The following is a 57,671-nucleotide window of genomic DNA, read 5'->3' as shown; positions in this document are numbered from 1 at the left end:
CGCCGCTGCCTCGTAATAGACGCCGACGCGCCCCGCGTGCGTGGCAAAACTCGGCGGGAACAGGTCCGGGGCCAAGGTGGCGACGATGCTATAGCCGTACGCCGCCCCCACGCCGGAACCGATCAAGGTCCACATGTTGGGGCTGCGATGCCGTATCGATTGCGCAAAGCGCGCGAAAAACGGCCAGCCGGCCCACAAGACGACGGGCGTACTGAGCCCCAGCTCAAGCCAGTTTTGATGCGGAAGACCGGCTGGAAACAGCATGTGACCAAACATCGCCAGCGCAAAGACGGCCACGGACAGGGGCAAGGTCCACCAGAAACGCTGGCGAAAATCGCGCAACTCCGGGTTTTCCTCTTCGTCGAGCGACGGCATCAACGGTTCCAGTCCCATGCCGCAGATCGGGCAACTGCCGGGCGCCGGCTGGCGGATTTCCGGATGCATCGGGCAGGTAAAGATGGCGCCCGGCGCGACCGGTTCAGCAGTCACGGCGCCCTCGGGATCGAGGTAGGTAGCGGGGTTGACGCGAAACTTGTCGCGGCACCCCGTGCTGCAAAAATAGTAGTCGCGCCCCTGGTGCAGGACGTGCTTGTCCGGATTGACGGAAACCGTCATGCCGCATACCGGGTCACGCAGATTGTGCGTGCTCCCCGCTTGCGGCGCCAGATGGTGATCGTGTTCCCGGCTCGATGTGGGATCCATGCGTTCTCCTGGCGATGTTGCGCGGGAGCCGATTGCTGCCGCGTTGTCGAAACCGCTGGTTTTGTTTCTGGCCAGAAAAAAATGGCAAGCGCGGCACAGGCGGCACGGACTTTGCCAAGGTCATGGCCAAGGCCAAGGCCAAGGCTATCTTAGCTCACCTTGGATTTAGCCGGCGATCCGCAGCGGCACTGGCGTGCGACGGGGCTGGCTTGCTCTGCCCGCCATCCGGGTGCGCGCGACAGCCGCCACCGGCCCGAATTTGAACAGGCTCACGGCGTCCTCCAGTCCCACCGCTTCAAGCGCCAGGCTGGCCGTTGCTGCCGCGCCTTGTTCGACCATTGCCGCGTTCTGCTGGGTCACCTGGTCCATGTGCGCGATAGCGGCATTGACCTGGTCCACGCCGATGCTTTGCTCATGCGAGGCAGTGGCAATGTCCTGCATGATGGCCGTGACCTGCTGGACGGACGCCACCACCTGCTCCATGGTGGTGCCGGCCCGCTTGACTTGCACCATGCCGATGTCCACTTTACCGACCGACACATCGATCAGGTTTTTGATATCCTTGGCAGCGGTGGCGCTGCGCTGGGCCAGGCTGCGTACCTCGGCCGCAACCACGGCAAAGCCGCGCCCCTGCTCGCCGGCGCGGGCCGCTTCCACCGCCGCATTCAAGGCCAAAATGTTGGTCTGGAACGCGATGCTTTCGATCAAGCCGATGATATCGACAATCTTCCTGGACGAGGTATTGATCGCGTCCATGGTGTGAATCACATCGGCGACAATCGCCCCGCCCTGCACCGCCACGCTGGATGCGGCCACGGCGAGCACGTTGGCCTGGGCCGAACTGTCCGCGTTTTGCTTGACGGTGGCGGCGAACTGTTCGACGCTTGACGCAGTCTCCTCCAGGCTGGCCGCCTGCGCTTCGGTGCGTCCGGACAGCTCGACGTTGTCGGCGGCGATGCTGCGCGTGGCCACCCCCATGGTCGCCACGTTGGTGCGCACGTCGCGGATGGTGGCGATCAGATTGCTGTTCATTTGCTGCAAGGCGCGCTGCAGCTGTCCCATTTCATCCGTAGAACGTGTGTCGAATGAACACGACAGGTCGCCCGCCGCGATCGCGCGGGCGCCGGCCAGCGAACGGACCAGGGGCCGCAGTACGTCAAGTCGCAACATATTCCACAAGAGCACGTTGATGATCAAACCGGCAAAGGTGGCGCCAACCACGGCATAGCTCATCAGGTTCAACGGCCCGGTCTGGCCTGCCAGCATGACCACGCACGCGCCGCCTTGCAGCACATTGACGACGCTGGTGGCGAGCCAGATGCGCGTGCGCAGGGAAACATTGCGCAGGCGCGCCCACAGCCCGGCCGCGCCGCTGCGCTCCACCGCGCCATGGTGCACTCTTAAACGCTGCGGATTGCCGTCGGAGATACTGCGGTAAGCCCGCTCGGCCGCCTCGACTTCGGCGCGTTCGGGCCGTACCCGTACCGACAGGTAGCCGGTGGGCCGGCCGCCTTCGCTGACCGGCGTGACGTTCGCCCGCACCCAGTAATGGTCGCCATTCTTGCAGCGGTTCTTCACCAGGCCGGTCCACGGCAAACCCGCCTCGAGCGAGGCCCACAGGTCCGCAAAGGCTGCAGGCGGCATGTCGGGGTGGCGCAAAATATTTTGCGGCGCACCAATCAGTTCCTCCGCGCTATAACCGCTGATGGCAACGAAATAGGGATTGGTGTAAGTGATGATTCCTCGCAGGTCCGTCTTGGAAACGATCGCCTGCTCTGGCGCGACCTCGATCTCCTGACCGGTAACGGGTCCATTGTTGCGCATGGCGATACTCCTTGATGCAATCAGTTCGGTGGGAATTTTTCGGGCCGGACAGGGCCAGGCAGGCCCTGCCCTGTGAGGGACCGTCAACATTGAGGAATAAGCGGTGCGTCGGCCTTTACGGCCTCGACGGTGACGTGCGCGTGCGCGGTCGGTTGCACGTGACCCAGCTGCCGGGGGAAAAGTTTCACCACTTCGTCATTTCAACAATGTGGCTCAAGCTTACTGATCGGTATCAAGATCTGGATTGATGCAGATCAAAAAATGCCGTATTGCAACAAATTACTGTTATTCAGGCAACAGCGATGTCTGGTCTTCGGCGAATTGCCCCATGCAGATAGCGTTCTTGACGATCAGGTTCAAATTTTCCAACGTGTTGCGGGCGTTCCCATCGAGTGCAAGCGAACAATGGCTGATTTCGCCTGACGAGTCCATGAATACTATTTTTATGTGTGGTGTTTGCAGGAGCGAACCCACGACCTCCATCCCAAGCAGATCAGCATGGGCAATCGTGAGGCTGCCGGAATTGGCCAGCGCATCCATGTCCAGACTTTCTGTCGCGTTCGCCGATGCAATGGACGACCTTTGCGCGTTGAGTTCTTTTATCAACGACGAGCCCGATGAAAGAAAATGGAAACCGTCTGATGAAATGGCAATTTTGCCGGCAAGGGAGCCTTTAGGCGTCCATCCGATTGTTTCACGTGGCCAGCAGCGCACGCCGGCGATGGAATAACTGGCAGCCGGTGCCGCAGGCGGATCGCCCGGGCCCCCGTCCGATGACATTATTTCCAGCAAGGCATCAGTTACCCAGTGTTCAATGGTGGCGCTCACGGCCATTTTCTTGCGCAGCAAATGAGTTTTTCCAAGGGAATCTATGTAGACAGCCCGAACATCTTCCACGCACGCCGGCATGCGCGCGCGCATGCCGGCTGGTAAAAAAGGCAGCAGTTTGGCGTAGGCTGCGTCGCGATCATCGCAGCCGCACACTATCAGTGCCGTCCTGGAAAATTGCCTCTGGTCCCTGATGTTTTCAAGCTCCCAGACCAGGCCCGGGGTCATCTCACCCACGCGGACGATGATGAGATGCGCCTTCATAATCAAGGCGCGCACCCTGTCCTGCCAATGCTCGCTGTCCGGCACGTAGTATCTGTAAGCGCCAAGCTGACTTGCCCCATCGCTGCCCGGTCTGCCTACCGCGACAACGGGCGCCAGGACGCTTAATTTCGCCACCAGCGACACTTCCTCCGTTTCGGACGGCATGCTCAACGCGCCGAGAAGGTGGCGATTCAGGGCGCCGTCGCTTGGCCTGACGGCATCGAGGTCAAATGATCTGAGATACAGGGAAAATTTTTCGCCGGTGCGGTGCAGCACGGCCTGCGCCGGCGTTGCGGCCAAGGCAGAAGCGCGATCTGACGCTTGCCGTGCGCGCCGCAGCAACAGCGGCGCCACGCCAAAGGACAATATCAGCGCGCCGATGACGGCGACCGATTCATACGCATGCGGCAACAGGCGCGCGAATTTCGAGGCCAGGTAGACCAGTCCCGCCAACACCGCGTACAGGTACCACTTCATGTCATTTTCCTTGCGGGTTGGCGCTGCCGTCGATGTGGCATGCGGCCAAGTCATCGAAAGGGCATTCTGGACGATGCGTGTACAGCTTGGCCAGCACGGCCCAGAACGCGGGCGATATGGCCGGTCCCTCACCAAATCCATCGAAATGGCGCTCCAGTCCCAGCGCATGGCCAAATTCGTGGATGACTGTTTCTACGTTCACTTTGCAGTTGCATGGACCTGTCTCATGCTCGGCGTGACCGATGTTGATCCATACGGGCGCACTCATCACGCCACTGCTATCGCAGATGATCAATTCCCCTGAACCGGCGCGATCGGACACGTTGGCGGCGTACTCCTGATACGTTTTTCCCTTCGACGGCTCGGAAGCTGTATCAAATGCGACCCGGATATCGCCAGCGCCGCGATCAACCCGGCCAAGCAAACAAAAGCCCAGCGTACGATTGGTGGTGCTGATCGCATCGTCGACCAGCGGACTATATCGCATCCCGGTGGGAGAGCTTGGCGCGAGAATGCGCACCTTGATCATGCCTTCCGGCCATCGGGTCGTGCGCCTTTCCTTGCTAACGTGTTCCATATTGCTGGCTATCAGCAGTCGCACGATCTCGTCGTCGCACAGGGGAGGTTTGCGCATCGCTTATCTATCGGTGGTGGAAACAGCCGATGTTATCCGGACTGCAACCCGCTGTCTATCGACAGCGGGTAAGACACTTGTCCGAGTGCGCCGGCTCAGGCCGGCTCGACCACCGCCGGCGCATAGGCGCGCCAGTTGTTGCGCCCGGCCTGCTTGGCCTGGTACATGGCTTCGTCGGCGCGCTTGAGCAAGGTTTGCGCATCGAGTCCATGCTCCGGATAGATGGCCACGCCGATACTGCCGCTGACGGAAAACGGTTGGCCGCCCAGCTCCAGCGTGGCGCAGATATTGTCCAGGATGCGCTGCAGCACCGTGGCCACCACCTGCGGATCGATGCCTTCGGACAGCACCACGGCAAATTCATCGCCGCCCAGCCGGGCCACGGTATCGGTGTCGCGCACCGAGCCGAGCAGCCGCTGGGCGACGGCGAGCAGCAATTGGTCGCCGGTCGCATGGCCGAAGGTGTCGTTGACGTACTTGAACCGGTCCAGGTCGATATAGCAGACGGCCATCTGGTGCTTGTGGCGCGCCGCATGGTTGACGGCCATGTTGAGCCGGTCGGCCAGCATGGTGCGGTTGGCCAGTCCCGTCAGCGCGTCATGCTGGGCCTGGTAAATGAGCTGCTCTTCGGCCGACTTGCGCCCTGAAATATCCTCGAGCACCCACACCGTCCCCTTTTTGATGTCATGCGGGTCGAGGGCCTTGCCAAAGCACGCGGCCCAGAACAGGCTGCCGTCGTGCCGCGCCAGCTCCAGGTCGACCGTGAACGACTGGCCGGCCGCCAGCGCGATATCGACCGCGGTGCCTACTTCGCGCGCCACCGCTTCGCTCGGGTGGCCCGGCAAGACCGGCCGGCCGACCACCTGCACCATCTGGTAGCCCAAGATCTCGGCGTACTGCTCATTGCAGCGCACGGTGTGCCGGTCCTTGATCAGCGCAATGCCGACGATGACGTTGGCAAACACGACTTCCAGCTCTGAAATGAGGAGCGCGTTTTCCTGCTCGGCCCGGGTGCGTACGCCGATCTCGACGCGCAATTCCTGGGCGCGCTCGTCGGCCACCCGGATCAGCAGCATGATGAGCCCGAGCAGCAAGGCGACCAACAGCCCGGTGCCCAGCACGGTCCACGGCAGCCAGGACGACTGCTCCGCCACGAACGCGGGCGTGGGCCACATGCGCACCTGCCAGCGCACGTCATGAAACGGCAGCACGCCTTCATGCACCAGGCCCGCATCGGGCAGCAACTCGTCGCGCAGGCCAAACAGCTTGCGCTCGCCGTCCGACACCTGGATCGCATACCCGTTGGCGAACTCGCTCTGGCTCACGGCGCGCGCGATCATCGGCTGCACCTGGAATGCGCCGACAATAAACCCATCAAGGCGCGGCCCGTCAAACAAAGGCTGGATCGCCATGAAGCCGTCGCCGCCCTGGGCCAGCGCAATGACGTGGGTCACGCTCAGGGTGCGCTTGACGCGCGCCACTTCCAGCGCGGCCAGGCCATTGAGTTCGGCGCCCAGGTCGATGTCGCGCGCACCCTCATTGCCTTCCAGCGGCACCACCCAGCGCACGATGCGCTCCGGGTCGACCCACTGGACGGCGCGAAAGTAACCCGGCGCCTCCTGCAGCGCGGCCGCATCGGCCTCCCATTCGGCGCGCGGCGTGGCGCCGCGAAACTCCCAGCGGCGCTGCATCTGGCCCAGCGCGGCGATGCGCGAGGCGACCGGCGCGCTCACGCGCGAAATGAATTTCACCATCTCGTCCTTGCCGGTCCGCTGCAACTGCGCGCGTTCCGCGTCGAGCAGACTGAGCCACATACCGCAGGTCATGGCGCTCATGACGCCGGCAACCATCAGCGGGCGCCACAGGCGGCGCAGCATGCGGTGCGCCTGCCAGCGGCTGGCGCTGTGGAGCAGCAAGGCACAGGCCAGGGGACTGAACGCGAGCGCCGTGGGCAAGGCCATCTGCGTGAAACCGAACCACTCGTAAGCCATCGTGACGTTGGCCGCGTAGCCGGCAACGGCCAACACTGCCACGCCGCCGCACAGCAAGCCGGCCAGCCCCGCCACGGTCGCGGCAAGCGCGTTGCGCGCGGCCAGGCAGACCAGCGCGAGCCCGGTCAAGACCAGGCACAATGCCGCGTTGGGCGCCATGCGCCCGGGGGTGGAAGTGTGGCCGGTCAGATACGGGTCGAGAAACAGCGTGTCGACGCCGAGCGAGAGGCCGAAACCGTATTGCGCCAGCGTCAGCGTGCCCAGCAGTATGCCGAGCGCGCCGCACAGCACGGCGCTGCGGCGCGCGCCGGCCGTCAACGCCAGCAAGCCCACGGCGCTGGCGAGCAGGCCAAGGGCGGCGTTGAACTGGATCGGCGCGTACTCGGCGCGCCACTGGATCAGGCGCACCAGGTGCCAGTGCCAGGCCAGCAACATGGTCAGGGCGAAGCCAATGACCAGCACGGCAACGCCGATGGCAGCCAAGTAGGCTGGCCGGCTCAGCTGCGGTGTGCCTTGGGGCGCGCTTACCATGTGCGCTCGGTGTGCATGGCGTTCAGTGTCGCCTCGAGCGCCTTGACGCTGGACGCCGGGTCTTTGCCGTCGGCCAGTACGCCGGACACGGTCTTCCACACTTCGGAACTGACCTGCTCATACTTGCGCCCGGTAACGCTGGAGGGGCGCGGAGTTGCGCTGGCGGCGGCCGCGCGCAAGGTTTCCTGGTAAGGGTTCATGGCGACCAATTGCGCATCCTGGTACAGACTGCCGATCGTCGGACTCACCCCAAGCACGACGGCGCGCCGCTTTTGCTCCTGGCGGCCGGTCAGGAACATCACCAGGTCGATGGCCAGGTCGGGATTGCGCGAAAACTTCGATACGGCCAATTGGTGGCCGCCCAGCGTGGTGCCGGCCGCGCCGTTAGGCCCGCGCGGCAAGACGGCGATGCCGACCTTGTTGTGCACCGGGCTGTCCGGCGCGTTGACCACGGACCAGACGTATGGCCAGTTGCGCAGGAACACCGCGTCGCCGCTCTGGAACATGGCGCGCGACTCTTCCTCGCGCGCGCTCAGCACCGACACCGGAGAAATATCGCCGATCCAGCTTTTTGCCATGCGCAAGGCGGCGATCGATGCCGGGTTGTCGACCGTAACGGCGCCCGACGTTTCAACGATCGAACCGCCGCCAAAACTGACGATCCACTCGAGCGCATCGCAGGTGAGCCCTTCGTACGGCCGGCCTTGCCACACATAACCCCACATCCCCCGCCGGCCGCTGCTGCGCTCGGCTTTCTGAATCGTGCGCGCGGTAGCGGTCAGCTCGGCCCAGGTGGCCGGGACGCTCAGTTTGTATTTATCCAGTAAGTCTTTGCGGTAATAGAGCAGCCCCGCATCGGTGAACCATGGCATGGCGATCAGCCGGCCACCGACGGTATTGCTCTTGACGATGGCGGGAAAGTGTTCCTTGATCGTGGGCGCGGCCGGTTTGCTCAGGTCAACCAGCGAGTCGGCCAGAATGCCGGGCCAGACGATATCGATGGTCAAGACATCGACCAGGGGCGACTTCACGTCCAGCAACTGCCGGTACAAAGTGAGGCGCTCCGAGGATGACGGCGGCAAGAGCAGCATCTTGACCGTATGGCCACTCTTGCGCTCCCACTCCCGCACGCCCTCCTCGCACACCCTGGCCCCGTGGCCGATGGAATCGCACGCCATGGTCAGGGTTGCGGCGCGCACCGGGGCAACAGGGACGCCGGCAAGCAGTGCACTCATCACTATACAAGTGAACTGCAAAATCTTGCTCATGGCAGTTCCTTCACTCGGGGCGCCAGGCCAGCGTGGCACAGAAGGGTCATCAAATTCAAGCTGGTCATCAGACAACGTTACGGATGGAATCAAAATACATACTACCGTAAAACACTGTTGCCCAAAATTAATTTAAATTCGTCCACGAGCGTGTTTGCACTGCAACATGACATTTGCAATGTTGTTAACCTGACAAATTTCATCTGTTTAACAAAATACCAATCATCTAAAATTCACATCGGAAATTACTGTAGCTGCAACAGATTCGGGCCGCAGCAAGACCATGCCGCGAACAATGCTCGCGCGCCTGGCCGCATCAGTGCCGGCTGATCGCACGCGCGGCTGGATACCCCGCAATGGAGCGGGACGCCAAGAAACCGGATGCCTCGTGGCCGCGCGCCTTGGCGGTGTGCAGCGTGGCCAGCAATGTCGCTGGAAAGGTCACGTACAGCGCAGCCCGCTTCAGATTAGCACGTCGTCCCGCAATGTCGCGCACGCGACGTACGGGTGGGGGCGGACGCTGGTCCTGCTGATGCGCAGTTACAGATATTTAAATTGGCGTCATCTCGCTTCCGGGGTGCCGCGCGTTGTTTTTGATCCCCCATGCGATGCATTGGCCGGCCGGTTGTTCCGGCTGTCAGGCAAAAAAATTCTCGAAGCGAGCTAAAAAATGAATGTCACGTCAAGCAAAGTAGCGCTAGCCAACAATGAACCCATCGCCATCGTTGGCATGGGCTGCCGTTTCCCGGGTGGATCTTCCGACCCGGAAAAATTCTGGAACAATCTTCTCGAAGGAAAAGATTGCATCGTCGATGTGCCGGCCGAGCGCTGGGACAGCAAGCGCTTCTACGACACCAACCGCGACATGCCGGGCAAGGTGTATGTCAAGTCGGGCGGCTTCCTGCAGGAACGCATCGATGAATTCGACGCCCTGTTTTTCGGCATTTCCCCGCGCGAAGCGGCCTCGCTCGACCCGCAGCAAAGGATGCTGCTCGAAGTGAGCTGGGAAGCGCTGGAAGACGCCGGCATCGATCCCGATTCCCTGGCCGGCAGCGACACCGGCGTCTACGTCGGCGGCTTCATGCTCGACAACAAACTGACCCAACTGAGCCCGCTCAACCGCCATTCGATCGCCAGCAACACGGCGGTGGGCATGACGCTCACGCTGCTGGCCAACCGCCTGTCCTATGTCTACGACATGAAAGGCCCGAGCATGAGCATCGACACGGCCTGCTCGTCGTCGATGGTGGCCCTGGACCAGGCCTGCCGCGCCATCTGGAGCGGCGACAGCGCGCTGGCCCTGGTCGGCGGCGTGAATATCATGCACCGTCCGGAAATTTTCATCGCCATGTGCAAGGGTGGCTTCCTCTCGCCGGACGGGCGCTCGAAAGCCTTCGACGAGCGCGCCGACGGCTACGGCCGCGGCGAAGGCGCCGGCATCGTGGTGCTCAAGCCGCTCTCGGCTGCCGAGCGCGACAACGACCAGATCTACGCCGTGGTGCGCGCCACCGGCTGCAACCAGGATGGCCGCACCGACGGCATCACCGTGCCCAATCCGGACTCCCAGCAAGCGCTGATCCGCAAGGTCGCCGCGCAAGCGAACGTGGCGCTGCACGAGATTGCCTATTTTGAGGCGCACGGCACCGGCACCTCGATTGGCGACCCGATCGAAATGAGCGCCATCGGCGGCACCATCGGCCAGCAACGCCGGCCCGACGACAAATGCATCGTCGGTTCGGTCAAGGGCAATATCGGCCACCTGGAAGCCGCTTCCGGTATCGCCGCCGTCATCAAGAGCGCGCTGTGCCTCAAATACCGGCAAGTGCCGCCCCAGGCCAACCTGGTCAACCTGAACCCGAAAATCCCGTTCGAGGCGCTCAACATCCATATTCCGCGCCAGGTCGAGCCGCTCGCCCCCGGTTCCCAGCCCATTTATTCGGGCATCAATTCCTTCGGTTACGGCGGCACCAATGCCTGCGCGATCCTGGAAAGCCATGGCGGCGCCGCCCCGCGCGTTCTGCCGGGCGAAGACAAAGAGCTGGTCAGGGCCGCCAAACAGCATGTGGTGGCCCTGTCCGCCAAAAGCCGCCCGGCCCTGCAGGCGCTGGCCGCCAGCTATCTGCCGGTCACAGCAAATCCATCCCTGTCGCTGGCCGACCTGAGCTACTCGTGCGGCGCCCGGCGCGCCCACCTGACGCACCGCCTGGTCATCAATGGCGCCGACCTGGCGCAAGTGCGCACCCGGCTGGCCCATTTTGTCGAGCAACAGCAGGAAGGCAGCGGCGTGCTGTCCTCGCAAGTGAACGATCCGCGCAACAAGCTCGCGTTTGTCTTTACCGGTATGGGTCCGCAATGGTGGGGCATGGGCCGCGAATTGATGCAGACCGAGCCGGTGTTCCTGGCGATGGTCGAGCGTTGCGACGCGCTGTTCCAGACCATCGCGGGCTGGTCCATCATCGACGAACTGCGCAAACCTGAAGCGACCTCGATCATCGGCGAAACCCAGGTCGCGCAGCCGGCCAACTTTGTCTTGCAGGTGGCGCTGGTGGAACTGTGGAAGTCGTGGGGGGTCACCCCGGCCGCCGTAATCGGTCACAGCGTGGGCGAAGTGACCACCTCTTACGTGGCAGGCATTTTGCCGCTCGAACAGGCACTGCTGGTCAGCTATCACCGCAGCCGGATCCAGAAAAAGGCGGCGCACCAGGGCGCCATGCTGGCGGTCAGCCTGACCGAAGCGGATGCCGTCGCCGTTGTCGCCCGTCACGACGGCAAGGTGTCGATTGCGGCGATCAACGCGCCGACCTCGATCACGCTGGCCGGCGACGAGACGGCGCTGGCCAGCATCGCGGCCGACCTGACCGAGCGCGGCGTGTTTAACCGCCTGCTGCAAGTCGAAGTGGCGTATCACAGCCCGACCATGGATCCGCTGCTGGACGAAATTCGCAGCAGCCTGGCGCCGCTCACGCCATTCCTACCGGCCATGACGACTTACTCCACCGCTACCGGCAAGCAAGTGACCGGCGTTGCCTTCGACGCCGAATACTGGTGCAAGAACGTGCGCGATCCGGTGTACTTTTACCGCGCGCTGGAAAACATGATCGATGCCGGCTTTACCGATTTCCTGGAAATCGGCCCCCACCCGGTGCTGTCGGCCTCGATCAAGGAATGCTTCGACAAGAAAAAGGTCGACGGCTTCACGGCAGCGTCGCTCAACCGCAAGGTGGCCGAACAGGACGCCATCAAGCATTGCCTGGCACAATTGTATGCACGCGGCTATGCGCTCGACTGGACCGCCGTGGCGGCCGAGCACTTTGTTCCGGGCGCACAAGCGCCTGTGGACGCCGGGGATTTCGTGCGCCAGGCGCCGCAATTTGTGCGCCTGCCCAACTATCCGTGGCAGCGTGAACGCTATTGGAACGATTCCGAACTGGCTGCTGCCGACCGCGTCGGCCAGCCGATCGCGCTGGCCATGCTGGGCGCGCGCCAGGATGGCCCGGCGCCGGCCTGGATCAGCCAGCTCAACCGCAATTATTTCGACTACCTGCCGGACCACCGCGTGGAAGGCCTGGTCGTGCTGGCCGGCGCTTCCTACGTGGAAGCGGCGCTGGCCGCCAGCAAAACCCTCACCGGTTCCGACGCTTGCCTGATCAGTGGCCTGACGCTGCACAGCGCCCTGGTGCTCGACGCTGACTTTGAAACCGAACTGCAGACCGCCTGCGGCGAAAACGGCCGCTTTGCCATTCACAGTTTCCCGGCCCACGACCGCAAGCAAAGCGTGCTGCACGCCAGCGGCAGCATCGCCCCGCTGACGCTGCGCCACCAGGATACGGTTGACCTGAGCCCGATCAAGCAGCGTTGCCACCGGTTGCTGCCGGCCGCTGAAGTGTATGCCGAACTGACCGCGCGCGGCCTGCAGTACGGCCCCTACTTCCAGGGCATTGAACAACTGTGGCGCCAGGACGGGGAAGTGCTGGCCCGCATCGTGGGGCACGCGGGCTTGGCCGCGCAGGTGGACCAGTTCCAGCTGCACCCGACCTTGCTCGACGCCTGTTTCCAGGCGCTCATTTCGGCCCTGCCGGCCGCCGGCGCGCATGTCAAACAAGTGTATGTGCCAGTTGAAATCGAGCAATTGCGCCAGTACGGGCGCCTCGGCAGCAGCTTCCATTGCCACGGCGTGCTGCACGCCATCGGCGACAAGGAAATCCTGGGCGACCTGACCTTGATGGACGATGACGGCAACGTGATGGTGGAAATTAAGAATTTGCGCTGCCAGTCGCTGCGCGCTGAAGGCAAGAACAAGATCGCCAACCTGGACCATTGGACCTACCAGAGCGTCTGGCGCGAGGCGCCATTGGGCGACACGCCAGCCGCAGCCACGCCAACGCGCACCGTGCTGTTTTTGAACTCGGACCAGGAAAGCGACTGCCTGCTGGCAGCGTTCGTCGAACAACATGGCGACCTGGTCAGTACGGTGTACCAGAACGACAGTTACCAGGAATACGGCGACAACGCCATTGGCATCAACCCGGACCAGCCGCAGCATGTCGAACGCCTGTTCGCCGAACTGGCGGCCGAGCCAGCCCGTGAAAACATGCAACTGGTCTTTGGCTGGGGCATGCAGCAAGCCAGCGTTGATCTGGCCGGCCTGGGCGCCACCAAGGCGCTGCTCACGCTCGTCAAGCACGCCGACGCGCTCAGCGCCAAGCGCGCCACCCGCCTGTTCGTACTGACCCGGCAAGCGGCCAAAGTGCTCGCCGCCGACAAGGTCGATGGCGTCCAGCAAAGTTCGCTGACGGGCCTGGGCCGGGTTGCCGCCGTTGAATTGCCGGCGCTGGCCTGCACCTTGATCGACCTCGATGCCATCTCGTGCCAGCAAGCCGACGCCGTGGTGCGCGAATGCCGCCAGGAGGGCACGGAACAGGAACTGGCCTTGCGCGGCGAACTGCGCTACGTGCAGCGGCTGGTGAATCAGTCACTGGCCGAGACCTATCAGCCGCAGACGCACATTCAGGCCGAAGCGGCGAGCGCTTTCGAGCTGGCCCAGCAAGGCGAGGCCGCCGAGCGCCCTTGCCAGTTCCAGGCAACCGAGCGCAGCGCGCCGGAAGCGAACGAGATTGAATGCGAGATCGACAGTTGCCTGCTGGACGGCGACACGTTGCCGCTGCTCGGCCAGCGCGAAGTGTGCGCCCGCGTCACCGCCATCGGCAAAGAGGTCACCCGCTACCAGGTGGGCGACTCGCTGATGCTGAAATACCACGGCCGCCTGGCGCGCTTTGTGTGCCTCGATACCGACCAGTTCCTGGCGCTGCGTCTGCCCCAGCAGTGGGATGCGCGCACGGCCGCGCCAGCCATAACCGCATTTGCCGCCGCCTACAGCGCATTGATCGAATTCGCCAATATCCAGGTGCAACAGCGCGTGCTGATCCTGGGCGCCGACACGGCTCCCGGACAAGCGGCGCATCGCCTGGCCCGCCAGCGCGGCTGCGCGCTGACCCTGGTGTGTGCCAAGGGACACAGCGAAGACAGCCTGCTGGCGCCAGCCGGGCCGGTATTCAACCTCGATTCGCCCGCTTTGTCAGTACAGCTCAAGGCAGTGTGCATGGGCGCCGGCTTCGACGTCGTCTTCAATGCCGCCGGCAAGGTCGACTGCCTGGTCATCGACCAGCTGCTGGCCGCCGGCGGCAAGTATGTCCACCTGTGCACGGACGCCGCCAGCGTTGCCGCGCCGGTGGGGCCGAACAAGATGGCCATGTCGATTCTGGGCGACACGCTGCTCGACGGCGACCTGGCGCGCGCCCGTGCCCTGCTGGCAAAAGTGGCCCTGCTGCTGGCCGATCCCGGTTTGCGCGCCATCGATGGCAAACCGGTGCCGCTGGCCGCCTTCCCGGCCCGTCAGTTCGAGCGCAGCGCGCGCCCGCTGATGTTGTCGTTCCACGCCGCCGGCGCCCTGCCTCTGGTCAACAAGGAAAGTGCCAGCGTGCGCATCAAGCCTGACGCCAGCTACCTCATTACGGGCGGCTTTGGCGGCTTTGGCTTGAGCATGGCCGTGTGGCTCGCTTCGCAAGGGGCCGAAAACCTGGTGCTGGTGGGACGCAGTGGTGCGGCTAGCGCGCAGGCCAAGCAAGCGCTGACCGAACTGGCCGTGCTTGGCGTGCACGTGAAATCGGTCGCCGCCGATGTTGGCGACGCCGCCCAGCTGGCCGGCATGTTTGCCGACATCGCCGCCACGATGCCGCCGCTCAAGGGCATTTTCCATGCCGCAGGCGTGCTCGACGATCAAAACCTGCTCGATATCGACAACGCCAGCCTGGACAAGGTCATGCGGCCCAAGGCGCTGGGCGCCTGGCACCTGCACCAATTGTCGCTGCCGCTGGCGCTCGATTGCTTCGTGCTGTATTCGTCGATTTCTTCGCTGATCGGCAACCGCAACCAGGGCAATTACGTGGCCGCCAATACCTTCCTCGATGCGCTGGCGCACCATCGTCACGCGCTGGGCATGGCGGCAACGTCAGTCAACTGGGGTGCGCTGGCCGAAGTGGGCATGGCTGCCAGCAATACCAGCGTGCTGCAGCATTTGGCGCACATGGGCATTCATTCCTTTACACCGGAGCAAGCGCTCGAAGCGCTGTCGGCGGTGCTGCGCTCGCCCGTGGCGCAGGTCGGTGTGTTCGATGTCGACTGGCAGCTGTGGCGCCAGTACGAGCCGGCAAGTAGCGCGGCGCGGTATGCCGAATTGCTGGCCGGCGACGGCACCGAGGGCGATGGCGAACAAGCCAGCTGGCCTGAACTGCTGCAAAAACTGGGCGAACAGGGCACCTGCGAAGCGGTGGCCGCCCAGTTCAAGCTGCAGATTGCCGCCACGCTCAAGCTGCCGCTGGAAATGATTGACCAGAGCACCCCGATCAGCAAGTTCGGCCTCGATTCCCTGATGGCAATGGACTTGCAGATGAAGGTGCGCGGCGAATTCAAGGTCGAAATTTCGATCCTGGAGCTGATGAAGGGCAACAGCATCGACAAGATCGCCGCCAGCATCACGCACAAGCTGGCCACCCTGCAGCCGCAGCAAGAAGCGCTGGCGCCGGTGGCAGTGGAAACCTCCGACGTGGGAATGTTAGAGGCGAGCGCGCTGATCGACCAGCTCAACAACCTGGACACGCTCTCGGAAGAAGAGCTCGACAAGCTGCTTAACAGTGCACTGGCCGTGAGCGAATAAGACCGTCACACCGACCGAAAAAAATGGAAGTCTGAGGAAAATACGTGGAACACTTAAGCGAGATCACTTCGGAAGTTGCGAAGGAAAACAAAAAAAAGCTGCTGGCGGAGTTATTGCAGCGCAAGTTGAACGGCCTGAAGAAAAGCGCCCCCATGTCCAAGGGCCAGGAGTCGCTGTGGTTTTTGTACCAGAAGGAACCGCAGTCGGCGGCCTACAACATCGCCAGCGCGGTCCGGATTCACAGCGCCATTCACAGCGACTTCGACAGCGTGGCGTTCAACCGCGCGCTGAACGCCTGCATCACGCGCCACGCCAGTTTGCGCACCACCTATGGCATCGAGGACGGCGTTCCGGTGCAGATAGTGCACGCCATGGGCCAGGTCGCCATCGAGCACATCGATGCCAGCGCCTGGTCCGAAGCCGAACTGGCCGCGGCCATGGCGCGCGACTACCAGCGCCCCTTCCAGCTCGACCAGCTGCCGGTGCTGCGCGCCAGCCTGTACCAGGTGGCGCCGCGCGCATGCGTGTTTTTGTTTACCGTCCACCATATTGCCTTTGACGCCTGGTCGCTGTGGATCCTGATGGAAGAACTGAGTGACATCTACCAGGCCATCGTGGCCGGCCAGCCGATCCCCGCCACCATCCCCAGCGCGCGCTACCAGGACTTCAGCGCGCGCCAGGAACAGTTGCTCGACAGCGCACAGGGCCGGGCGCTGGAACACTACTGGACCGACAAGCTCAAGGGCGAGATCCACCCGATCAACCTGCACACCAGCAAGGCACGCCCGGCAGTCCAGAGCTTCAACGGCGCCAGTCACTATTTCCAGCTGCCGGCCGAGCTGTCGGCCCAGCTGAACGCGCTGGCCAGAACGCGCGGCGTGACGCCCAACACCTTGCTGCTCAGCGCCTATTACGTGCTGCTGAACCGCTATTCGGGCAAGGATGACATTGTCGTCGTCTCGCCCACGTCCGGGCGCAGCCAGGCCGACTTTGCGCGCACGATCGGCTACTTTGTCAATCCGGTCGTGCTGCGCGCCGACCTGGCCGGCAACCCGAGCTTTGCTACGCTGCTCGAGCAGGTCAACAACACGGTGCTCGACGCGCTCGAACACCAGGACTATCCATTTTCGTGCCTGATCGAAAAGCTCAAGCCCAAGCGCGACCCGAGCTACGCGCCGCTGGCGCAGGTGTCGTTCGTGTTTCAAAAGCCGCAGCAAGACCAGGGCTTGAACGCGGCCTGGGTGCCGGGCCAGGCCGGGCCGACCATCCGCTGGGCGGGCCTGGACGTGTCGCAGTATCCGGTCAACCAGCAGGAAGGCCAATTCGAGCTCGAGCTGGAAATTGTCGACACCCACGGCAGCTTTTACGGCATTTTCAAGTACAACACCGACCTGTTTGGCGAGGCCGACATGGTCCAGCTCGAGAGCAGCTTGCGCGTCATGCTCGCTGCCCTGGTCGAGTCGGTCGACTGCCCGGTGCAGCTGCTGCCGATCTTGCCGGTCGAGGAACGCCACCGCCAGCTGTATGCGCTCAACGCAACCGAGGTGCATTACCCGGCCCACAGCACGCTGCACCAGCTCATCGAGCAGCAGGTATTGCTCAGCCCGGAACGCTACGCGCTGGTGTTCGAGCAGGAAACGCTCAGCTATCACGCCTTGAACGAGCGCGCCAACCGGCTTGCGCATTACCTGATCGGGCGCGGCGTCAAGGCCAACAGCATCGTTGGCGTGTGCATGAACCGCTCGGTCGACATGGTGGTGTCGCTGCTGGCCATCATCAAGGCAGGCGGCGCCTACGTGCCGCTGGACCCGGCCTACCCCGTCGCGCGCCTGGCCTTCATGCTGGGCGATATCGACGCCGGCCTGCTGCTCACCGCTGCCGACGTGGCGCACCTGATTCCCCCTGCGCGCACCGACAACATTATTGTTGAAACGCTCGACCTGGACCAGTTCGCCAGCACCAATCCGCAGGCCGCCGTGACGGCGCAAGACGCCGCCTACATGATCTATACGTCCGGCTCGACCGGCAACCCGAAAGGCGTCGTCAATACCCACGCGGGCATTTGCAACCGCCTGCTGTGGATGCAGCAGCACTATGCGCTCGACGAGAGCGACGCCGTGCTGCAAAAGACGCCGTTCAGCTTTGACGTATCGGTCTGGGAATTTTTCTGGCCGCTGCTGTGCGGCGCGCGCCTGGTCGTGGCCCGGCCCGACGGCCACAAGGACAGCAAGTACCTGGTCGACATCATCCGCAGCGCCGCCATCACGACCTTGCACTTCGTGCCGTCCATGCTCAGCATGTTTGTCGCCGACCAGGAAGCGCACTTGTGCACGGGCGTCAAACGCGTGATCTGCAGCGGCGAAGCGCTCAGCTTTGAATTGCAGTCGCGCTTTTTCAAGAAACTCGATGCGCAGCTGCACAATCTGTACGGTCCGACCGAGGCGGCGATCGACGTCACCTACTGGCAGTGCCGCGCCGATTACCAGGTCAACGTGGTGCCGATCGGCAAACCGATCGCCAATATGCGCATCCATGTGCTGGACCATTACATGCAGCCGGTGCCGCAAGGCGTGCCGGGCGAACTGCATATCGGCGGCGTGGGCCTGGCGCGTGGTTACCACAAGCGCGACGAGCTGACGCGCGAAAAATTCGTGCCGGACCCGTTTTCAACGGAGTCTGGCACGCGCCTGTACAAGTCGGGCGACCTGGTGCGCTACCTGCCCGACGGCAATATCGACTACCTGCAACGCATCGACCACCAGGTCAAGCTGCGCGGCTTTCGGATTGAACTGGGCGAAGTGGAAGCGGTGTTGTGCAGCCACCCGGCGGTGCGCGAGGCCGTGGTCATGATGCGCAAGGACAATGCGGGCGATGCTTACCTGGTGGCCTACGTGCGCCTGGAAGACATTAGCCAGGCCGGCGTGCAGCAGGAAAAAGCGATCCTGGACGCGGCGCGCACCAAAATGCCGGAGTACTGCGTGCCTGCCGCCGTGATGTTCCTGGACGAAATTCCGCTCAGCCCGAACGGCAAGGTCGACAGCAAGGCGCTGCCGCAGCACGCGGCGCGGCGCCAGTCGCACGCCGAGATCATCCCGCCGCGCAACGACACCGAACGCAAGCTGCTGGTGCTGTGGCGCGAGCTGATGCTGCTGGACACCATTTCGGTCAAGGATAATTTCTTTGAACTGGGCGGCCACTCGCTGATGGCGGTGCGCCTGATGGCCGCGATCGAGATCACGATGGGGCAGAAAATGCCGCTGTCGAGCCTGATCAAAGGCCCCACCATTGCCCAGCTCGCGCAAGCGATCGACGCCCACGACAATGCGGCCAGCTGGAGTTCGCTGGTCGCAATCCAGGAAAAAGGCGCACTGGCGCCGCTGTTTTGCATCCCTGGGGGCGGGGGCAACGTGCTGTATTACTACCCGCTGGCGCAAGCACTCGGCGAGCAGCAACCGTTTTATGCGATCGAGGCGAAGGGCCTGGACGGCGTGAGCGCGCCGCTCGACTCGGTCGAAGCGATGGCGGAAGCGGCCATCGCGGCCATCAAATCGGTCCGGCCGGAAGGCCCGTACCGGATCGGCGGGCATTGCGTGGGCAGCATGATCGCTTACGTCATCGTGCAAAAACTGCTGGCCCAGGGCGACGCGGTGGACATCTTGCTGGTGCTCGATGCGCCGGCGCCGGATTACTTTGCCAAGGAGCAGGAAATTGCCCTGTCCGACGCGGGATGGATTGGCGTGCTGGTGGGCACCATCGCCCACATGACGGGCAAAGCCATCGCCATTGACGAGGCGGCGCTGGCGCAGGCCGACAACGAGGGCCAGCTGCTGCTGCTCAAGGCGGCGCTGGAACAGGTGGAGATGGTGCCGCCCGAGGCGCCCGTCGGCCAGATTCGCGGCTTGCTGGAAGTGTTCAAGATCAACGCCAAGATCCGCTATCGGGCCAGCGGCACGCCGCTGCCGGTGCGGGTTGCGCTGCTGCGCGCGCGCGCGCCGAATCCCCATTACGACTACAGCGCCTTTGACGATGCGGGCGCCGACCTGGCCAGCTCGTCGCTCGGCTGGCAGCGCTATGCGCTCGGGCCGGTGGCGGTCAGCGTGGTCGAGGGCGACCACATCACCATGCTGTCGAACGAACACGCAATGTCGCTGTCGGGCTTTGTACAAACGGCGCTGGCAGCACTGTGACGCCATCGCAAGCAAAACGCATTTATTGAAGTTTTAACTGGAAAATCACTATGTTAATCAGAGCGTATATCGAATGGATCACCAGGAACCGTTTCCTGGTGATCTTCCTTTCACTGTTGGCGCTGGCCGTCATTTCGTTTGGCATCACCAAACTGTCATTCAAGACGGACTTGCGGATCTATTTCAGCAAAGAAAATCCCCAGGTAACGTCACTGGACAACATTGAAAAGACCTATACCAAGTCGGACAATGTGCTGTTCGTGCTGGCCCCGAAGAACGGCGTGTTCAACAAGGAATTTTTGACCATCGTGTCGAATCTCACCGAACAGTCGTGGAAGCTGCCGTATTCGCGCCGCGTCGATTCGATCACCAACTTCAAGCACAGCCACGCCGATGGCGACGACGTCATGGTCGACGACCTGGTGCTCGACGTCAAACAGCTCGATGCCAAGAAGATCGACTACATCCGCCATATCGCCACCAACGAGCCGTTGCTGGTCAACCGCGCTATTTCGCCGGACGGCAAGGTCACCGGGGTGAACGTCACCTTCAACATTCCCAAGGGTGAGGAGTTGTCGAGCGTGCCGAAAATCGTCGCCAAGGTGCGCGAACTGGCCGCCACCATCACGCGCGAGCATCCCGATGTCGACGTCTACCTGACCGGCGTGGTGATGATGGACAATGCCTTCGGCGAATCGTCGCAAAAGGATTTGTCGACCCTGGTGCCGGCCATGCTGGTGCTGTGCCTGGTGCTGATGGCGCTGATGCTGCGCTCCTACGTGGCCAGCCTGGCCGCCTTCCTGGTACTGACGTTTTCGATTTTGGTCAGCATGGGCATGTCGGGCTGGATGGGCGTGCTGCTCAATCCCGTGAGCATCAACGCACCGAACATCATCCTGGCCATTTCGATCTGCAACTGCCTGCATTTGCTGCTGGCTTACGGCCGCTTCCTGAAAAAAGGCTTGGGCAAGCAAGAAGCCATGGTCGCCGGCATGAGCATGATTTTTTACGCGCTGTTTTTGACCAGCCTGACGACGGTGGTCGGTTTCCTGTCGATGAACTTCAGCGAAGCGCCACCATTCCGCGACCTGGGCAATATGACCAGCCTGGGCGTGATCGGCGCGTTTGTCTTTTCGGTGACGTTCCTGCCCGCTTTCATGATGCTGTTCCCGGTGCCGAAAGCCTACGCTGTCAAGGAAGGCAAGGATAACAAGGGCGTTATGCAAAAGATCGTGGACCGCGTTGCCGAATTCATCATCGCCAAGCCGAAAGTGGTGGTGGCGTACGTGCTGGTGCTGACCGTGATCGCCTCGGCAGGCGTATTCAAGAATGTCTTCAACGATGAATTCGTGAAGTACTTCGACAAAAGCGTGCAGTTCCGCACCGATACCGATTTCACCGCCAGCCACCTGACGGGCATCTACTACATCGACTATTCGCTGGGCGCCAAGACTGACGCCGGTATCAGCGACCCGGCTTACCTGGCAAGCCTGGACAAGTTCACGATCTGGCTGCGCCAACAACCGGAAGTGCTGCATGTCAATACCATCACCGACATCTACAAGCGCTTGAACATGAATATGCACGGCGACGATCCAGCCGCGTTCACGCTGCCGCAAAGCGCCGACCTGGCCGCGCAATACTTGTTGCTGTATGAAATGTCGCTGCCGTACGGTCTGGACTTGCGCGACCGCATCAACCTCGACAAGACCGCCACCCGCGTCACGGCGACCTTGAAGAACCTGTCGAGCAATGAAGTGATCGCTTTCGAGAACCGGGCGCAAGCGTGGCTGCACGCCAACGGCGGCGGCATGAAGACCGCCGACGGCACCGGCTTGACGACCATGTTCGCCAATATCGGCATGCGCAATACCGAAAGCATGGTCAGCGGCACCCTGCTCGCCTTTGTGCTGATCGGCGCGGTGCTGATGGTGGTGTTTCGCTCGGTGAAGTACGGCATCATCAGCCTGCTACCCAATTTGCTGCCGGCTGTCATGGCGTTCGGGCTGTGGGGCTACCTGGTGGGCCAGATCGGCCTGGCGCTGTCGGTGATGACGGCCATGACGTTCGGCATGATCGTCGACGACACCATCCACTTTGTGCTGCGCTACCTGCAGGCGCGCAAGGAGATGGGTTTGAACCCGGACGAGGCAGTGCGCTTTGCCTTTACCAACGTGGGCGTGCCGATCGTGGTGTCGCTGGCAGTGCTGGCGGCCGGTTTTGGCGTGCTGGGCTTTTCGAGCTTCCAGATCAACGCCGGCATGGGCATCCTGACCGCGCTGGTGATCGGTTGCTCGCTGATCCACGATATTTTGCTCACGCCTGCCCTGCTGCTGATTATCGACAACGCCATGCTCAAGCGCGCCGCTGCCAAAAAGGCGCGCGCAGGCGTCGCCTTTGCCGACGCTGTCCCAGGCTGAACCACCCCATTTACCTTACCAAAGAGGCACAATATGCAAAAAAAGAGTTTGTTTTCCGCGCTGCTGCTCAGTTTGAGCATTGGACACGCGTATGCGTCGGTCGCCGAGATCGACGCCATTGCCGACCCGGTCAAGAAGGGCCACGCGATCGCCATCGAGACCAAGCGCCTCGACAGCGGCTACCGCGATTTCGTCGCCAGCGCCGAGATGATCCTGAAATCGGCCGATGCTCAATCGTCCACGCGCAAGTTCCACACCAAGGCGCTTGAAATCCCTGACGACGGCGACCATTCGATCAATGTCTTCGACACGCCCGGCGACGTGGCCGGCACCGCCATTTTGATCCATTCGCATGGCTTGACGCCGGACGACCAGTGGCTGTACATGCCTGCGATCAAGCGCGTCAAGCGCATTTCCACGCGCAGCAAGTCGGGCCCGTTCGTGGGCAGCGAATTTGCCTACGAGGATATTTCGACCTGGGTGCCGGAAAAGTACACCTACCGCTACCTCGGCACCGAACCGCTGAACGGCGTCGAATGCTTCAAGGTGGCCAATACGCCGGCCTATTCCGATTCCGGCTATAGCCTGCTGCACGAGTGGGTCGACAAGAAAATTTTCCGTCCACGCAAGATCGATTATTTCGACCGCAAGGGCGCGCTGCTCAAAACGCTCAGCTTTGACGACTACAAGCTGTACAACGAGCGCTTCTGGCGCGCAGGCAAGATGACGATGGTCAATCACCAGACCGGTCGCAGCACCGTGCTGCTGTGGAAAGACTACAAGTTCGGCACGGGACTAACCAAGGCCGACCTGGCCGAATCGAAGCTGATGGAATAACACGGCAGTCGCCAGCACGCCCCATTGGCGGCCGTGCTGCACCTAAATTTTCTACAAGAATAGATAAACGTCCATGAGTATGAACGGCATAGTAAAATTTTGCATCCTTGGCACGGTCGCGCTGACCGCGCAGATGCCGCGCGGCGCGGCGGCGCAAACCTTGCAAGGCGACATTAGCGGCGAATACCGCACCTTTTTCAAGGGCGACTCGGCTAATCCGAGCGCGACCAATTACCGCGGCGGCGCCACGGCGGAGCTGCACCTCAAATACGGCGATGACTTGCCCGGCGGCGCCGGCAGTTACCTGGTGGACGCGCGCGCCACCGCCGACCAGCGCGACAATCACCGCAACCGGATCGACTTCAACGAACTGTCGTGGCGCCGCAGCGCCGGCAATTTTAGCTTGCTGGCCGGCATGCACACCGAATTTTGGGGCGTGACCGAATCCTGGCACCTGGTCGACGTGCTCAACCAGACCGACCTGACGCCCAACATCGACCAGCACGTCAAGCTGGGGCAAATGACGCTCAAGGCGTCGTACCACAGCGAGCTGGGCAACTTCAGCCTGTACGTGCTGCCGATGTTCCGCGAGCGCGTGTTCGTGGGCGAGCGCGGACGCCTGAAACCGGCTTACAACATCGACGCCAGCCTGGCCACGTATGAATCGACGCACGAGAAGCACCATGTGGACCTGGCTGCGCGCTACGCCAAAACCATCGGCAAGTGGGACCTTGGCCTGTCACACTTTGTCGGCACCGGGCGCGAACCGCTGCTGCTGCCCGTGTTTGCGGCGGGCCGCCCGCTGGTGCTGGCGCCCTATTACGAGCAGATCAAACAAACCGGCATCGACGCCCAAATGACGACTGACAGCTTGCTGGTCAAGTTTGAAGCCATCAACCATGTCAGCCGGGCGCAGCCCAATTACCGCTCGGCCGTTGCCGGCGTCGAATACACCTACGTGGGTGCCTTTGGCGCCCCAGCCGACGTGGGCTTGCTGGCCGAATACCTGTATGACGACCGGGGCGACCGCGCCACCATGCCGTTTTCAAAAGACTTGTTCCTGGCGGTGCGCTACGTGGCCAACAACGTGGCGCAAACCACCTACTTGCTGGGCACGTATGCGCACCATGGCACGGGCGCCAAGTCGTACCGCTTCGAGATGGCCACCCGCCTGCGCGATGGCGTGACGCTGTCGCTCGAAGGCCAGGCATTTTCCAAAGAAACCAAGCGCGACCTGTTTTACAGCTACCGCGACGACAGCTACCTGACGGTCAAGCTGAAAAGTTCGTTTTGAGGATGCCCATGGCAAGCAGCGAGATGGTGTTTGACGTACCCCGCCCGGATCCCGGCGCGGCGATGCGGGTATTTTGTTTTCCCTTTGCCGGCGGCGGTTCGGCGACTTACCATGGCTGGCTCGACCAGTTGCACCCGCAGGCCGAGCTGGTCACGGTGCAGATGCCGGCGCGCGGAACCCGCCTGGCTGATGCGCCCTGCGACAATATGGCCGAGCTGGTCGATTCCCTGTTCGCGCATATTGCGCCGCTGCTGGACAAGCCATACGTGTTTTTTGGCCACAGCATGGGCAGCAAGGTGGCCTTTGAGCTGGCCAGCAGGCTGCACCGGGATGGCTTGCCGTTGCCGCTGCATTTCATCGCCTCGGCCAGCCCGGCGCCGTTTTTGCCCCGGGCCGAAGCGCCGATCCATGCATTGCCGGACGTCCAGTTCATCGCGCGCCTGGCAAGCCTGAACGGCACCCCGCAACGGATCTTGCAGAGCCGCGAACTGATGGCGCTCTTGATGCCGGCCATGCGCGCGGACTTCAAACTGCTGGCCAATTACGTGGGCCACGCCGGTACCGTACTTCCCACCACGCTCACGCTGTGCGGCGGCAGCCATGATGACGCGCTCGAGCATGACGACATGCTGGCCTGGCGCCGCGTCTTTGCCGGCGCGGGCGAGCTGCACATTTTTGACGGCGGCCACTTTTATCTCAACGAGCACGGCGCTGCGCTGGTGGCGCTGATCAACCGGCTCATCGAGGCGGCGGTGCTGGCCGAACTGCCGTCCTGATGGCGGCCCCCTACCCCTTGCTGTCAAGCGAGAGCGTGCACCTGTGGCTGGGCCGGACGGAGGATGGCGCGGCCTGCGCCAAGGCCCTGTCGGCGCAAGAACTGCATCACGCGGCCGGCTTGTATTTTCCGCTGCACCGCACGCGCTACGTGGCCGCCCGGGCCGCCTTGCGCCGCATTCTGGGCGGCTACCTGGACATGCCCCCCGGCGATGTGCCCCTGCAACAGGGGCCGCACGGCAAGCCGTTCGTTGCCGCAGCGGCCAATGCACGCGCGATCCGCTTTAACCTTAGCCACAGCGGCGCCCACATGGCAGTGGCCGTCGGCTGCGAACATGAAAACGGCGTCGACATCGAGCATATCGCCAGCGACGTGAATTTTCTGGCCATTGCCCGGCGCGGCTTTTCGGCGCGCGAATACCACGCCCTGATCAGCCATGTCACGGGCGAGCGGCGCGCCGCGTTCGTGCGCGGCTGGTGCCGCAAGGAAGCCTACAGCAAGGCCTTGCAACAAGGCCTGGCGCGTCCGCTGGGCAGTTACGAAGTCTCTTTGGGGGGCGACGCCCAGCCCCTGCTGCTTGGCGACAGCGCCGACGCGCGCGCCACCGCCGAATGGACCATCCGGCCGATTGACGCGCTGCGCAAGCTGGGCATTGAAGGCGCGCTGGCCGTGCGGCGCCAGGTGCTGCAGGTGGAGACGTTCGAGCTGGTTTAGCGGCGCGAAAACGTGTGCTGGAAAGCGTGCAACCCGCGCAAGTACGGGGTAGATTCGGGCGTCAAGCTTGGTCCTTGAAAGACGCTTGCCCGCCCAGGTTGGCCGCCAGCGCCGTTAAATGGTCGAGCACGGCGCGGGTGCTGGCGCGCAGCAGTTTGGCCGGCGCATGGATCGCGTACAGGGTTTCGGGCGGGCGCCCCAGCAACTGCCAGGCGGGCAGCAAGCTCCTGAGCGGGCGGTGGCTGGACTGGAAGGCAAGCAGATAGCTGGGCAGCAGGCCGATGCCGGCGCCGCGCTGCACCAGGCCGAAAATGGTTTCCTGGATGTTCGACGTCAAGCTCACCTGCGGCGCGAGCGACTCGAGCGCGCCACTGTCGCGATGCTCGAAGGTGCTCAGGCGCTGGTAACTTTGCGGCATGATGAACTTGTGCTGGCGTAAATCGTCCGGGTGCTCGGGCACGCCAAAGCGGTGCAGGTACTCTTCGCTGGCGCACAAAGTCCAGTTCACGCGCGCCAGCTTGCGCACCGCGCTGTCGGGCGGCGGGCGATGGGTGATACGCAGCTGGATGTCGGCGTCGTCGCGTTCGATCTCGTCGGCCAGCGACTGCAGGTAGATCCGGATCTTGGGAAACTGCGTGGCGAACGCGTGCAGCGACGGGCCCACCACGTGGGTGGCAAGCGACGGCGCGCAACTCACGCTCACCTTGCCGGCCACAATGGTCATGGTGCCGCGCGCTTCCTCGATACCGGTGTCAAGCGCTTCGCTGGCGCGCCGGTAACAGTCGAGCAGCACCCGGCCGGCCGGCGTGAGTTCCATCTTGCGGGTGCTGCGCGAAAACACCGGCGTGCCCAGCGCCGCCTCGATCTGCAAAACGCGCTTGCTAATGGCCGCGCGATTGACGCCGAGGTCGTCGGCAGCGCGCGAAAAGTTGCCCGCCTCGACGATGGCCGCAAGCGTCGACAGGTAGCGAAATGCATCGTTCGGACTATCCATGGCGTGGTTTGTATTCTAAAAAGATACACAATGTATCACACTGGCTACTTGTTGAGAGCCAGCGCCAATGATAGTGTATGTACTGCACATACCGACCGAGAAAACACTACCATGCGTCAACCAAGTATCCTGGACCGTCCCGCCAACCTTGCCGCGCCGCTGGCCCCGCCCCGCCCTGCCGACGCGCGCGACCACGCTGCCGGCGCGCCCGATGAAGACTTTGGCAGCCCCGCCATGGTCGACACCGCCGTTGGCCGGCTTGCCGTCTACCAGATCGGCACCGGCGCGCGCACGCTAGTGTTTTGGCCCTCGCTATTTACCGACCACAGCTTGTATCGGCGCCAGGCGATCGCACTGAGCCATGAATGTCGCATGGTCTTCATCGACGGCTTCGGCCACGGTGCAAGCGGTCCGCAGGCGAGCGGCGCCACCATCGAGACCCACGCCGAGGCCCTGCTCGAGGTGCTCGACCAGTTGAACATTGCGCGCGCCGGTTTTGTGGGCACATCGTGGGGTGGCCTGATCGGCAGCCAGCTGGCGCGCCTGCATCCGCAGCGTCTGGTGGCGCTGATCGCCCTGAACACGCCGTACGAAACGCGGCCGGGCGGACCGGGGATGGCCGAGCGCATGATCGTCATCGCGGCGCGCCTGTTCGGCAGCACCCGGTTTTTCGCCAGCGGCGTGGCCAAGTCGTTTTTTGCGCCGCCCTCCCACCGTCGTTATGCACAAAGCATTGCCGAATTCAAGGCCAACCTTGCAACAACCACGGCCAAGGATATGGCAAGCGCCGCCCGCACCGTCATTTGGGACCGGCACAATGCATTACCGTGGTTGCATCAGATCGCCGTGCCCACCACCGTTGTTGGCGGCAGCGACGATGTCAGCCTCAGTATTGCCGACCTAAAACGGGCTGCGGCCCTGATTCCCGGCGCGCGTTTCGTGGAAGCGCCCGCCTCCGGCCATATGTCGGCGCTGGAGACGCCCGAACTGGTCACCGCGCTCATCCGCGAAATCGATTGGGACGCCGCCGCCTGAACCGTGTTCCCGCGCCAAAGAATGCGCATTGAGCTATCGAAAAAAAATATGAAAAAAATTATCATTGTTGACGATCACCCGTTGGTGATCAAAGCCTTGCAGGTGATCCTGGAGAATTCCTTCCCTGGCTACGCCGTGGTGGAGGCCGTCTCCTTTGCCGCCATGCGGCGCTGCCTGGAGCAGGATCCGCAGAACAAGACGTACGCGTTGGCGATCATCGATCTGAACCTGGCTGGCGAGAGCGCGCTGGAGACGATCAGGCAATTGCAGGTGGCCTACAGTTTGCCGGCCATCGTCATGGCCGACCAGTTCGATTACCAGCGCTGCCGTGAGTGCCAGCGCTACGGCGCCTCGGGCTATTTGCAAAAAAATTCGAAGATCGACGATATCGTTACCGCGGTCAAGATTGTCTTGCTTGGCGGCCAGTTCTTTCCGATCATGCAGGCCGAGCGCGAACCCGCACCCTCACCCTCACCCGACACTGTAGTGGGCCGCAATAGTTTCAACTGGCTCACGCAACGCCAGCAGCAAGTGCTCGACCTCGTGGTCGACGGCCGCCCCAACAAGTATATTGCGGCCGAGCTTGGCATTGGCGAAGGCCATGTGCGCAACATGGTGAGCCAGTTGTTCGACAATTTTTCGGTGACGGGCCGTTCGCGCACGCATTTGAGCGCGATTGTCTCGAAACTGCGCGTGGCGCCCGAAGGAAGCCGGCGACCGAATTAGTCGGCTGCGATAGCGCGGCCAACCGCGAAAGAGCCTGAGAAGTTCATTAAATGAGCCGAGCATTTACAATAAGGAAAGGACAGGAATGAATTACAAGAATAGACGAGTGGCCGCGCATAACACATGGCCAGCAAGCACCGAGTTTCAAGCGGAGGTGAATTCAAGGAAAGGCTCAGCGCGAGGTCGAATGCTGTGCCATTCATGCCGATCCATATGGCAGAGAACGCCGACTCTGCCTACCAAAAAAGTATTGGTCACTTGATTGACGGTCTTGATGCCTTACCCCCGACCTTTTGCATCATAAAAAAGGGTAGTCGGGTAACCGGAAGACCCCGTTCGAGCACTGAGCTGCTTGGCGGGATCGATAACTACGTTTCGCATTTGTAATCCCTGAGTTGCAAGGTAGCATTCCACGGTCTCCGCTGACTCACCTTGATTTACAAACACAAATTCGATTTCCGGATGTGCCTGCTGCGCAGACTTCAAAACGGGCATCTCCCTGCGGCATGACGGGCACCAGGTAGCCCACATATTGACGACTATTGGACGACCGACGAAACTGCTAAGTAACAGTGTCGATCCGTCAAGCCGACGGACTTCTACCGCCGGAATAGGTGCCTCTGGAGGCCAGAGTGCTTGATTAATCAACGCGCCTCCGTAGAAGGCCACGGACCCAAATAATGCTGCAATTGTCAGTGGCGTACGCAGTATCGGGCTGCGCCTGGTCAACTCGACCCCGACAATGATTGCAGCGGAAAAACCGGCTAAGCTATCAAATCCCCGTCGCGGAAATCGATAATCGACATGAAATCTTTGAAATAAATATCGTTATGGCGGAACACGAAGATAAGCCTCGCCACGGCAAAACCAATCAACGTCATCTTCCACAGAATGGTGCCAGTATCATGACCGCGGGACCGATGAAACCAGGCAACTGCATTTGCGAGCAATACACTCACGACCAGTAAGGCTACCTGCATGGGCACGACAAGCGGCCCTAACTGAATTGCATCCAAAAAATTACTCCAAAAATCAACTACGAGCGCTTAGTATGGATATAAGTGAGCAATTATGGAAATGCCTAGCTGCCCCGCGCACCAGTTGTTTACCCAGTCATGGCGGCAACTGACTTTACAACCATGCCTACAGAGACCACAGCGCAAATAATTGCGAATGAAAGTTTCAAGCTTTTTTGCGACAGCCTTGTAGACAGCACTGTCCCTGCGCCCATTCCCACCGCCGCCCCCGCAGCGAATGGCAGTGCCACTGCGAGGTCTAGCAGCCCTGTTGCGATGCTGCTGCCTACTCCAGCGAGCGAGACAAGGGCGATAACGGCCAAAGAAGTGGCGACTACGGATCGTGTCGTCAGATCGGTGTACCGTTGCAGGGCAGGCACCATTACGAAACCGCCGCCAACGCCTAACAGCCCAGAGAGAAAGCCTGCAATCGCACCTGAGAACGTCAGCACTTGGGCGCATTTGGATGTCCAAACGAATCTGCCGTTCTGCGTGTCCCGCAGGCAATGTGGCGCTAGATGAATTTGCTCACCACCTGCGCCAAGGGCCCTCGCTTCTTTCAATGTCTTGTATGCCACCCATGCCAGTACAGCGGCAAAGAGAACACCCAGTACGCTTGTATCGAGTCGTTGGGCCAGCCACACCCCTAGCGGAGCTAACAAAATTCCAGTTCCGGCGATGAGCATGGCCGCGCGATAACGAACAATGCCGTTCTTTAAGCCAATCAGGGCGCCAAGCGTAGCCGAAATTCCGACTGCGAGAAGACCAATAGGCCCGGCTTGGGCGACCGACAATTGGACGCCAAAGACAAGCAGCGGAACGGCCAGAATGCCGCCTCCGGCTCCAGTCAATCCCATGATGACGCCCACCACGACGCCTAAAGCAAGACTAAGCACCATTTGCTTCCCCTGTTCGCTACGCGGCCTTCGATTTAGCCTTATTGTTTAACCTTTCGGTCAGCTCAAACAACGCCATGCCCGCTAGCATCGCGAAAACAAATACCCAGGGCTTTGCACCGCTGTGCGTAAGCGATGCCAGTGCGGGTCCCGGGCAATAGCCGGCTAGTCCCCAACCGACGCCAAATGTCAATCCGCCCAAGACCAGGCGACGGTCGATCGTTGTAGCGGTCGGCAGCTGCATGGGGCTTCCCAACACTGACCTTTCTCGTTTGGTTGCAAATGGGAACAACAGCGAACCAATAATGATCGCTCCGCCCATCACGAATGCAAGTGACGGATCCCATTTTCCTGCCAGGTCCAGAAACCCAGTTACCTTGGATGGATCAGTCATACCGGAAACGATGAGGCCAATTCCGAACGACAAGCCAGACAACAGAGCTGAAACGATCGTCATAAATACTCCCTTTAACCGAGCACGTGGCGTGCAATAAAGACTGTCGCAAACCCGGCAAACATGAACGCAACAGTAGCAACGATGGACCGGGGTGAGCGCCTGGACAGCCCGCATACACCATGGCCGCTCGTACAGCCTGAGCCATAACGGGTGCCTAAGCCGACTAACAGTCCAGCGATCACGAGCAGAGGGTAGCCAGCCTCGATGTCGACGTCAGGTAAGGGGCGCACCACACTAAACGCCAGCGGCGCGATCACAATCCCCATCACAAACGCGATGCGCAAAAAAACATCACCTCGTTTCGATTGAAGCAAACCGCCGACGATTCCGCTGATCCCGGCAATTTTGCCGTTGAAAAGTAAAAAGAGCGCTGAGGCCAGCCCGATCATCACACCACCTGCAAGTGACGCCCAAGGCGTGAAGTTATTCCAGTCAATTGTCATGGATGGATCCTAGTCTTGTGGGCAGTACAGTTGATACAGCACCTGCAGCACAGCTAACGCTTCTTTGCTGACAATAGTGTAGAAAATTTGTTTGCCATCGCGCCGCGTAGTCACCAAATGCTCATCTCGGAGCACTGTAAGTTGTTGCGACAACGTTGGCTGTGCTATTCCGGTCAAAAGCTCAAGCTCGCGCACCGAAAACTCACCTTGGGTCATTTGGCATAGCAACAGCAGGCGATCAGGATTAGACAGAGCTTTAAGAAGCTTGCTTGCTTGCCCGGCGGCAGCTTCAAGTTGAAGTAGTGCAGGTTGCTTTGGCGTGAGCATCAATCTGGTTCCAGTAACGTCATGCGCACACTATATCATACAATGAAATATAAATTGGTATATGATGACTGTATCAGAAACGTCAGCTACTTGGAGATGGAGAGATCATGATTTTTAAGCAATTGTATGAACCGTTGTCGAGCACCTACACATATCTACTTGGGGATCAAGACTCGGGGTTGGCAATACTGATCGATCCTGTTATCGCAGCGATGGATCGTGACTTGGCGGAAGTGCATCGGCTAGGCCTCAAGTTGGCATACACGGTTGACACGCATATCCATGCCGACCATATCACCGCCGCACTTGAAATGAAGCGGTCCGTCGGTAGCAAGATTGCTGCCCCGGCCTTTGACCAGCTCCCCTGCGCTGATGTCGGTATCGAAGAAGGCATTCCGTTACGTATCGGTAGCGTCGTCCTGCATCCCTTGCATACGCCAGGGCATACCGACGGCCACTTTGCCTACCTGTTCAATGACCGCGTTTTCACTGGCGACGCCCTCCTTATTGAAGGCTGCGGCCGGACAGATTTTCAAAATGGTGATGCAGATGCGCTTTACAGAAGTGTGAACGACAAGCTGTTCACGTTGCCCGATGAGACGTTGGTGTATCCGGCGCACGACTACAAAGAGCGGTTTGTCTCATCAATCGCCCAGGAAAAGCGCCGGAACCCACGTCTGGGTGAAGGAAAGACTCTCGCGGAATTCGAGGACATCATGCGTGATTTGAATTTACCGTATCCAAAATTCATCGATTACGCGGTCCCAGGTAACCGCCAATGCGGTGTATGCCCCTCGCATATTCCAGAAGACTTGGCCAAATATTGCAAGCAAATGACCGAAAGCCCACAAGGCTAACTGACTAAAAAGGGGAAGAACATGGCGAACTTTAAACAAGTTGAAGATGGTATTTATATTGGCTCTCAGCCAGCTGCGCAGGATTTTCATGAGGCAAAGCAGTTGGGTATTAAGACTGTAATCGACCTGCGCATGCCAGGAGAAAGCAACACGTCGAATGAGGAGACGACGAGTTCCAACGGCCTTGGTTACGTCAACATTCCAGTCAACAAAGCCGCATTAGCAGCTCGTCAAATCGATGAATTAGAACGTGCGATGGCGCGCACCCCTGGGCCTCATCTGCTGCACTGCGCTACCGGAGCACGGGCCGCGTTGCTGCTCATGCTGAGCCATGCAAGGCAAAAGAAATGGACAGCCGAGCGAACGTTCGATGAGGCGCGCAGTGTTGGGTTCAATCTGGAAGACTCTGACAATTTTGCCGCGTTCATCAGAGAAGTTTCCGCTACCTGAGCAGTGGCGCCACCTAGCGTTCCGCCCGGTGCCGAAAAAACGCCGAAAACTAAAATGCTCGAAGCGGGCGCTAAGCTGCTGCAGAACAACAGCCCAGTCGCCGGATACGACATGTACATGGTTGGTGTCAATTTCCGGCATTAAGGCGCCACCCATTTCCGGCGTAATGGCGCCACTTTGACCACCGATTTCAGGGGCGCAAACTGGGTTGCAAGAATGCTCGATTTCGAGCGTTTTGGCAACATCGTTTTTGACGTAAATGGGAGTTTTTAGGCTGTCAATTTGTTGCCCGGAATGCCGCCTGAAGGAACGACGTTTCTGGATAGGTTCGACCCGGCCTGCTACTACCTATTCGGCGCCGACGAATTAAACGAAGCGTTAGCGGAGTGGGACATCCTTGAGGAAGTATTTCATGACTTCGAGGCGCCACAGTCAACTCTCTCAAGCGCTTCGCAACAGTCATCGCTCGTCGCAAAGTCTAGCTTTTTAATAAGTCGGTAAGGGTGTCGGCCATGCTGGCGGGGCGGTTCATCGCAGGAAACGTTGACCATGCGAATGCTTAACCCGGTTTTGCGTTCCACTGCACCTGATACCCTACGATGCCGTGCTAAGGCAAACATCGGAACAGGCTGCATAGTGGAACGCAGGTGGATGGCTCACCATGAAAAGCTGAAATAATAGCGGCGTGCGAAACGCAGCCCTTCGGCCCATTGTAGACGTTGCAGTAAAGGCTACGGCGAACTATGCCGGACCGTTCCGGAGCTTAAGCGGCATTGGATCCATGGGATGGCTGCGAAGCAGACTTGCGTGGCCAGACCGATAGCGCCGGATATTGACGCTGTTCGCACCAAGTAGTGGCCAACGGTCTCGCCAAAGATGAAGACGGAAAAGCTCAACTCAAGCAGCATGAGAAGCATGAAGGCAAGCACGCCCATCAGCGTTCGCGTACGGGGTTCGCAGCCGAGACGGAATCGCCGATTGCACCAAAGGGAAACTCTCCAACTTACCGCGAGCACGATCGGTGCTTCCAGAAGTACGGCCGGTATTGCCCCGATTCGCGGCATTATTTGGGTTACGCGGATTGTACCCACAGCAAAAGCGAAGACGAATACGATGGCAGTGTAGCCGGCGGCCGCCCACGTCGCGCCTTGATAATTAATGCGGCTGTAACGTTGTTCGCTCACGTGCTCTTCCCTTGTAATCTCTAGCGGACCAATTGTCCGGGTGCTCTGACATGGCGTCAGCTTAGCACTGGCGGCGCCTTGTTGACCTTGTCCACCGCCGTCTTCGCGGTACCGGGCTCGGCGCGCGCCCAATAGGCGGGTCACACCGCGGTCGGGGTCACCACACGGGACGCCGGTTGCCGCAAAAGTAGGTACACCCGCCTGCACGCCTGCGCTTGCGCCACGGCCCGGGTCCCTGCTGGCGCCAGTGCCCCTATCCTGCCCAAGAAGCAACACAATTTCCTGCATTCACTAATAATCGTCCATTCTACTGATAAGCTAACCGCTCTATCGCCGTGCGCATTAACCCGGCCCAGCGTCATTTCACCCTATTGGTCTTTCAATGAAACAGCATCAAGTGAATCAGTCGGAACTGCGCGAACGCATTTTGTTCGACTTGGGTAGCCAGAATCTGATCAGCCTGGTCGCCTATCCCGTGATCTGGACTCTGCTGGTGGTGCGGGCCGATTTTATCCGCCTTGCGCCGCATTTTTTCTGGATTAATCTGGCCATTCTCGGGGTGACCACCAGCCTGCGTTTGTTCGTGTATGGCAGGATGCGCAAGCGTGTTGCGGGGCAAGCGCAATTTTTGGAGCGTACGCTCATTTTCACGGTGCTGAGCAGCGCAACGCACTGGAGCACGATGACGATCTGGTCCTTGCTGGCGCCCGAGCTTGAACCCATCCGCATCGCGACGGTGTTGGTGGTCACCGGCATGGCTGGCAGCGGCACGTTTGCCGTCGCGTTCATCACCACCCTACGCATCTTTTTCCCGCTCATTCTGCTGCTGCCGGCCGGGGTGACAATGCTGTTGTCCGGAAACTCCGTCGAGTGGACCTGGGGTGCACTGTCGATTGGTTTTCTGGTCTATGTGCTGCCTGCGGCGTACCGGCGACAGCAAGACTATATTGTGGCGGTCAGTACCACGCTGTTGCTGGAACAGCGCTCGCGCGAACTCGAACAGATCAGTTTTACCGACGCGGTTACCGGACTGAACAACCGCAATTACTTCGATACGCACCTGGAGCTCGAATGGCGGCGCGCGCACCGTTTGCACTATCCGCTGTCGCTGCTGCTCGTCGATCTCGACCACTTCAAGTACGTCAATGACACTTTCGGGCATCCTGCCGGGGACGCCTGCCTGGCTGCGGTGGGGGTATTCCTGGCCCATAACGGGCGCCGCGCCGGCGATAGTGTGGCGCGCATCGGTGGCGACGAATTTGCGATTCTGCTGGTCAATGCCGATGCCAAGGCGGCCGAACATATCGCTACGGCCTTGTGCCAAGGCATCCGCGACCTGCCGCCCGTCGCGCAAGGACAACAACGTCGCGTGACCTCCAGTATCGGGATTGCCACGCAAGTTCCTCTCACCTCGGACCTGGCCGATGTGAAGGCTTTCATCAGCTGCGCCGACGGCGCGCTGTATGCTGCCAAGGCCAAGGGACGCGACCAATGGCAACGGGTTCCGTCGTCCGTGAGGCGATAGCAGATTGCCATGACCCGCAGAAAATTGCCTTATTTGCCTAGGTTTTGCCGGGATATGCGCTATGATCTTGGTTAATGCGAGCTGCGTACCCCTGCGGTCCCTGTTTCCTCCATTAAATTAAGATAGCCCTGCAATTGCGGACATAGCGGGCGTCTCTCGGTCTACTCTCCACATTCATTCAAGCCGTCCTAAAGGTCATCGACCGATGACGCTACACCATGGAAGAGATAATCTGCTCATGCACCTGAGGCGGAAGTTGCTATTGCACGCCATGCTCGCAATGGAAGCGCGTATGGTTCTGATTGCAAACGACCCCATTGAACATCTTGCCATTCAGCCTGAATATTCTGTTAGAAAGCTTCTTTTAGACAAATGGGTACCACGCTGCAAACACCTTTGCTTTCCCGATTGCGTAGTGAGACACGTACCGAGCATGATGCCGTTGAGCGAACGCTTCTGTTAATGGAGGATGATTTGACGCTTGAGCGCTACAGGCGTCGACTCCAACAATTTTACGGGTTCTACCAACCCGTCGAAAAGTGGCTGCTCGACGATGGCGGCTTCATTGCCCCGTGGCTTGCCGTGGAGCCACGACGCAAAACGCCCCTCTTGCAAGCCGATCTGATCGCACTCGGGCAGCAAACCGACACCCGTTTACCGCTTTGCACGCAGTTGCCTTCGCTTGGCAGCGCTGCCGAGTGTTTCGGGTGTTTGTATGTTCTTGAAGGCGCCACGCTGGGCGGCGTGATCATCAATCGGTACGTGGAGCAAAAGCTGGGAGTCGCACAAGACTCTGGCGCAAAGTTTTTTTGCGGGTATGGCGGGCAAACTGGCGCAATGTGGCAGCAGTTTCGCACTGCCATTAGCGATTTCTCCTTGACGTCAAGCGAGCAGGACGTTGTTGTCGCCAGCGCGCGCGCCACCTTTGACACGCTCCAGCAGTGGTGTGAGAAAGAAGTAAGCCGATGACTCAGACCGTTGCAGGCGCCGTCAACCTGGACGGGCGTCCCGAGCTCTACAGCACCAAGCGCGATGGGTTGGCGATCGCCAGCTGCGACAGTGAACCGGTGCAAACCCCGGGCTGCGTGCAAGCCCATGGGGCCTTGCTTGTGCTGCGGCTATCGGATTTGCGCATTGTGCAGGCCAGCGAAAATGCCGCCGCTGTATTGGGACAGTCTGCCGAGCAACTCTTTGAGCAGTCTATCTGTACCGTGATCGGTGTCGAGGGCCAATCCCGCTTGCGCAGCTTGCTGGATCAAGAAGCAGTTTTTTGCAATCCTGTGTATCTGATGACGTTGCCGAGCACTCATACGGGCACTGGCGACGCGGTGCTCGACGTGGCCGTGCACACCATCGACGGCGTGGCGGTGCTGGAATTTGAAGCCACCAGCCATACCGTCGAACCCAAGCCCGACTATTACGCCCTGGTCAAAACGACCTTGGCAAAGTTGCAGTCGGCGAGCTCGCTACAACAGTTTTGCGATGTGGTCACGAACGACGTGCGGGGGCTCACTGGTCTGGACCGAGTCATGGTCTACAAGTTTCACAACGACGGGCACGGCGAGGTATTGGCAGAGAGCCGGCGCGATGACATTCCATCTTGGCTCGGTCTGCACTATCCGGCCGAAGACATTCCCAAACCGGCGCGCGCCATCTTCACCAAAACGTGGATACGGCCTGTGTCGGACGTTTCCGGTGCGCTCGCTGAGCTCGTTCCGCTCGCCAACCCGGATACCTGCGCACCTTTGAACATGACGCACTGTGTCTTGCGCGGCGTTTCCATCATGTACACCGAGTATTTGCGCAACATGGGCGTGACGGCGGCGCTGACCTTGGCTATCCGGCGCGACGATAAACTGTGGGGTTTGATTGCCTGCCACCACTACGACGGGCCGCGCCATATTCCGTATCACATCCGCGCGGCCTGCGAGTTCCTGGCGCAGGTGGTCTCGCTGCAACAGCAAGCGACCGAAGAGAAGGAGCACCTGGCTTACCGCCTGAAAATGGAAGGCGTGCACCAAGTGTTGTTGGCCGCGGCCGCACGCGACGGTGGCCTGGCCGGCCTCATCAACGGCACGCCATCGCTGTTGAACGGGATCGATGCGGGCGGCGCCGCGCTCTACTATCTCGAGCGCTGGTGGTGCATCGGCAATACGCCTACCGACGATGAGCTGACCGGTCTGGGCAATTGGCTCAGCGCTGTCATGCTCCCGGCGTGCCCGCGTCCCCTGTACGTGACGGCCAAGCTGGCCCAGGCGTACGCCCCTGCCGCCGGGTTCGCCAAGGTGGGTAGCGGCTTGATTGCCGTGCCAGTTTCGGCCAACAGAAAAGACCTGATACTGTGGTTTCGCCCAGAAACGATCCAGACCGTGAACTGGGGCGGCAACCCCTACGATAAGCCCACCGTGCCGGGCGCAAACGGTCCGCGCTTGACCCCACGCCGCAGTTTTGAACGTTTTGCCGAATCGGTGCTGCAGCAGTCGCTGCCGTGGCGACTGGTTGAAATCGACGCTGCTGCCAGCCTGCGGTTCATGCTCGCCGAGTGGGTGGCCGGACAGACCGGACGGCGTACGGTGCTGCATGCCGACTTGGCGCGCAGTAACGCGGACCTCGATGCTTTCGTGTACGTCGCCAGCCATGATTTAAAAGAGCCCTTGCGCGGCATTTATCGCTACGCACATCAATTGCTGGAAGATGTTGTATCAATCGATGACGAAAGCCGTCGCAAACTCGACGGTTTGGTACGACTCACCGTGCGCATGGATGGCTTGCTCGATTCGATGCTGCACTTCTCGCGGGTGGGCGGGACCGATCTTTTGCTGGAACAGGTTGACCTCAACGAGATTCTGGCGGAGGCCCTGGATTTTCTTGGCTCACGCACCATCGACAAGGAGCATGCAGTGGCGGTGCCGCGCCCGCTGCCGACGGTGCTGTGCGACCGGATCAGGTGCCGGCAGATTTTTGTCAATCTGCTGTCCAATGGGCTCAAGTACAGCGACACTGCCAACCAGCGCCTCGAAGTCGGCTATATCGCGCCAAACGACAGCCACCCGCGTCCGCACTGCCCCCAGAAGATACTGGGCCAGGCCATTTTCTACGTGACCGACAACGGCATCGGTATCCAGGCCAAGCACCATCAGCAAATTTTCAAACTCTTCAAGCGGCTGCACGGCCACGACAGCTACGGCGGCGGCAGCGGTGCAGGGTTGACCATCGTTCGCAAGCTCGTTGAGCAACATGGCGGACAGGTCTGGGTCGATTCCTCGGCAGGCCAGGGATCGACTTTCTATTTCACACTGCCAAGCAAAGCATCACCCATCCAATGACGACGATCGACAGCAAGGCGACAACGCCCGCTCTCCTTTCCCAACCGTATAGTATCAAGCGGGAAGGCGTGAACTTTTACAACTGCGACAGCGAACCGGTGCGCATTCCCGGCTGCGTGCAGGCGCACGGCGCCCTGCTGGTACTGCGGCTGGCGGACCTTTGCATTGTGCAAGCCAGTGACAATGTCCAAGGCGTGCTCGGACACGCCCTTGAGTCTATCCTGAACCAGCCGGTTGGTGCCGTGATCGGTGCCGAGGGCGAGGAGCAATTACGCATTCTCCTCGCCGCGCAAGCGCTGGATGGTAATCCAATGTATTTGCTATCGCTGAAAGACGACCGGGGCCAAGCGGACCAAGCCGGACTGATCGACGTGACGGTCCATGTGATCGACGACGTTGCAATCCTCGAGTGTGAAACAACCAGCCGCAGCACCGCTGGAAGCTTCGACCATTACGCCTTTGTCAAAAAAACCGTTGCTCGGCTTCAGACAGCCGATTCACTATTGCATTTTTGCGCCCTGGCCGCCGATGAAATCCGCGAAATGACGGGCATGCACCGGGTCATGGTGTACAAGTTCCATCAGGATGGCCACGGCGAAATTTTCGCCGAGAGCAAACGCGCCGATCTGGCGCCATGGCTCGGCATGCATTTTCCGGCAGAAGATTTTCCCAAACCGGCGCGCGACATGTTCAGCAAGATCTGGTTCCGTCCGATTCCCAACAGCGCTGGTACGCTGGCGGAAATGGTCCCGCTGCTGCATCCCGATACCAATGCCCCGCTCGACATGACGTACTGTTTTCTGCGCGGCGTGTCGGTTATGTACACGGAATACCTGCAAAATATGTTGGTAAGCGGCTCTGCCGTCATGGCAATTCGCCGCGAGGGCCAGCTATGGGGCCTGATCACCTGCCACCACTACGACGAGCCCAAGCACCTGCCCTACCAGGTGCGGGCGGCATGCGAGTTTTTAGCCCAGGTCATCTCGCTTCAGCATAATGCCGTCGAGGACAGGGAACACCTGGCCTACCGTCTCCAAATGGACTCGGTGCATCACCAGCTGGTGACGGTCGCTTCGCGCGAAGGTGGGCTCGGCGCCCTGGCCGGTGGCCCAATTTCCCTGATGAACGGCGTTCAAGCAAGCGGCGCCGCGCTGTACCACGATGGTCAATGGTACTGTGTTGGCACGACTCCTGAAACCACGCAGCTTACGCAGCTCGGTGAATGGTTGAACAATTTTCAGTTCTCCGGGAATCCGAAAAGGCTGTATGCCACCGATAGCCTCGCGCGCGATTACCCGGCGGCTGCCGCCTTTGCCGCCGTGGCGAGCGGCTTGTTGGCGGTGCCGCTGTCGCGCAGCGGGCGCGACTTATTGCTGTGGTTTCGCCCGGAAACGATCCAGACCGTGAACTGGGCCGGCAATCCACACGACAAAGTCATGGTGCCTGGCCCGAACGGGACCCGCCTGACCCCGCGCGCCAGTTTTGCCTTGTTTGTTGAATCGGTGCGCGAACGCTCGCTGCCATGGACGTCGGTGGAGTGCGAGGCAGTGGCCAAGCTGCAGCAGCAGTTGGTCGAACTGGTGATTGACAATGCCGAGCAGCGCTTGTCGCTGAACGCCGAACTGGCCAACAGCCACGCAGAACTCGATGCGTTCAACTATGTCGCAAGCCACGATCTGAAAGAACCCTTGCGTGGCATTCATCAATACGCGTTCCAACTGGCGCAAGACGCCGTGCTGCCCGATCACAAGGACCGCGGCAAGCTCGACCGGATGATGCGCCTGACCGTGCGCATGGACAGCCTGCTCGAGTCGCTCCTGCACTTTGGCCGCATCGGGAAGGCGGCATTGACGCTTGAAAGCGTCGATTTCAACGAGATTGTCGCGGAGGCGGTCGAGATGGTGGTTCGGCCCGCGGATGCGCAGGTCGAGATTGTCCTGCCCCGGCCGATGCCGATCGCAAACGGCAACCGTGGCTGGTGCAGAGAGGTGTATATTCACCTCATTGCAAATGCACTATGCTTTACCGATACCGTTCCAAAGCGCATCGAGATTGGGACCATTGAGGTCGGTGAACCACATCCAAGGCTGGGCTGTCCGGAAAATTCGCAGCAGCACAGGATTTTTTACGTAGCCGACAACGGCATCGGTATCCCCGCCGTGCATTTTTCCCAAATTTTCAAGCTTTTCAAAAGACTGCATGGGCGCGACGAGTATGGTGGCGGCGCCGGTACCGGTTTGACGGTAGTGCGCAAACTGGTAGAGCGACACGGTGGAAAAATATGGCTCACTTCGCTGCCTGGGAGCGGAACAACGTTCTATTTTACTGTGCCCCATGGGGAGGCGCGTCAATAACATGGATATGGACACCTCGCACGGTTGGTTGGCAAAGCCCTGCATGGACACGCGACTTCCTGCAAGTTGTGCAGCGCCGGGCGCGGGCATTGGTTCATGACCGCCCTTCCCACGTCTGACTGGCGCATCGTCATCATTGACGATAGCCCGGACGACTGCGGCGAGATCCGACGCCTGCTGCTGCGTGGCAGCATGGAGCGCCGCTACATTTTTTCCGAGAGCCAAACTGGGGGGGCGGGCGTGGACGCCGTCTTGCGTAGCCCGGCCTTGCCCGATTGCGTGGTGCTCGACTTTAACTTGCCCGATATGGATGCACTCGACGTGCTCGCGGCCCTGGCCGGCCCCGACGGCTTGCCAATTTGCCCGGTGGTGGTTCTGACCGGAGGCACCGGCCCCGAGGTTGGACGCCTGGTGCTGCGCGCCGGAGCCCAGGACTACATTGCCAAAGACGGACTCACGCCGCTCGCCCTCACCCGCATTGTCGAGAACGCCGTCGAGCGCCTGACAATGGCGCGTGAACTCATTGGACGCAATGCCGCGTTGACCCGTTCTGAAAAAGCGCTGTCGGATGCGGATCGCCGCAAAAACGAATTTATTGCAACACTGGCGCACGAACTGCGCAACCCGCTGGCGCCCATCGCGAGCGGCCTGCAAGTGCTGCGCTTGAGGAGCGATTTCGCGTCGTCGCATGGCATCCTCGATATCATGGAGCGACAACTGTGCCAGGTGACGCGGCTGATCGACGACCTGCTCGATATTTCCCGCATCACGAGCGGCAAGGTGCTGCTGCGTTTGCAACGCGTGCTGGTGGACGTTGTCATGGAAGAAGCTGCCGAGGCGGCCCAGCCACTGATCTGCGCTGCTCAGCACACCTTGCACGTCACCCTGCCGCAGCAGCCGTTGTGGATCGAGGCCGATCCCGCAAGGCTGGTCCAGATGATTGGCAACTTGCTGAGCAATTCAGCAAAATACAGTGAAAATGGCAGCACTATTGCGCTCTCCGCACGGTCGGAGGGCGCCAACGTTGTGATTGAAGTCGCCGATACCGGCCTGGGAATTCCTCGGCAAATGCTCGATCAAGTGTTCGACATGTTCACGCAGATCAACAATACACTGGACCGGGGTCAGGGCGGCTTGGGCATTGGCCTGGCGCTGGTCAGGCAACTGGTGGAAATGCACGGTGGAAGCATTGCTGCCGAAAGCGCCGGTCCCGGTCTTGGCAGCACTTTTTCAATCCGATTGCCGATAGCTGCCGCGCCGCCCAACCGGTTTGTCACCCTGCCCGTCGGTATGCCGGCACAGTTGCCTCGTCGCCGCGTTCTCGTTGTGGACGATAACGTCGACGCCGTCACGATGCTGACGATGATGCTCGACCTTTCAGGGCATCAAACCTGCTCGGCCTTTAGTGGAGAGGAAGCGCTGATGGTTGCTATCGACTTTCTTCCTGACGTGGTCTTCATGGACATTGGCCTTCCTGGCATGAGCGGCTACGAAGCGGCGCGGCAATTTCGCGCGGCGCCGCAGTTACAGGTAGCCTTCCTGATCGCGCTGACCGGATGGGGCAGCGCAGAGGATCGGCGGCGCTCGAATGAAGCCGGTTTTGACGCCCATTTGACCAAGCCGGTTGAATTTGCCGCCATTGACACCATGCTGCGGCAGTTCAGGACAAACGACAATGACCGCGGCGTCGCCTCCCAAGCACCTTGAAACGGGCTTGGGGTGCGTCCCGCTCGGGCCGGCGCCACGGGCCCGAGCCTGCACCGATTTACTTAGTCGTGCGTGCGGCACTATGCAAGGCCGCTTGTTTGCCCGCAGCAAAGGAATCGCGTTCCCATTGTTCCGGCGCTTGCTGGACAAAGGCGTGTTCCTGTTGCGCGCCTTCGTCGATGCGGCCCAGCGCGAAATAACAATTGGCCAGCGTCGCGTGCATCCACTTGCGGTCCGAACGCTCTTCAAACGACGGCGCCGCCATGGCCGCAGTCAATTGTTCGATCAATTCCTGCCGGACCTTGGTGGCCGACATGCTGTCATACATGCTTTGCGCGGCATCGCTCTGGATGCCAGAGCGAAAATCATAACAGGTGGCAAGGTTTTCGCCGTTGTAGTAATCGCGCCTTAATACGAACCCCCGGCCGTAGTAACGAATGGCCGTCTCCAGGTCCGCCCGGTCATGCTGCAGCTGCCAGCGCTGTTTGTGCATGGCGCCGGCAATTCCCAGCGTTTCAGGATCGTTCGAGCCTTCGGGGTCGAGCGCGGCGATCACGGCAATGCCCGCCGATAATGCCGCGCCGGACGATGGCAACTGGGACTTGTAGGTGGCTAGCGCCAGTTTTTGCACGATCGACGGATCTCCCGGTTTCAGCTGTTCGGCGGCGGCGAACGCGCTGGCCGCCTGGTTAAACTGGTCGGCGCGCAAGGCCTGGTTGCCCGCGCTCAAGTGCCCGCTCAACTGCCCATGCATGCTTTCAGCCTGGCTCAGCAAGGCTTCGTACTTGTCGTCGTTTAACCGGGGCTGGCGCAGTCTTGGCAAAAAGGTATAGACCGGGCTGTCGGCCTTGTGTTCGGCCATGACGGAGTCGATCAGCTTTCCCAGGGCCAGGCGCGCGCGCAGCGCTTCGCGGTGGCCAATGTCGGCGCCGAGGTGTTCATAGTGCAGCGTACTGACGTGATTGAGGTCGAACGAGAGCCTGCCGGCCGACTCCTTGATGATGATGGTCGAGTGCGGCCTGAGCGCGTGCCGAACGCCAAGCTCATAGACCGCATTCACATTGCCTGTCGAAATATCGGCAATCACCAGTTCCGAGCGCAGCAGCATGTCGTACATGGGCATGTCGATCAGGCCGGAATGCGTGATCTCATCGGCCCGGATGCAGCGCATGCCTGCCGCCACCACCGCCGGCCGGATGATGGCCTCGTAGGTGGCATCCATGTCGAGCGTGCGCCCTGATTCGTAATCCGTCTTTTTACCAAAACCCATCACCACGAAACACACCTTGCGTTGGTCATCGGCCATCACGTTCTCCCATGCTGAGCTGTCAAGCTGAAAAATTCAATTTTTGTGTTCGCCGCCGAGGCGCGCCGCCAGCCAGTGGCCGATCGCGGCCATGCGGCCCGGGGCCGGAGCGGCCAGCAACAGCGCGTCCGGCTGCACGTGGTAGCGCGCCAGATCGGCGCGGCTTAACTCGCGCCCGGCTGCGGGCAATTGCTGGCGTACCGCCGCGCGCAGGGCGGCTCCCTGGGGCAGCACCGGGAGCATGAATGCCCTGCCCCCGCTGACGACGAAAAAACGCTTTCTGTCCGGATGGGCCAGCAGTGCGTTGCCGCGCATATTCGCACCATGCTCGGCTCGCAGGTCGGTGTAGGCATACGGCCTGGGGCCGGCGCCGGCCCATTGCCGCACCATGCCGTCGTGCGATACGGTGAACACGCTCTCGCCGTCCGCGCCAACTTGCAGCCGGTCGATCAGGTAACTGTCGCTGATGATGCCGGCGCGGCCCTGCGCATCGACGAGGTGAGCCACCCCACGTTCGATGTAAGCGAACTGTCCGCCCGGGCCGAATGCCAGCGGGCCGAGCGCGGCGTCTTTATCGATCAACAAACTCGACAGCAGCGTGCCGGAGCGCGCGTCCCATCGCCGCAAGCGAGCGTCCCTTCCCATGATCAGGGCTTGGGCGCCATCAAGGCGCAGCAGCGCCTGAGCATGGATTCCTTGGTCCGAATAGACCCGGTCAGGTTCGACCAGGCGCCGCATGAGTTTTCCATTGTCGGTCGCATACAGGGCGCCATCGCCGCGCTCGTCAGCGGCAAGCACGGTGGCGCCGTCGGCGCTGCCCGACAAGGCGGACAGTGCCCTGCCGGTCGCGATGAAAGGCGCCGTCGCTGGTTCGTCGCCCAAAGAGACGATGGTCCCGTCGGCAAACCCTGCCAGCAAGCCGTGTTTGCCTGGAACGATGCCGACCGGCCGTCCCGGGCCGTGAAACAATTTTATCGGCGCTTGTGCGGTCGCCAAGTGCCAGCCATACACATCGCCATTGTCCAGCCCGACGACCAGGCGCTGCCGGCGTGCATCGAAGCGCATATGGATCACATCGGATGCGCCCAGCCACGCGCCTGCCATCAGGCGCGCAACACCGGCAGAGGCATCGAACACGCTGACATGGCCTTCGGACGATCCGATGGCCAGGAATCTGCCGTCGTCCGAGAGCTGCATTGTGTTGCTGTACGCGGGCGCCCGCGTCCAGTTGTCCGCGGTGCCGACCACGTTCGGCACCGACGGCGCGCCCGCCGCACCCACGCCAACCTGCACTGTGGCGCCCGTCAAGTCCAGTGTCATGCGGTGAAAAGGGTCGGTCTGCAGTATGGCTGGCGCGTTGGGCGGGTGCACCCGCCACGCACCCACTTTGCCCTGCACCGCCGCGCCGTACACCGTGCTGGCGTCCGCATTAAAGCTGAGCGCAAACAGCGCGCCGGGATTATCATTGCCGATCTGGCGCGTGTGGCCGGTGTCCAGGTCGCAGACGTAGATCTTGCCCTGGTCCGTGCCCACGGCCAGCAAGTTGTGGCGCGCGGCGTAACCGGCGCCGTAAGGCATCTCCGCGACGTTTTTCTTGAACAGCGTGCGCCCGCTTGCCACCTGCGACACGGTGACCTGGCCGTCGGCATCGAACACGAACAATTTGTCGCCGTCTTCCGAGATAAAACTGTTGACCGCCATCTCGACGGCATCGGGAAAGCGATGCCGCACCTTGCCTTGCAGGTCACTGATCCAGGTGAAGTAATGGTTGACTCCCGCATCGTTGCCAACCAGGCTCAATCGACCCTGCCCGGCGCTCAAGTGCACGAACTGGGGCACGATTCCGGCCGGGATTGGCAAGTTGCGCTCCGTGGCCAGGCTGGGGAGCGCCACCAGCGTTGCCGTCGGCATGGGCGCCTTGCCCACTGCAGTCAACACCACGGCCTGGTGGCCGCTGCTGTCGGGCGAGATGCTGCGGATCTCGTCTGCTATTTTTCTTCTCGACGGCGTGTTGGCAGCGATGTCCCACCAGTACAGATTGCCCGCCTTGTCGCTGGCCAAAACGCCGTTGAGCCCGGCTACCAGACGCGCTTCCAGCAGCGCCGCCTTGCCTTCGTGCTTTAACCTTGACAGAACCGGCACGGCCTTGTCCCCGGCCAGATTCCAGCGCACAAATTCGCCCGCACCATTGATCGTCAACAGCTCTTGCGGCTTATCCGGACGCGGAACCGCCAGCAGCGTGTCGCTCTTGCCCGTGGACAGGTGCAAGCTTTCAGTGAGGCGCTGGTTGGCGTTGTTGAGCGCCACTTCGGCCTGCCATACCAGCGGCCTGTCCTGGGTGGCCGACGGCAGCGCGTGCAAGGCCATGCGCGCCGCCAGCGACACGGCGCCATCCTTGAGTGCCTGCTGGGACAGCAGCGCCATCTGTTCGGATGCGCGTTGCTGCGCCACCCGCGTTTCGTGCTGCGCCTCTTTGGCGGCACTGATGGCGAGCCAGGCCAGCGTGGAAAACAGCGTCAGCAGCACGGCAGCGCCGCCGGCGGAGAATTGGCGCCGCCGGCGCGTGCGCAAACCATCGCGGTTGACCAGGTCGTCGTAGTCCAGCCCCGGCAGCAAGGCCGCCATCAGGCGCAGCGTTGCCGTGCGCAAGCCATGCTTTGCCACGTCGGGCGCGAGCGGACCGTCGCCGTCGGCGGCGCCAGTATCGAGCAACGCCGGCGCGAACCATTGCGCCACCTCGGCGCTGGACGCGGCGTGGGCGCCGACGAGGACGGGCAAGATCTTGCCATCGGGGCGCAAGCGGCGAAACGCCTTGACCTCCTTGTCGACCCAGACTGAACGCGCGGCATGCGGGCTGCACAGCACGATCAGGTGGGCTGAATTAGCCAGCGCCTCGGTCAACACCTCGGAAATTTGGCCACCGGCCGACAATTCGTCCTCATCGCGAAACACGCGGCCGATGCGTCTTGGGTCGGGCCGCACGCACAGGTCGGCATCGGGCGTCACGCCGGCCGGCAGCTGATAGCGCTCCAGTGCATGGCTCAGCGCTTTTGCCAGCTTGTGGTCGGCGTGGCTGTAGCTGAGAAAGGCGCAGTAACTGAGTTGCTCCTTGTGCTCCTTGCGCTCCTTGCCCGCTTGCGGCGCGGCGCGCTCAAGCGGCATCGGGACCGGCCATTGCCGCACCAAGGCTTGCCAGGCGAATGCCGGCGCGAATCGCCTGGATCGTCACGCCTTCGTTGGCCTGGTACACAGTGCCGGCCGGGCGGAACCTGGGCATCGTGGACGAACCGCCATGATGCAGCGCGATGAGGCGCCAGTCTTCATTAAATACCGGGCTGCCGGAGCTGCCAGGATCGGTCGGCGTGCGGTAATGCACGAGGCGGTTGGCGTCGTCGACGGCCAGCAGTTCACTGTCATGCACGGCGATCTGCAGGCCGCTGCCGCGCGGATGGCCGATGACGTAGGCCTTGGCCTGGCCGTCGACGATCGGCAAGAGCGCGCTCACTTGCAGCACGCCATGGCCAGTTGCCTGTTCCAGGCGCGCCACGCTCACGTCCAGCAAACCCTCCGCCTGGCTTGGCTGGCCCAAGGGGCCGGGCGGCGACGTCAACAGGATCTCGGCAATTTTGTGAAAGACCGGCTTGCCATCGGCAGGATAGTCCAGCTCGAACGTGACGAGCGCGTCGCTTGGGCGGATTGCTCCCGGGACGGTATCGCTGAGCACGTGCGCATTGGTGACAAAGACCGGGCCGGCGCCGCCCAGCCCCAGCGCGGCGCCATCGAGCAGAAAGCCGGTGCCCAGGCGCACGCCATGGCTGTTGCACACGCAGCCGATCGAGGCGCAGGCGCTTAAAATTTGCTTGATGGTGTCGATGGAAAACGCGCCCGTTCCCTGAAAATTGCGTTCGAGTTCGTTTTGCTCGGCGCGCGAGGCGGGCGGCGTGAGCGACAGCAAGGACAGGCGCGCCATCTGGTGCCTGGCAATGATCGAGGCTAGCCGGTCTTGCGCTTGCACGCCGCCGTCGAGCGCGCGGGCGTCCCAGATCTCGCGCAACTGGCGCCCCAGACTCTCCAGCATGAACGGCGTGCACTGGGGGGCGTGCAACAGGCGGTAGAGCCATAGTTCCGCATGGTCCGGTTCGTCCAGGGCAAGGTAGACTTCAGCCATGCTGGCCATCTTCCATGGGCTGTCCACGGCTCGCTGCTGCATGTCGGACAGCAGTTGGCGGGCCAGCTCGCGCGAGGAAACTGGCGCCAGGCCCGTCATGCCGATGCGCTCGGCGCGGGCCAGCAAGGCAAGCGCGTTCACCCCGTGCCAGTAGTTGGTCAGGCGGTTGTCGAGGTAGGCATGATGGTAGGCGTCAAACGCTTGCACCAGGCGCGCCGGATCGCCATCGTCGACGTACGCCTGCTTGCAGATGCGCGCCTTTTGCCCCCGGTATTCGGCCAGTTCCACATGCACCGTGCGCGCGCCGGCAGTGCGCTGCACGGCCTCGATGGCCTGGTCCAGTAACGCATCGGCCTGCTGCAAGTGCGACAGCTCGATCAGCGCTTGCGCATAATGCTTGGCCAGCAGCGCAGAAAAGTCGCGGCAGGCAAACCACGCCTGGCCGATGTGCAGCGTGAGGGCGAAATGCCGTTCGCGGTTCAAGGCGTTGCATGCCTTCCAGGCGCCGGTGGCGTCGTAGCGGCCCGGTTCGGTTGCAATCCCGTCGGCGATGGTGTGCACCGCCTTACTCAAATCCCATACGGGCACGTCCGGGCAGTGCCCCGTCAGGATCGACGTTACCAGCAACTGGGGCGTCATGCTCAATCCCGGCTGATGCCGGCTGCCTCGGCGATTGCCGCGCGCATTTTTGAACCCGCCAAATAGTGCGTGATCGTGTGGCGCCAGCTGCCCCAGTTCGGTTCGCGGATATCGGTGACCGCTTTGCCATTGACGGCCAGGAAATCGTTGGCAAAGCGCGGATCGGCGCCGCAAATCGGGTCGAGCGGATCGTAAATGTTGATCCAGTGCGTCAGTTTCTGGTCGGGGAAGTCGATCCGCTTGGCGTCGACGGCGATCAGTTCATCCTGCACTTCGCGAATGCCCAGCGGCGAGCCGGCGGTGATCAAGGTGTCCACCGGCACGCAATCGGGGCAGTTGCGCAGCACGTCATAGGCGAGCATGGTTCCCATGCTGTGCGACACCAGGATCACTTTTTCCGCTTCGGCGCTGGCCGCCGCCAGCGTTTGCAGCAGCTTGTTGCGCAAGGCGCTGCGGACCTGGAAGGTGGCGCCGTCGCGGCGCGTGTATTGTTTGTCGAACAAATAGTAATAAGCCTCCATCGCCGCTTTTTTGATGACGGCCTGGCGCACCGCGCGCGGCAGGAAGCCGGCCACTTCGTACCCGGCGGCGCCGCTGGCGATGAGGGCGGCGTCGGCCGGGTCGTTCAGGTGCAGATTGGCTTCCAGCCGGGCTTCGAAGGCTTGCAAGAAGGCCTGTTCGCGCGGCGTGACGCCGCTGGCGCTCTTGAACAATGGGTCGGCCTCGGCCAGACCGTCGACGGCCAGTTCGCTTTGCGCGGAGGCGTGTTCGTAATAGGCGTGGAAGTCTTGTTCGTAGTCGTCGCCGTAAAACACGTCCGCGTAATAGCAAAAGCTGGTGGAAACGCCATTGCTGCCGAGCTTGACGCCGCGGTTGGGCGCGGGGAACGCGGACGGCATCGGGTTATCGCGTTCCAGACCCCACAGCCAGATCCGTTTTAATTCCGCAGGAGAAGGTTTTTTGGACAGACCATGTATGAATACGACTGCAGCCCGGTTTTTTGGCATGAAGTTTCTCCTTGATCAGCATGTGGGATGGCAAAGATGCTAGCTGACTTAGTTTGCGAATGCGCAACTAATTTGAGGGCATTGCTAAAAGCTTACGGTCGCGGCCAGAATTGGTGGCTTGCAGTAGTCCAGGTTGGCCAACTTGGCCCATGGCAATGCGATGCGAGGAGAGGCGCCAGATTGAACCCGATTTTTTTTGCATTGCATTGGAAGACTCGGCATGGCTGGCCGGTCGATAATGTTTGCCGAGCGAACATAAGTAAAGATACAATCTTGCAATATTCTTATGCAAACATGCCAGGCGATTACCGCCCTCACTCCCGGAAAAATATACGATGAGCAAGCTTTACCACAGCCCTACCTTTCCTTTTAACCGCACGCGCCTGGGAAGGGCCGTTCGCCTGGCGCTTGGCGCGGGAGCCATGGGCGGCCTGCTCGCGCAGGGCGCCGCGTGGGCCCAGTCCGGCGCGAGCGCTGACGAGAGCACCATGCAGCGGGTGGAAATCACCGGTTCTGCCATCAAGCAGCTGGCGTCCGAAACGCCGTTGCCGGTTCAGATCGTCACGCGCGACCAGATCGACAAGGCCGGCGTCACCACCGCTGCCGAACTGATGGCGCGCATCTCGTCGAACGTGGGCGGGCTGACCGATGGCGCCAGCATCAATGTGGGCGGCGACCAGCGCGGTTTCAACAGCGCCAACCTGCGCGGCATTGGCACCTCGTCGACACTGGTGCTGCTCAATGGACGGCGCATGGCCAACTTCGCCTCCCCTGGGGACGATACCGGCGTTGACTTGAACAATATTCCTGCCGCCGCCATACAGCGCGTGGAAGTGCTGCTCGACGGCGCCTCGGCGCTGTACGGCACGGATGCGATCGGCGGCGTGATCAATTTCATCACCCGCAAGGATTTTCGCGGCGTGCAGATGAGCGCCTACGGCATGGGCACGCGCGAAGGCGGCGCCGGCAAGCGCGCGGCAACGCTCAGCCTGGGCGCCGGCAACCTGGAACAAGATGGCTACAATGTGTTTGCCATCGCCGACGTGCAGCGCACCGCGCGCCTGGGCACGGAGCAGCGCCGCTTCGTCGGCGAACTTGACATTGCGCAGCGCCTGGGCCACCTGCTGTCCGGCTTTACCAGCCCGGCGAATATTCGCCTGACGTCCACCCAGCGCGACCACCTGCAGGAAACCGGCTTTGAGCTGAACGGCCGGCCCATCACCAACCGGCTGATCAACCTGTCGATTCCCGCCTGCAATCCGCCGGCGAACCTGTATCTGCCCGCCGGCACGGGCGGGGTCGATGGCTGCACCTACAATTACATGGGCGACACGGAACTGTATCCCGAATCGACCAAGCAAAACCTGCTCGGCCGGGGCGTGCTCAAGGTGGGCGCGACAGCCCAGGCCTACGCCGAAGTGGCGCTGAGCCGTTCGCGCACCAACTACGTCGGCTCGTCGGCGCGGGTGACCGGCTACATCGATTACCGCAAGGTGCCGGCGCTGGCTAACACCGGACTGGACCAGCTCGACGACGACACTCCGGGCGAACTCGCACTGCGCATGCGCCTGTCGGACGCGGGCCGGCGCACCAGCGAACTGACCAGCGAGAGCCAGCGCTACGTGGTGGGTTTGACTGCCAGCGCCGCTGGCTGGGATGTGGACGTCGGCTACAACCACAGCGTCAACACCGTCAAGGACAAGGATACCCACGGTTACGTCTTGTACGACCGGCTGCTGCAAGGCGTTGCCGATGGCCTGGTCAATCCGTTTGGCCCGTCCAGTGCGCAAGGCGTGGCGCTGCTGGACAGTATCCAGGTCAACGATGTGGTGCGCCGCGCGCGCGGCACCATGGACACGCTCGACTTCAAGGCCACCCGCGCCTTGGCCACACTGCCAGGCGGCGAACTGGGCGTGGCGGTGGGCGGCGAAGTGCGGCGCGAGCGCACCGACTTTACGCCGTCGGCCCTGCTGATGAGCGACAACATCAACAATGACGGCGCCCCCGAAGGCGGCAAGGCCACCAGCGACCGGCGCCGGGTTGGCGCGCTGTTTGGCGAGATTCTGGCCCCGTTCAGCAAGCGCTGGCAGGGCCAGTTGTCGGCCAGGTACGACCACTACCAGCAGGTGGGCGGCGCGCTCAGTCCAAAACTGGGACTGGCCTTTACACCCAACAAATCCGTGATGCTGCGCGCCTCGGCCGGGCGCGGCTTTCGGGCGCCGTCGATGTCCGAACTGCACCGTCCGACCGTCTACAGCGCCACCGCCACCCTGCCCGACCCGGTGTATTGCGCAACGGTTGAGAACAACTACGCCGACTGCGCCGACAACTGGGATACGCGCCGCTACAGCAATCCGAACCTGAAGCCGGAACGCAGCAGCCAGTATTCGGCCGGGCTTTTGATCGAGCCGGGCAAGCACTGGAACGCCAGCCTGGACTACTGGCACATCAAGCGCACCGACTTGATCAGCGAGATTGGCGACGACGTCATTTTGGGCAACCTGGCCAAGTACGGCAACCTGGTGCATCGCGACGAAGACGGTTACATCGACTACATCGAGCTGCACAAGGAGAATCGCGGGGCCCAGGTGGCCAGCGGCATCGATGTGGTGCTCGACCTGCACCGCATCGACACCGCCGCCGGCCGCTTTGGCGCCCGCCTGAACGGCACCTACGCGCTCTCTTCCAAGATCCAGACCGGCCCCGGCGACGCCTTTATCAGCAACCTGGGCAAGTTCGTCACCGACGGCGTGGTCCAGCGCTGGCGCCACACGGTCAGCGCGGACTGGGAACGGGGCGCGCTGTCGGCCAGCCTGTCGAACACGTTTTCGTCGGCCTATACCGACCAGAATTCGGCCATCAATACTGACGACGGCAGCGTGGTGGCGCCCAACCGCGTGCGCGCTTATGCGCTGTGGGACATGTCGCTCGCTTACGCGCCAAGCAGCATGCTCAAGCTGCGCGCCGGCGTCCAAAACATGTTCGACCGCGCGCCGCCCTACTCGAACCAGGCGTATTACTTTTTGTCGGGTTACGACCCAAGCTATACCGATCCGCGCGGACGGCGCCTGTACGCAAGCGCGAATTACACGTTTCGGTAAGCCACGCAGGGGCGCCAAAGGGGGCCGCTTGCAATCCTGCTCGCGGAATTGAGCGCTAGTACAAAGAGCCCCAAGTGAGTTTTCTATTAATTTAAAGTTTGAAAAGTCGGAATTTCCAGCGGTTCCGGCTTACAACTCTCTTTTGGAAAATTCGATTTTTTCGGAACGCGACAAAGCCTTGTCGGCAATTTGACTATTGCAACTAACTCCCAACTGCCTCGGCAAAGTGACTCTAAACTGGCTGCCAAGTCCTCTTCCGTCGCTATTTGCGGTTACGCTGCCGCCATGCGCTTCGACTAGCTCCTTCACAAGAGCCAAACCGATACCAAGCCCTTTGCCATCAAAGCGCGTGGCGTGAGAATCCTGAACAAACAATTTAAAAACGTTCGGCAATGCCTCAGCTGTGATACCAATTCCAGTGTCTGTTATCTCTACAATAACCGACGTCTCGTTTATCTCGACTGTCAATTCAATCGTTTTATCCTTAGGGGTATATTTCGACGCGTTATCAAGCAGATTTCCAAAAATTTGATTTAAGCGAGTCGGGTCTGCGAATATCTCCACTGGAAAATCAGGCAGATCGCAACATAGTATCTGGCGACGCTCGTCGATAGAAGCATGAGTTGTTTCGACGACTTGTGCAATCACTTCTAAGATGTCTACAAGCGTTCGCTTAAGACGCAATTTTCCAGTCGATATGCGCGACATGTCGAGAACGTCGTCCAACAGCGTTGACATGTGAACCACTTGCCTGTCAATGATATCCTGAACTTTCATTCCGATTGCGGCTTCCGGCGGTGCCTGCTTTAACACTGACAAGACGTTGCGAAGTGAACTGAGAGGATTGCGCAACTCATGCGCGAATAATGCTAGAAACTCAGTTTGCCGACGCAGCGCCTGATCGGCGCCGGCCCGCAGTTCCTGCGCAGTTAGCGTGGAATTGGCCAACTGTTCATCGGCACTTCTGCGAAGCTTTTCTCGTCGGTCTTTTTCTGCCAACAAATTTTTGTGTGGCATTAGCGGTGGTACGAGGTGTGTTCCCAGAATCTCGTGCGAAATTGTTTTCCCACAAAAAAAGAACCTGCCGTTTCCAATACGCTTGGCTGCACACATTGCTTTTTCGGCCAGTGCGATAAGCATTTCTGCTTCATCTCCGTTGTCCGGGTATAAACTAATACCAATGCTCGCTGTGAGGCGAATGGCATAGGTGCCAACTCGGTGCGGTGCACGAAGGGATGAAATAATCTGTTCTACGACAGCGACTACGTCCGAAACTTCGGATATCTCTTCAAGAAGAATCACAAATTCGGCACCTCCGTACCTGCAGACCGTATCCGCCTTGCGGCTGGCAGCGGTGAAGCAACGCGCGGCGATCTTTAATACCTGGTCGCCTGTTGCATGTCCAAATGTGTCGTTGATATGCTTGAATTTGTCCAAGCCGAGAAAAAGAAGCGCTAGTCGTTCTCCCCGGCGTTTTGCGTTTACAATTGCGTGTTGAAACCGATCAAGGAGGAGAACACGGCTTGACAACCCTGTCAGCGCGTCAAGCCCGGCCGAGAACGTTATATCGCGCAACCTTTTTTCGCTGGCGTCGCGCTCAGAATGGGCCTGCAACATGGCCATCACCAATTTTTCGTTGGCTTCGACAAGCTCCAGTTGACGCTCGCTATTCATGAATTTTCGAGCAATAAGTAGTTATCGAACATGACGTAAGCTCCCCCGCGAAGTAGCACTTGTGTCACCGTAGAACGCTTACGTACGAGTTGTAGACTTTGAAACTTTTCTCGACGGCGTTGCCTCGCGTTTCTTTGTCGGTCTACCACCAAGCAATCCCTCTTGGTCGATAAGCATGTCACCAATTTGAACACCATTTTTGTCGATGGTGTATTCCCGTAATTCATCAGAATGCTCGCTGGCACGCACTTTCACAACGGCCATCAGCCGTCGCAAACGGCTCTCGACCTCAATGTACCGCTGTACGATAATGGCGTCTGTCAAAAATGCAGTGCCGTACGGGCTAAAACGCAAATCTGAATAGCGGTCTTCAAGTTCACATGTCATCACGACAGTTACCTGCGCATCCGCTAACGTTGTCACTAAACGCAGCATCGATTCGCGAAAATCTTCTCGAAAAGTCGGCGCCAACGCAAGTTCAAAACCGGAGAGTGAATCAATTAGAACGCGCGTCGCCTTGGTCTGGCGAATTGCATTGACCAACAAGACGATTATTTCATCGACAGAAAGATCGGGACTGCTCGTATTTATCACAGTCACAGAGCCATCATTGACCAGTTTCGCCAAAATAGGATTTCGCGATTTTTTAGCGGGACGTTGCTCGAAAGCTGCTATGACACCGGTTTCTCCGACTCGAGCGCCCTCAGCGAGAAACGCCGCTGCCAAAACACTTTTTCCAGAACCCGATGGCCCTGCGATCAGTAGCGAGAAGCCCTGTGGTAGGCCGCCGCCCAGCATATCGTCCAATCGCGCAATACCAAAGAGCAGGCGAGGACTCAATTCAATCTCATCCACGATCTCTGAAATGCGCACTGGCGCGAAAATTTTGATACCTTCTTCATTGATGCGAAACGAATGCTGGCCAGGTATCGTTGCCTGCCCACGCATTTTCACAATCTCAACCTTACGTACCATTGAATTAACATGATTGCTCTGACGCAGCCAGATTAAACCGTCCGCAACCGTAAATATCGGATTGACATCGCCAGGTTCCGCGTATTCACCGATTAAAAAGGTGGTTGCTTGCCAACTTGTCATCGTCATTCCGAGTTGCTGCACGAAATGCTCTAACTGATTTCGGACGTTATCGTTCTGGGCTGCAGCCCGCACTACCGAGCGGAATGAGTCTACAAAAACAAAAGCCGGCTTGTGATTCTTGACCTCCTCGATGATCCGAGCGAGCACGAGATCGAGGTCACCAGTCAGCGTTTCATCAGAAAGATTGACGAATCGAACAGAGCTATTAATGGCATCATCATCGAAAAAATCGAACTGCTGCTGATAACGCAGCATTTTAAGCGGAGGCTCACCTAAAATCGTTAAAAACAGAGCTGAACGTTCAGTCGTAGCCAACGAAAACATCATTTGGTGGGCAAGCGTTGTCTTACCGCATCCCGGTTCACCGGCAATCAGGTTGAAGGAAAGTTCAGGCAACCCCCCACCAAGCAATTCATCCAGTCCCGGCACACCAGTCAAAAGGCGTTTGATTTTTACTTTTGTACGCATAGCGAAGTGTCCTTCATAACTTGACTGTTAGTAGCGGGTCTAGTACCGGCCGAAGTAGCCGTTCAGTAAGCGAAAGGCCAATCAAGTCCACAAGCCTGTTCAAAAATGATGACAGTAAAGCATCGCTTGCCGCTGCGAAGTCAATCGTGTCCTGTTTTAAGAGGAGTGCGCGAAGAGCCATTAAATCCATATCAGGGTGACCGTCTTGCGAAAGCGTTGCAAGCCAAGGATACGACTGCCCAGTAACTTCGATGCTTTGAAAAAAAAGCGCATTGAAGCCGCCCTTGCCGATTATTCGCCGCATGACAGAGTCTATACCCTCCCATGCCGCCACGATAGTTTCAACGGTGCACGACGCGTCTTGCCCCCGCTTTACTTCCTCGGAGTAACAATTAATCACCCAACTGACCGGTTGGTTTTCCATAAGGGAGCGCCATGACTTGGGAAGTGAATGTGAGTTGCTATTGGCGGAGCAGTTGCAAGTATGAAATACCGAAAACTGCAAGCGTGTGTGATGCGGTTGCATCAGTTGCTTTTTCTTGCAGTATGGACCTTTTTGCGAACAGACGTGTAGATATTTTGGTTTTGTCGCATTGCTAATGTCGGCGGGCCGATCAGGATGGGGCTTGTCGCGTTGTATGGTCAACAATGAAATGTACTACGAACGAAATTGAGTTGATTCCGGAAATTTCGGCGGTTACGGCTTGCAGCCCCTTGCAGGAGTGAACTATGCATGATGTCGGCCCGGATGAACAGGCAACATGTTAGCGCATGCGCGGGGGGGCAAAACCCAATCCACCCAAGTTAGCGATGGGCGTGCATTTCAGTAAATTATTATCAATTTTTTCACAATAACACTTGACATCACCTTAAAATCGCGGCGTCCAGCATGGATTTTTACTATCCATGCCTGCCATGTCCGTTCTGACCACGCTGTTCCAAGATTTCGCCGCG

The 57,671-nt window shown here is 60.6% G+C and carries 37 protein-coding genes (1 of these 37 running past the window's edge); 17 read left to right on the top strand and 20 right to left on the bottom strand.

Annotated features, from left to right (window positions below; genetic code table 11):
- From ACP7BV_RS21375 to ACP7BV_RS21350, 6 genes are all read right to left on the bottom strand, one after another.
- Positions 1–702 carry the beginning of a heavy metal translocating P-type ATPase gene (locus ACP7BV_RS21375; RefSeq protein WP_426106660.1) on the bottom strand. 1,638 nt of this gene lie to the left of the window's left edge, so the window shows 702 of its 2,340 coding nt (coding positions 1–702); the start codon lies at positions 700–702; its stop codon lies beyond the left edge, outside the window.
- A gap of 165 nt (positions 703–867) precedes the next feature.
- Positions 868–2,526: a methyl-accepting chemotaxis protein gene (locus ACP7BV_RS21370; protein WP_426106659.1), complete on the bottom strand. Its 1,659-nt coding sequence runs from the start codon at positions 2,524–2,526 to the stop codon at positions 868–870.
- A gap of 285 nt (positions 2,527–2,811) precedes the next feature.
- On the bottom strand, positions 2,812–4,095 hold the full coding sequence (locus ACP7BV_RS21365; RefSeq protein ID WP_426106657.1) for a hypothetical protein: 1,284 nt from the start codon (positions 4,093–4,095) through the stop codon (positions 2,812–2,814).
- 1 nt (position 4,096) lies between these two features.
- Entirely contained in the window at positions 4,097–4,729 is a 633-nt protein-coding gene (locus ACP7BV_RS21360) for a hypothetical protein (RefSeq protein WP_426106655.1), read from the bottom strand.
- A gap of 95 nt (positions 4,730–4,824) precedes the next feature.
- Complete coding sequence (locus ACP7BV_RS21355; RefSeq protein ID WP_426106654.1) at positions 4,825–7,251, bottom strand: diguanylate cyclase domain-containing protein; 2,427 nt, start codon at positions 7,249–7,251, stop codon at positions 4,825–4,827.
- The gene (locus tag ACP7BV_RS21350) at positions 7,245–8,519 is read right to left on the bottom strand and encodes an ABC transporter substrate-binding protein (RefSeq protein WP_426106652.1); all 1,275 of its coding nucleotides are present in this window, start codon (positions 8,517–8,519) and stop codon (positions 7,245–7,247) included. Before ACP7BV_RS21350 ends, ACP7BV_RS21355 begins: the two co-directional genes overlap by 7 nt.
- A gap of 670 nt (positions 8,520–9,189) precedes the next feature.
- Here ACP7BV_RS21350 and ACP7BV_RS21345 point away from each other — a divergent pair.
- The 7 genes from ACP7BV_RS21345 to ACP7BV_RS21315 all read left to right on the top strand — a co-directional run bounded on the left by ACP7BV_RS21345 (position 9,190) and on the right by ACP7BV_RS21315 (position 25,959).
- A complete protein-coding gene (locus tag ACP7BV_RS21345; RefSeq protein ID WP_426106650.1) occupies positions 9,190–15,732 on the top strand; it encodes an SDR family NAD(P)-dependent oxidoreductase in 6,543 nt (2,180 codons plus the stop codon).
- 44 nt (positions 15,733–15,776) lie between these two features.
- On the top strand, positions 15,777–19,919 hold the full coding sequence (locus tag ACP7BV_RS21340) for a non-ribosomal peptide synthetase (protein ID WP_426106649.1): 4,143 nt from the start codon (positions 15,777–15,779) through the stop codon (positions 19,917–19,919).
- Positions 19,920–19,969: 50 nt separating this feature from the next.
- Entirely contained in the window at positions 19,970–22,339 is a 2,370-nt protein-coding gene (locus tag ACP7BV_RS21335) for an efflux RND transporter permease subunit (protein ID WP_426106648.1), read from the top strand.
- Between the two features lie 33 nt (positions 22,340–22,372).
- Positions 22,373–23,176, top strand: a complete 804-nt coding sequence (locus ACP7BV_RS21330; protein WP_426106647.1) for an outer membrane lipoprotein-sorting protein — start codon at positions 22,373–22,375, stop codon at positions 23,174–23,176.
- Between the two features lie 79 nt (positions 23,177–23,255).
- The gene (locus ACP7BV_RS21325; RefSeq protein ID WP_426106645.1) at positions 23,256–24,470 is read left to right on the top strand and encodes a hypothetical protein; all 1,215 of its coding nucleotides are present in this window, start codon (positions 23,256–23,258) and stop codon (positions 24,468–24,470) included.
- An 8-nt stretch (positions 24,471–24,478) separates the two neighbouring features.
- The gene (locus tag ACP7BV_RS21320; protein WP_426106644.1) at positions 24,479–25,246 is read left to right on the top strand and encodes a thioesterase II family protein; all 768 of its coding nucleotides are present in this window, start codon (positions 24,479–24,481) and stop codon (positions 25,244–25,246) included.
- Positions 25,246–25,959, top strand: coding sequence for a 4'-phosphopantetheinyl transferase family protein (locus ACP7BV_RS21315; protein WP_426106643.1), 714 nt, complete (start codon positions 25,246–25,248; stop codon positions 25,957–25,959). The genes ACP7BV_RS21320 and ACP7BV_RS21315 overlap by 1 nt, the downstream gene beginning before the upstream one ends.
- Before the next feature lie 61 nt (positions 25,960–26,020).
- Here the strand turns inward: ACP7BV_RS21315 and ACP7BV_RS21310 are convergent, their stop codons facing one another.
- Positions 26,021–26,953 (bottom strand): LysR family transcriptional regulator, encoded by a 933-nt coding sequence (locus ACP7BV_RS21310; RefSeq protein ID WP_426106641.1) that lies wholly within the window; start codon positions 26,951–26,953, stop codon positions 26,021–26,023.
- 111 nt (positions 26,954–27,064) lie between these two features.
- Here ACP7BV_RS21310 and ACP7BV_RS21305 point away from each other — a divergent pair, with 111 nt between their 5' ends.
- Both ACP7BV_RS21305 and ACP7BV_RS21300 read left to right on the top strand, forming a co-directional pair.
- A complete protein-coding gene (locus tag ACP7BV_RS21305; protein ID WP_426106640.1) occupies positions 27,065–27,988 on the top strand; it encodes an alpha/beta fold hydrolase in 924 nt (307 codons plus the stop codon).
- Positions 27,989–28,036: 48 nt separating this feature from the next.
- A complete protein-coding gene (locus ACP7BV_RS21300; protein WP_426106637.1) occupies positions 28,037–28,714 on the top strand; it encodes a response regulator in 678 nt (225 codons plus the stop codon).
- Positions 28,715–28,993: 279 nt separating this feature from the next.
- On the opposite strand, the gene ACP7BV_RS21295 is transcribed toward ACP7BV_RS21300, so the two are convergent.
- The 6 genes from ACP7BV_RS21295 to ACP7BV_RS21270 all read right to left on the bottom strand — a co-directional run bounded on the left by ACP7BV_RS21295 (position 28,994) and on the right by ACP7BV_RS21270 (position 31,853).
- Complete coding sequence (locus ACP7BV_RS21295) at positions 28,994–29,383, bottom strand: TlpA family protein disulfide reductase (protein WP_426106635.1); 390 nt, start codon at positions 29,381–29,383, stop codon at positions 28,994–28,996.
- Between the two features lie 95 nt (positions 29,384–29,478).
- Entirely contained in the window at positions 29,479–29,730 is a 252-nt protein-coding gene (locus tag ACP7BV_RS21290; protein WP_426106634.1) for a hypothetical protein, read from the bottom strand.
- 89 nt (positions 29,731–29,819) lie between these two features.
- Complete coding sequence (locus ACP7BV_RS21285) at positions 29,820–30,629, bottom strand: sulfite exporter TauE/SafE family protein (RefSeq protein ID WP_426106632.1); 810 nt, start codon at positions 30,627–30,629, stop codon at positions 29,820–29,822.
- Positions 30,630–30,645: 16 nt separating this feature from the next.
- The gene (locus tag ACP7BV_RS21280) at positions 30,646–31,083 is read right to left on the bottom strand and encodes a YeeE/YedE family protein (RefSeq protein WP_426106631.1); all 438 of its coding nucleotides are present in this window, start codon (positions 31,081–31,083) and stop codon (positions 30,646–30,648) included.
- Positions 31,084–31,094: 11 nt separating this feature from the next.
- A complete protein-coding gene (locus ACP7BV_RS21275; protein ID WP_426106630.1) occupies positions 31,095–31,526 on the bottom strand; it encodes a YeeE/YedE family protein in 432 nt (143 codons plus the stop codon).
- A 9-nt stretch (positions 31,527–31,535) separates the two neighbouring features.
- Entirely contained in the window at positions 31,536–31,853 is a 318-nt protein-coding gene (locus tag ACP7BV_RS21270; RefSeq protein ID WP_426106628.1) for a metalloregulator ArsR/SmtB family transcription factor, read from the bottom strand.
- 107 nt (positions 31,854–31,960) lie between these two features.
- Here ACP7BV_RS21270 and ACP7BV_RS21265 point away from each other — a divergent pair, with 107 nt between their 5' ends.
- From ACP7BV_RS21265 to ACP7BV_RS21235, 7 genes are all read left to right on the top strand, one after another.
- Positions 31,961–32,710: an MBL fold metallo-hydrolase gene (locus ACP7BV_RS21265; protein ID WP_426106627.1), complete on the top strand. Its 750-nt coding sequence runs from the start codon at positions 31,961–31,963 to the stop codon at positions 32,708–32,710.
- 21 nt (positions 32,711–32,731) lie between these two features.
- Entirely contained in the window at positions 32,732–33,160 is a 429-nt protein-coding gene (locus ACP7BV_RS21260; protein ID WP_426106626.1) for a beta-lactamase hydrolase domain-containing protein, read from the top strand.
- Positions 33,161–34,726: 1,566 nt separating this feature from the next.
- Positions 34,727–35,869, top strand: a complete 1,143-nt coding sequence (locus tag ACP7BV_RS21255) for a GGDEF domain-containing protein (protein WP_426106625.1) — start codon at positions 34,727–34,729, stop codon at positions 35,867–35,869.
- A gap of 372 nt (positions 35,870–36,241) precedes the next feature.
- Positions 36,242–36,838: a biliverdin-producing heme oxygenase gene (locus ACP7BV_RS21250; RefSeq protein ID WP_426106624.1), complete on the top strand. Its 597-nt coding sequence runs from the start codon at positions 36,242–36,244 to the stop codon at positions 36,836–36,838.
- 68 nt (positions 36,839–36,906) lie between these two features.
- On the top strand, positions 36,907–39,195 hold the full coding sequence (locus ACP7BV_RS21245; protein ID WP_426106622.1) for an ATP-binding protein: 2,289 nt from the start codon (positions 36,907–36,909) through the stop codon (positions 39,193–39,195).
- Positions 39,192–41,549, top strand: coding sequence for an ATP-binding protein (locus tag ACP7BV_RS21240; RefSeq protein WP_426106621.1), 2,358 nt, complete (start codon positions 39,192–39,194; stop codon positions 41,547–41,549). Before ACP7BV_RS21245 ends, ACP7BV_RS21240 begins: the two co-directional genes overlap by 4 nt.
- A gap of 96 nt (positions 41,550–41,645) precedes the next feature.
- The gene (locus tag ACP7BV_RS21235; protein WP_426106619.1) at positions 41,646–43,256 is read left to right on the top strand and encodes a response regulator; all 1,611 of its coding nucleotides are present in this window, start codon (positions 41,646–41,648) and stop codon (positions 43,254–43,256) included.
- 58 nt (positions 43,257–43,314) lie between these two features.
- Here ACP7BV_RS21235 and ACP7BV_RS21230 read toward each other — a convergent pair whose 3' ends face one another.
- Genes ACP7BV_RS21230 through ACP7BV_RS21215 form a run of 4 tightly spaced genes read right to left on the bottom strand, consistent with a single transcriptional unit; the run spans position 43,315 to position 50,376 of the window.
- Complete coding sequence (locus ACP7BV_RS21230; protein ID WP_426106618.1) at positions 43,315–44,562, bottom strand: tetratricopeptide repeat-containing protein; 1,248 nt, start codon at positions 44,560–44,562, stop codon at positions 43,315–43,317.
- A 36-nt stretch (positions 44,563–44,598) separates the two neighbouring features.
- On the bottom strand, positions 44,599–47,724 hold the full coding sequence (locus ACP7BV_RS21225; RefSeq protein WP_426106617.1) for a TIR domain-containing protein: 3,126 nt from the start codon (positions 47,722–47,724) through the stop codon (positions 44,599–44,601).
- Positions 47,714–49,369, bottom strand: coding sequence for a serine protease (locus tag ACP7BV_RS21220; RefSeq protein ID WP_426106616.1), 1,656 nt, complete (start codon positions 49,367–49,369; stop codon positions 47,714–47,716). The genes ACP7BV_RS21225 and ACP7BV_RS21220 overlap by 11 nt, the downstream gene beginning before the upstream one ends.
- A 2-nt stretch (positions 49,370–49,371) precedes the next feature.
- Positions 49,372–50,376: a hypothetical protein gene (locus ACP7BV_RS21215; protein WP_426106615.1), complete on the bottom strand. Its 1,005-nt coding sequence runs from the start codon at positions 50,374–50,376 to the stop codon at positions 49,372–49,374.
- Between the two features lie 335 nt (positions 50,377–50,711).
- Between ACP7BV_RS21215 and ACP7BV_RS21210 the strand changes: the two genes are divergently transcribed.
- Positions 50,712–53,477, top strand: coding sequence for a TonB-dependent receptor (locus ACP7BV_RS21210; RefSeq protein ID WP_426106614.1), 2,766 nt, complete (start codon positions 50,712–50,714; stop codon positions 53,475–53,477).
- A 129-nt stretch (positions 53,478–53,606) separates the two neighbouring features.
- Here the strand turns inward: ACP7BV_RS21210 and ACP7BV_RS21205 are convergent, their stop codons facing one another.
- The 3 genes from ACP7BV_RS21205 to ACP7BV_RS21195 form a co-directional block, all read right to left on the bottom strand.
- On the bottom strand, positions 53,607–55,151 hold the full coding sequence (locus ACP7BV_RS21205) for a diguanylate cyclase domain-containing protein (protein ID WP_426106613.1): 1,545 nt from the start codon (positions 55,149–55,151) through the stop codon (positions 53,607–53,609).
- A 78-nt stretch (positions 55,152–55,229) separates the two neighbouring features.
- On the bottom strand, positions 55,230–56,717 hold the full coding sequence (locus tag ACP7BV_RS21200; RefSeq protein ID WP_426106611.1) for an RAD55 family ATPase: 1,488 nt from the start codon (positions 56,715–56,717) through the stop codon (positions 55,230–55,232).
- Positions 56,718–56,730: 13 nt separating this feature from the next.
- The gene (locus ACP7BV_RS21195) at positions 56,731–57,141 is read right to left on the bottom strand and encodes a hypothetical protein (protein ID WP_426106610.1); all 411 of its coding nucleotides are present in this window, start codon (positions 57,139–57,141) and stop codon (positions 56,731–56,733) included.
- Positions 57,142–57,671: the final 530 nt, after the last annotated feature.

Origin of the sequence: Massilia sp. TSP1-1-2 (genome assembly GCF_049896185.1) — a bacterium.
In the GTDB taxonomy this organism is placed as follows: domain Bacteria; phylum Pseudomonadota; class Gammaproteobacteria; order Burkholderiales; family Burkholderiaceae_D; genus Telluria_A.
The sequence above is the reverse complement of the archived record's forward strand: the minus strand, read 5'-3'. Positions and strand labels throughout refer to the sequence as shown.

What these genes read in the sequence shown, in the direction of transcription:
- ACP7BV_RS21205 (WP_426106613.1), bottom strand. Translation starts at nt 55,151, where the DNA reads ATGAATAGCGAGCGTCAACTGGAGCTTGTCGAAGCCAACGAAAAATTG.
- ACP7BV_RS21360 (WP_426106655.1), bottom strand. Translation starts at nt 4,729, where the DNA reads ATGCGCAAACCTCCCCTGTGCGACGACGAGATCGTGCGACTGCTGATA.
- ACP7BV_RS21315 (WP_426106643.1), top strand. Translation starts at nt 25,246, where the DNA reads ATGGCGGCCCCCTACCCCTTGCTGTCAAGCGAGAGCGTGCACCTGTGG.
- ACP7BV_RS21350 (WP_426106652.1), bottom strand. Translation starts at nt 8,519, where the DNA reads ATGAGCAAGATTTTGCAGTTCACTTGTATAGTGATGAGTGCACTGCTT.
- ACP7BV_RS21220 (WP_426106616.1), bottom strand. Translation starts at nt 49,369, where the DNA reads ATGACGCCCCAGTTGCTGGTAACGTCGATCCTGACGGGGCACTGCCCG.
- ACP7BV_RS21225 (WP_426106617.1), bottom strand. Translation starts at nt 47,724, where the DNA reads ATGCCGCTTGAGCGCGCCGCGCCGCAAGCGGGCAAGGAGCGCAAGGAG.
- ACP7BV_RS21280 (WP_426106631.1), bottom strand. Translation starts at nt 31,083, where the DNA reads ATGACGATCGTTTCAGCTCTGTTGTCTGGCTTGTCGTTCGGAATTGGC.
- ACP7BV_RS21250 (WP_426106624.1), top strand. Translation starts at nt 36,242, where the DNA reads ATGGGTACCACGCTGCAAACACCTTTGCTTTCCCGATTGCGTAGTGAG.
- ACP7BV_RS21240 (WP_426106621.1), top strand. Translation starts at nt 39,192, where the DNA reads ATGACGACGATCGACAGCAAGGCGACAACGCCCGCTCTCCTTTCCCAA.
- ACP7BV_RS21285 (WP_426106632.1), bottom strand. Translation starts at nt 30,629, where the DNA reads ATGGTGCTTAGTCTTGCTTTAGGCGTCGTGGTGGGCGTCATCATGGGA.
- ACP7BV_RS21265 (WP_426106627.1), top strand. Translation starts at nt 31,961, where the DNA reads ATGATTTTTAAGCAATTGTATGAACCGTTGTCGAGCACCTACACATAT.
- ACP7BV_RS21365 (WP_426106657.1), bottom strand. Translation starts at nt 4,095, where the DNA reads ATGAAGTGGTACCTGTACGCGGTGTTGGCGGGACTGGTCTACCTGGCC.
- ACP7BV_RS21325 (WP_426106645.1), top strand. Translation starts at nt 23,256, where the DNA reads ATGAACGGCATAGTAAAATTTTGCATCCTTGGCACGGTCGCGCTGACC.
- ACP7BV_RS21215 (WP_426106615.1), bottom strand. Translation starts at nt 50,376, where the DNA reads ATGCCAAAAAACCGGGCTGCAGTCGTATTCATACATGGTCTGTCCAAA.
- ACP7BV_RS21310 (WP_426106641.1), bottom strand. Translation starts at nt 26,953, where the DNA reads ATGGATAGTCCGAACGATGCATTTCGCTACCTGTCGACGCTTGCGGCC.
- ACP7BV_RS21320 (WP_426106644.1), top strand. Translation starts at nt 24,479, where the DNA reads ATGGCAAGCAGCGAGATGGTGTTTGACGTACCCCGCCCGGATCCCGGC.
- ACP7BV_RS21275 (WP_426106630.1), bottom strand. Translation starts at nt 31,526, where the DNA reads ATGACAATTGACTGGAATAACTTCACGCCTTGGGCGTCACTTGCAGGT.
- ACP7BV_RS21230 (WP_426106618.1), bottom strand. Translation starts at nt 44,562, where the DNA reads ATGGCCGATGACCAACGCAAGGTGTGTTTCGTGGTGATGGGTTTTGGT.
- ACP7BV_RS21260 (WP_426106626.1), top strand. Translation starts at nt 32,732, where the DNA reads ATGGCGAACTTTAAACAAGTTGAAGATGGTATTTATATTGGCTCTCAG.
- ACP7BV_RS21335 (WP_426106648.1), top strand. Translation starts at nt 19,970, where the DNA reads ATGTTAATCAGAGCGTATATCGAATGGATCACCAGGAACCGTTTCCTG.
- ACP7BV_RS21300 (WP_426106637.1), top strand. Translation starts at nt 28,037, where the DNA reads ATGAAAAAAATTATCATTGTTGACGATCACCCGTTGGTGATCAAAGCC.
- ACP7BV_RS21210 (WP_426106614.1), top strand. Translation starts at nt 50,712, where the DNA reads ATGAGCAAGCTTTACCACAGCCCTACCTTTCCTTTTAACCGCACGCGC.
- ACP7BV_RS21345 (WP_426106650.1), top strand. Translation starts at nt 9,190, where the DNA reads ATGAATGTCACGTCAAGCAAAGTAGCGCTAGCCAACAATGAACCCATC.
- ACP7BV_RS21200 (WP_426106611.1), bottom strand. Translation starts at nt 56,717, where the DNA reads ATGCGTACAAAAGTAAAAATCAAACGCCTTTTGACTGGTGTGCCGGGA.
- ACP7BV_RS21305 (WP_426106640.1), top strand. Translation starts at nt 27,065, where the DNA reads ATGCGTCAACCAAGTATCCTGGACCGTCCCGCCAACCTTGCCGCGCCG.
- ACP7BV_RS21255 (WP_426106625.1), top strand. Translation starts at nt 34,727, where the DNA reads ATGAAACAGCATCAAGTGAATCAGTCGGAACTGCGCGAACGCATTTTG.
- ACP7BV_RS21370 (WP_426106659.1), bottom strand. Translation starts at nt 2,526, where the DNA reads ATGCGCAACAATGGACCCGTTACCGGTCAGGAGATCGAGGTCGCGCCA.
- ACP7BV_RS21355 (WP_426106654.1), bottom strand. Translation starts at nt 7,251, where the DNA reads ATGGTAAGCGCGCCCCAAGGCACACCGCAGCTGAGCCGGCCAGCCTAC.
- ACP7BV_RS21235 (WP_426106619.1), top strand. Translation starts at nt 41,646, where the DNA reads ATGACCGCCCTTCCCACGTCTGACTGGCGCATCGTCATCATTGACGAT.
- ACP7BV_RS21330 (WP_426106647.1), top strand. Translation starts at nt 22,373, where the DNA reads ATGCAAAAAAAGAGTTTGTTTTCCGCGCTGCTGCTCAGTTTGAGCATT.
- ACP7BV_RS21195 (WP_426106610.1), bottom strand. Translation starts at nt 57,141, where the DNA reads ATGGAAAACCAACCGGTCAGTTGGGTGATTAATTGTTACTCCGAGGAA.
- ACP7BV_RS21270 (WP_426106628.1), bottom strand. Translation starts at nt 31,853, where the DNA reads ATGCTCACGCCAAAGCAACCTGCACTACTTCAACTTGAAGCTGCCGCC.